Origin of the sequence: Kitasatospora sp. NPDC056531, from assembly GCF_042794375.1 — a bacterium.
GTDB lineage: Bacteria > Actinomycetota > Actinomycetes > Streptomycetales > Streptomycetaceae > Kitasatospora.
In genome coordinates, this window is the sequence record NZ_JBHTTU010000015.1 from 10,532 (window position 1) to 64,433 (window position 53,902).

Below are 53,902 nucleotides of genomic sequence, written 5' to 3' on the forward strand. Positions count from 1 at the left end.
CCGAAGGACCTCGGAGGCCGGTGCCACGACGGCGGGGGCGGCTACGGCGTTCGTCGCCGCCTACCAGTGAGGTGCCGTATGCGCAGGAAGTCGGCCGGGCCGACTTCCTGCGCGGCGGGTCACGGGAGAGGGCGGGCGGTCACCCGACCAGCGGTTCGAGATGGGCCATCGCGTCGGCGAAGTCCTCGTCCAGCTGCTGGTAGGCCGCGGGATCGCCGGAGGTCACCGCATCACAGCGCGTCGCGACCTTCTGCAGGTCACTGAGGACCTGCAACCACTCCTCCGGTGCACCCGCCTCCGGCTGCAGCCCGTTGACCTTCGCAGCCATGGCGGTGCACGCCTTGCCGACGGTCTTGGCATCCCCGTTCGCGCTCGTGATGGTCGCGGCCATCGGGATCACCGCAGAGCTCACCGTGTTGAACTGCGAGGATTGCAGGACCCAGGCCTGCGCTGCACTGCTGGGGCTGGGGCTCGCGGGGGACGAAGAGGAGACGGAAGCGGCTGCCGAGGTGGCCACCGCCTCGCTGCTGCTTGCAGGAGTAGTACTCGCGCAGCCCGTCAGTACTGCAGCAGTGGTCACGAGCAGACATGCTGCGGTGAGGCGACGCATCGGTGTCCTTCGATCCGTTGATATGGCGACGCGCGACTGTACCGGGCAGCGGCGAGACGGTTGAAGGTCAGGAGTCCGAGCATCGGTGGTGGTGACCGTCGCGGTTGCGCTTGTACTCGCGGATGAGGGCGAGGAGGTTGATCAGGGTGCTGGACGGGATGTTGCCGAGGCTGACGAGCGGGCGACCCTGGAGGTTGATCTCCCCCGGGTTCGCGGAGGGCCAGAGCAGGCCGAACTCGCGACCCTCGGTGCGGAGTTCGACGATGAGTTCGGTGAGCTGACGGGCGGTGAGGTGGAGCAGGGCCGGGTCGGCGGGATGGATGGGGTGGTGGGCGCTCACGCGACACCGTCCAGCTCCAGCTCGAACCAGATGGTTTTGCCGAGCTTCTGGGGGTCGACGCCCCAGCGATGGGTGAGGCCTTCGACGAGCTGGAGGCCCCGGCCGGACTCGGCGAGCACAGAGGGGCGGCACCGCTCCGGGAGCTTCGGGCTGCGGTCGGAGACGCTGACGCGGAGGGTGCTGGAGAGGAAGAGGATGAGGACGACGGGAGAGGTCGTCTCCGCGTGGCGCCAGGCGTTGACGATGAGTTCGACCATGGCGAGTTCGGCGTCCGCGATGGAGGAGGGCGGCCAGCCCGCGCGGGTCATGCCGTCGCGGAGGGCGTCGCGGGAGAGGGTGAGGGAGGGGGAGTTGAGGTTGCGCACAGGGGTCTCCCGGAGGGGGAAAGGGTGAGACCGGCGGATACGTCGCCGTGAACGAGCCCATTGGACATGGGTGCTCTTCGGTGCCCGAGCGGCGTTACTGACGATCCGTTCGGTGATCGGTGCATCACAGACTGTAGGGCATGGAACAGCACATGTGCGACCACTTCTCACACATGTACCGCTAAATGCGGCTGGACTCGCTGTAGCGCCCCGGTGGATGCTTGAGCACATGCCACCTACCCCAAGTGCACGCAAGCAGCGGGTTGGCATCGAGCTGAGGAAGATGCGCGATGCCGCCGGTACGACCACCGCAAAGGCGGCCACAGTCCTCGGCGTGGACCGCACGAAGATCACGCTCATCGAGCAAGGGACCTACTCGGTGTCTCCCGAACGAGTGGTCACCCTTGCTCGCAGTTACGGAGAAGCCGACTCCGAGTACGTCAACGCACTCGCGGAGATGGCGGGCGACAAGACCAAGGGATGGTGGGAGGAGTACCGCGGGTCCGTTCCGCAGGGTTTTCTTGACATCTGCGAGTTTGAGCATCACGCAAAGGGCATGTACTCCTACCAAATCTGCCATCCGCCCGGCCCCATGCAATCGGAGTGCTACAGCCGCGCGATCTTCCAGGACAATCAGGTCCGGCTGACTCCGCGCGTCGTGGAGACACGGGTCGAGCAACGGATGCTGCGATCCGAGATGTTGATGGCGAAAGGCACCCATCCATACACGGCAATCGTCCACGAGGCGGCTCTGCGCATGCAGTTCGGCGGTCGCGATGCGGCTCGGGAACAGCTGGACTGGATGCTGGAGTTGTCCCAGCTGCCACATGTCACGCTTCGAGTGATCAGCTTCGCCGCCGGAGGCTTCAAGGGGCCTGGTCAGGCCATCAACTACGCGAACGGGCCCGTACCCAGGCTCGACACCGTCAGTTACGACTCGATGGAAGGGCCGATCTTCCTCCACTTGACTGAGCACCTGGAGGAGTACCGTGCAGTCGTTGACCAGATGACTGATAGGTCTCTCTCGGTTGAGGACTCCCGCGATCTGATCGCGAAGATCAAGAAGGAGATATAGCCGATGGAGAACCGCTCCTGGATTCGGCCCAGTGCATGCTCCAATGCGAGCAACTGCCCGGAGGTAGCAATCACCCCCGACTCCGTCTACGTCCGCAGCAGCCTTCTGCCCGACGCCATCGCCCAACTCACCACCGACGAATGGCGCGACCTCGTATCCGCCATCCGTGCTGGGGAGTTCGACGTCTGATCCGCATGAAGAGGGCGGGCCGTTCCTCGAACGGCCCGCCCCACTCTCACGCCGCCTTCGCCGTCGCCCGCACCCCGAAGTGCACGTACCGACTGCCATCGGCCAACGCGTAGAACACCACCGGTATCCACGCGTCCTTCTCGTTCCTCCGCCCGGCGAACACCGTCTTCGTCGGCTCCTGCGACACCGCCGTCAGCTGCCACACCAGCGGGTCGAACGTCCCCGCGAGCCCGTCCGCCCCTTCATAGGTGAGGCGCAGCGAGCCCTCCCCCTCGGCAATCGTCATCAGGAAGCCCTCGCGCTTGTACCTCCCGAGGAACTCCTCGACCTCCACCACCGGCGGCTCAGCCGGCGGCTCGAACCCCGGCATCGCCACCCCCGCGAACTCGGCCGACAGCTCACGGCACAGCGCCTCGAACACCTTGGGTGCCGCTCCCCCGCCATTGGTCAGCAGCACCACCGCGACGCCCTTCTCCGGCATCGCCCGCAGGTACGCCAGCTGCCCGAACGTACTCCCGTCGTGGCCGAACCCGCGTACGCCGTCCCACTCGAACAGCCCCCAGCCCAGCCCCCAGTGCGCCCCGAGGAACCACTGGTCCGGCATCTCGACCTCACGGTTCAGCATCGCCTCGACCACCGCCGCCGGCAGCACCCGCGTCCCGTCCGGCGCCGCGCCGCCGTCCACGAACAGCCGCGCGAACCGGGCGACATCGGCCGCCGTCGCGCAGATCCCGCCGTACGGACCGGCCGAGCGCGGCAGCATGTTCCACAGCGGCGTGGGCACCGGCTCCTCGCCCGGGTCGCCCATGTGCCCCATGGCGGCCCGGAAGCGCAGCACCTCCTCCGGCAGGGTCATGGTGTGCTCCAGCCCGAGCGGGCCGACCAGCAACTCCTTGAGCGCCTCGTCCCAGGTCCCGCCCGTCACGACCTCGACGATTCGGCCGAGGACGTTGTACGCGGTGCTGGAGTACGACACCGTCGCGCCGGGCGGGTTGGTCAGTCCGACGTTCCGCGCGCCCTCGATGTAGCGGGCCAGGCAGTCGTCGCCTCGACCGGTGTCGTTGACGTAGTCGCCCTCGATGCCGCTGGTGTGGTTGAGCAGTTGACGCGGCATGATGGTGCGGCTGGCCTCGGCGTCGGCGACCGCGAACTCGGGCAGGACGTCCACCACCGGCGCGTCGAGGTCCAGCTTCCCGGCCTCCGCGAGCAGCACCACCATGGCGGCCGTGTAGCCCTTGCTGACCGAGCCGATCTGGAACACGGAGTCCGTGGTGACGGCGACGCCGGTGCCGGTGTGCAGGATGCCGGAGGCCAGTTCGTGGATCTCGCCGTCGGCGAGTACGGCCAGGGCCGCGCCGGGGATCCGGTGGGCGGCGAGCAACTCGTCGAGCCGGGCCTGCCAGTGGGCTGCGTCGAAGGCCGGCGCCTCCTCGGCCACACCCAGCGCGCGGTTGACGGTGCGGGCGACGTCCCGTTCCGTCCGCTCCAGGAGTTCGGCCACCTCCCGATCGACGACCTCGGACACTTCGCGGCGCAGGCTTTCCGACATGTGCTCTCCCTCGTGATCACGACGGTTCGGTGCGGCAGCGGTGAACCGGGCGCGCTTCCGACATCGCAGGACCGACCGTCAACTCCCCTGTAGATCACGACACTAAGCGCGACCGCGCCCTTTTTCAAACAACGTTCGAACCTCTGCGGCCTCCACCGGGCCCCACCCGACACACCGTCCGACCCCGCGCATAGGCTGGCGATCAAGCGAGGAAGCAAGGAGCGGAACTGTGCGGATCGAGCGCCACCAGGTCGACGAATCAGCCGTCTCGGCGGCCCGCGAGGGCTTCGCCGGCCGGATCGGAGGCCAGGTCCACTCCTACTCGCGGGCCGGCCTGATGACCGCCACCGAATGGCGGCTGATCTCCGACGAGTTCCTCGACTACCTCGGTGCCCTCTCCCTCGAAGCCCCTGCCCTCGACACCCCCGAGGCCAAGGCCGTCCTCAAGGACGCCACCGAGGCCGCCGCCGGCGCCATCGCGTTCGCCGCGTACTACCCGCACTGCCTCTTCCACGTCTTCCTCGACTACCCGAACTTCGGGATGAGCTACGACCCCGAGGACGCCGACGACACCGCCCGCCCGAGCATCGTCCTCCCGCAGCGCTGGCTCGACGCACTCTGCCTCGCGATCCTCTCCGACAAGGTCGCCCGGCACGGCGAGGCCTTCTTCCACACCTGGCGGGACATGCCCACCGGCGCGGGCTACTCCGCGGCCGAACTCGTCGACGGCTTCATGGCCCACCTCTTCGGCGACACCCGCGACCACGACGCACCCCACCCCGCGACCGCCGAACAGAAGCTCGCCGCCATCGACGCCGCGCTCGCCCGGATCGAGGACCGGGACAGCGAAGCCGCCCTCGCCCTCCACACCCTGCGCGCCCTAGCCGCCGAGGACCGCGCGGCCTTCGACTCCGGCCTGACCGCCCTCCTCCGGGCCCGCACCCTCACCCCCACCGCCCGGCCGAGCAGCCTCCTCCCCCTGCTCCCCCTCGCGCTCGCCGCACTCGCCCACCGGGCCCACGGCTGGACACCCGCCGTCGACACCGACTACCTCCCTCACGCCCTCGTCACCAACTTCGAGCCCCCCAGCCGCACCACGGTGACCTGGCCCGCCCGCGTCGACCGCCCGACCCCGGCGCTCCCCCTCCACTCCGGCAGCGAGGCCCTGTTCGAGAGCTCCGTCCAGGAAGCGGTCTACCCCTCCCCCGACGACCCCCACGCCGTCGCCCACCTCGCCGACGCCCTGTCCCGGCAGACGCTCCTCTTCCAGGTCCGCGCCTCCCAGACCCCCGACGTCACCGACACCCAGCTCGCCGACCTCCACCGCGCCTCGCAGATCGGCGCGGCCCTCTTCCGGATCGCCCTCGCCGAACCGGGCACCAGCGTCGAGGTGGTCATCGACGGCCGTACGGTCGCCTTCCCCGCGACCCGGGACAACGGCACCCACCCCGGCCGCTGGCACTCGGCCCTCAACTTCGCCCTGATCACCGGCGTCCGCGAGGACCTCGCCCCGCTCGTCCTCGCCGGGCCGACCGGCTCCGCCGCGGACCGCTCGGTGTACGCCGCGTACCGCGTAGCCCTGCACGACTACTTCCGGGCCGTCGACCCCGCCCCCGCCACCGAGAAGGCCCTGTGCGAAGCCGAACTCGCCAAGGGGTCGGGCTTCCCCGCGCCGCCGGTCGCCCTGCTCGCCCAGTTGGTGAACGGCGACCAGGACGGCTTCAACCTCGCCCTGCTCGACGCCCTGGAAGCCCACCGCGACCACTACTCCGTCGCCGACCGCTCCACCGATCCCGACGCCGCGATCAACCTCGACGTCCTCGCCCTCGCCTGCCACGCCCGCCGCCGCGGCTGGACGATCAACGTGGAGTCCCCGTACCTCCCGCCGCGCCTGCTCCGGGCGGCCGAATGCGGCTGAGGCGGGCCCCGCACCCCGTGGTTCGTCGCATGGGTCTTGAGCTGCTAATATTCTTCTTGTCGCGAGGGAGAATGATTTCTCGTCAGGCGTCAGCGGTGCTACCAGAGCACGTCCTACTTTCAGTAGGAAGAGTCCGTGCAACCCGGGCCTGGCGCTCCACAGTCGGACGGGGTCCGGTACCTACTCAGGTACCGGACCCCGTCCGCGTTGCGGCCGGGAGAAGGAAACGGCATGCCGCACGACGCGGGCGACACCCACACCATCGACGTCCCCCAGTCGGATGTGGTGCGGGCCGGCTGAACCCCCACCCCGCCCGAAAGCCGCTACCGGGCAAGGGCCCTGCTCGGCCAGCATCGTGGCCATGACGAGCGAGACGGGTCCTGAAGCACTGGGCCTCTGCGTGGTGGCCAACGTCGCACGGGAGACCGGCCACGGCGACGGCGGAACGGAGATCCGCACCGGGCTGCGGCACTTCGCCCCCGGGGCCAAGGTGTGGGTCGGCCCCCTACGGTGGGACAACGGCAGCCCGAGCGTGCCCGTCGTCGGCAGGCACCGGGGCAACAGCCGCCGCTACGTCTCGATCGTCGTCCCGCGTCGGCACCTGGAGAACTTCCGGGTCCGCACCGTCTACAGTCCCGCCCTGCTGAAGGCGCTCGGCGGCGGACCGCTCTGGGAGGCGGAGCGCGCGGAGAGCTACGTACGGTGCTGGGGCACGCCGAGGCTGGAGACGCAGATCGAGGTCGGGGGTGAGGACTACACCCGCTGGGCTCCGCCGGTGACCGGTCCTCCGCCGATGGAGCTGGAGTTCGAGGGCGCGACGTACCACCTGGCCCACTTCAACGCCAACCGCGCCCGCTACTCGCCGCTGCCACCGCCCGCGGAACCCTCTCCGTCGCCGATCGGGCCGGCCGACGCCTGAAAGCTCACCGCGCTGCCCTCAGACGTCGGTGCCGGAGGATCAGACCGCCGGCAGCGCCCTCCAGTCCTGCCACGAGATGTCGCGCCCCAGGTAACGCGGCCGCTCGAACGGCCAGTCGGCGGCGATCCACTGCGGTACCAGGGCGTCCAGCGCCTGCTCCACCTCACCGTCGACCAGTTCGTCCACCACCCACCAGGAGACCTCGCCGTCGGCGCCGGTCCGCTCCGGCGGGTCGATGTATACGCAGCCGAGGATCGCCGTCTCGGCGCGGTCGAGCAGGACGTAGTTGAAGGACTGGTGAGCGGCTATCTCCCGCTCGTGCCGCGCCAGGTCGACCCGGTTCGCCTCGAAGGTCATCGTCTCCGCGGGCCAGCCCCAGGCCGGACCGAAGATGCCCCACAGGCGCTCACGGGAGCCCATCACGGCCGGATAGTCGAGGGCGGCGTCGGCCGCCGTGATCGGACGCAGGTGGTAGTCGCCGCTGAGCAGAGCGACGTGGACGGGGTGGACGAAGTCATCAGGCAGCCAGGTCATGGCGTCGAGGCTAACCAAGGACGGGCAGCGGGATCTTGGCATTTTCACGGCCCCGGGTCGGCGCGGTCACGGGCCAACTCCGGCTGAGGGCCCGGGGGCTGGTCAGGCCGATGGCTACTCGGCACCGAGAAGTAGGACCAGCGCCCGATGGCACCCGGCCACGCGCTCTCTAGGCTCGCAACCACAGCCGATCACGGACCCGCGCCCCGCTCCCCAGGAAGTAGCACCATGCCTGCTGACGCCACCGCCCACATCCGCATCGCCCGCCCCTCGCGTGACCTTCGCGCGGCGGAGGACTTCTGGATCTCGGGGCTCGGGCTCGACGTCCTGTACCGGCACGAGACGGACGGCACCCCCGGCGAGCACTCGCTCCTCATGGCCGGCTGGCCCGATGCCGCCTGGCACCTGGAGCTGGTCCACGACCCCGCCGCCCCGCTGGAGCCGCGGCCGACCGCCGATGACCTGCTGGTCGTCTACCTGGGCGAACCGGTGCCGGACTCGCTGATCGAGCGGCTGGAGCAGCACGGCGGGAAGCGGGTGCCGGCCCACAACCCGTACTGGGACACCTGGGGCGTGACCGTTCAGGACCCGGACGGCTACCTGCTGGTGCTGTCCACACGCTCCTGGTCCACCTCGTAGGCCCTCTCCGGGCGCAACGGTGCCGCCGATCCGACGATACGAATTCCGTAGATCCAGAACATGGCCTGATCCCATCGCTTCCGAACGAACCTTGCGGAAGGCGGTTTTCCACCGCCGAGGGCAGGGGTAGTGCCGGGACGTTCGCACTCCGACGATTCACGTGTCCGATGCGGAGGCGAACCTTTGAGATTTTTACGGAAAGGATTTCGCATGAACAGGATCGTCCGCAGCGCCCTCACGGCCGTCGTCGCCGCCGGCGCGCTCACCGCCGCCGTCGCCCCCGTCGCCATGGCCGCCGAGCAGACCCGGTCGGTGGCCGGGGTCCAGGCCCAGGTCCGCAACCCGAAGACGGTCAAGGCCGACGCGTACAACCAGGCCCGCAGCATCCTGGCCAACGCCGGCAGCCAGACCGCCGCCAAGTCCCACCCGATCCACGGCAAGAACGATGTCCCGGTCTCCTACGGCACCAGCCTGCTCGCCTCCGCGCGCGACGAGTTCCGGGCCGCGGACAAGAACCTGCCGCCGAAGGACAAGAAGTCCGACATGTCGATCGCGCACTACAACGCCATCCACAGCGCGGCCAAGACCATGGGCATCGACACCTGGTGACGGAAGCGGTCTGACGGCCGCTCCGATCCCCCTCGAACGGGGTCCGGCTCTCCTCCAGAAGACGGAGGGCCGGGCCCTTCGTCGGGAGGAGGACCGTCGACGGCGGCCGGTGCGAACGTGACGGGCATGACCACAACCACAACCCACCCGTCCCGCCGCCGGATCGGCGTGCGGATCGCCGCCGCCGCCCTCGCCACCGCCACCGCCACCCTCGCCGCGCTCGCGCCCAGCGCCGTGGCCGCCGGCCCGGCCGTTACGCCGACGGGCTCGGTCGACTTACGGCCCGAGCTGAACGCCATGGTCGAGCAGGGTGGCAGCACGGCCGCGCTCGCCGAGGTCCGCGACCACGGCCGGGTCACCTGGCGCGGCGCGGCCGGCACCGCCGACCTGGACACCGGCCAACCCACTCGCGCCGACGGGCGGTTCAGGATCGCCAGCGTCACCAAGAGCTTCGTCTCGACCGTCACCCTCCAGCTGGTCGGCGAAGGACGGATCGGGCTGGACGATCCGATCGAGCACTACCTGCCCGGCACCGTCCCGAACGGCGACCACATCACCGTCCGCCAACTCCTCAACCACACCAGCGGGCTGCACGACTACCTGGGCGATCCACGGGTCCGCTCCAACACCGAGGCCGGCAACCGGGAGTTCCTCGCCACCGGGCGCTGGATCGAGTACACCCCGCAACAGCTGCTGGTCATCGGGACCGCCATGCCGCCGTACTTCCCGCCCGGCCAGGGCTGGCACTACTCCAACACCAACTACGTCGTCGTCGGCATGCTCATCGAGAAGGTCACGGGCCGCAGTTGGCGGGAGGAGGTGGCGGACCGGATCATCCGACCGCTCGGGCTCCGCCACACCTCCCTGCCGACCACCTCCACGGCGATCCCCGGACCGCACGCGCACGGCTACTTCAAGTTCCCCGAAGGCCCGGGGGACGTCACCCGGCTCTCCCCGACCATCGCGGACGCGGCCGGCGCCGGGATCTCCACCACCGACGACCTCAACCGCTTCCACGCGGCACTGTTCGGCGGCACGTTGCTCGCCCCGGCACAGCTCGCCGAGATGACCACCACCGTCCGCATCCCCGGCCTGAGCGGCGGCGAGTACGGGCTCGGCATGGCCCGCTACGACCTCTCCTGCGGCCAGTTCTGGGGCCACACCGGCGAAATCCCGGGCTACTCGACCGCCATGTTCGGCACGCGGGACGGCAGCCGGCAGGTCGCGCTGTCGTACAACGAGTACGACAAGAGCGACTCCGACAAGTCCGACCGGCTCTACCAAGCCTTCTTGGGGAAGGCACTCTGCGGCGAGACCTCCGGTTGAGGACAGGCGGGCTCCGCGCGCGCTCGGGCAGATCAGGCCGCTTGAGTGGCTCAGGTCGCTTGGGCGCCTACGGCGGCCGGGCTCTACAGCGGAGACATCCGCGGCTCGCCCACGCTGCCGTCCGGGCGGACGTCGAAGACCGCGAGCGTCTTCCGCCCCGTCACCGTGATCTGGTCCGGCCCGGACCAGTCGACGCGGACGAAGTCGTCGCCCCGGGTGTCCCAGACGCCCATGCGCCAGTGACGGGCGGACCAGCCGCTGCCGGCCACCACCTCCACCCGGTAGACCGGGTCGATCGAGACGGCGACATTGGTGACGGTGAGCACCCGGTCCAGGCGGTTCGGGCTCACGAACCGGTCGACCCGGCCGCCGTAGCCGCTGAACACATACGTCGCCACCGCGAGCGGCAGCCCGAGACAGACGAGCGCCACCAGGCCGCCCACGAAGCCGATCAGCGACCGTCTGGTACGGAACTCGAGCTCGGTGATCAGCGAGGCCACGACCAGCACGACCGCCGTCCCGATCAGCAGCAGCGGGCGGTTGAACCAGCGCTCGACCTCCACCAGCCCACCCGAGCGGGCGGCGTGCCGACCCGGCAGGTACGCCAGCAGCGCTGCCAGCGCCACCCCTCTGAGTCCCCACGCGATCTGCTTGCGGCGCCTCGCCGTCATCCGTTCCCCCCGGGCGATTTTTGCCGATCTTTGGCGCGGACTTTACTACAGGGGAACTGCTGCGGCCCGGGCGACAGTTGCCCCATCGCAAGCCATGGCCGGCCCTCGACCGGCGCCGGCCCGCCACACCGAGGCAGGGGTCTTCCGGACGGCAACGGGGATTCACCGCCCCCGGACCCGAACCCCCGGGCCGGGTGGGCCGGGTGGGCCTTCCGCTCGACCACGGAGCGCGGGGGCCGCCCCGCCCCTGAGGGCTGCCAACGCGACAGCCCGGACGGCGGGTGTTCCCGCCGTCCGGGCCTGGTGGGCTACCGGCCGTACCCCCGTCACCGCCGGTAGAACACGCTCCGCGACCAGAGGTAGCCGACCAGCGTGAGGCCGGTGCACCAGGCGAGGGCGCTCCACGCGCTGGTGCCGATCTCGGTGCCCATCAGCAGGCCGCGCAGGGTCTCGATGACGGGGGTGAAGGGCTGGTACTCGGCGAACCACCGCAGCACGGTCGGCATCGAGTCCGGCGGGACGATCGCGCTGCCGAGGAACGGCAGGAACGTCAGCGGCAGCGGCGTGTTACTCGCGCTCTCCGGCGTCTTCGACACCAGTCCGATCCCCGCCGAGATCCAGGTCAGCGCCAGGGTCACGAAGAGCAGCAGCCCCGCGGCCGCGAGCCATTCCAGCGGGCCGGCGCTCGACCGGAACCCCATCGCGAAGGCCGCGGCTGTCACCAGCACCAGCGCGATCACCGTCTGGATCACGCTGCCGACCACGTGCCCCGCGAGGAACGCCGACCGCGAGATCGACATCGTCCGGAACCGGTTGACTATCCCCTCCGTCATGTCGACGCACACACCCACCGCGGTGGCGACCGCTCCCGAGGTCGCCGTCATCAGCACGATCCCGGGCGTCACGTAGTCGATGTAGCTCCCGCCGCCGATCCCCGCTCCCAGCGCTCCCCCGAAGGCGTAGTTGAAGAGCGCCAGCATCATCACCGGCATCACCACGACCGAGAAGGTCATCGCCGGATACCGCTGAGCCCGCTTGAGGTTGCGCCGCAGCATGGTCAGCGAGTCGCTGACCACATAGGTCGTCGCGCTCATTAGAGGACCATCCCTTCTGCAGCCCTCTTCGGTAGGGTTGTGACCTCTCGGTCCCGGTGGGTGCATGGCCAATCGCGCGAGCCGTTCGACGGCCAGCGTGAGTTATGCCAGCCCCGCCGGGCCGAGGTTGTCTGATCGGCTTCAGGGACACGCCCCGTAGAGGGCCGATTAATGAGCTCCCGGCAGACGACCTCACCACCGGGCAGGTGCTCCGCCTTCGGCATGGGAGTACGACCTTCGTGTTCATCGGATGGGACTGGGCGACCGAGACCCACGACGTCACCGTCATGGACAACTCCGGCACCCGTGTGGACCGCTGGGAACTGGCACACACCGAGCAGGGCATCGACGCCACGCTCAAGCGCCTTCGCAAGCATGGGAGTCCGGCCGACCTGCCGGTAGCGATCGAGACCACCCGCGGCCTGGTCGTCGACCGGCTCCTGGCCGCCGGCCACCCGGTGGTGCCGGTCCATCCGAACGCCTTCCACGCGATGCGCCCGCGCTGGGGCGCCTCCAAGGCCAAGACCGACGCCGGCGACAGCCACAAGCTCGCCGACTACCTGCGCACCGACGGCCACCAGCTGCGGCGCCTGGTCCCGACCGACCCGAGGACCCTGGAACTGCAGGCCCTCACCCGTCAGCGGGCCGACCACATCGAAGCCCGCATCGCCGCCGTCAACCAGCTCGACGCCCAGCTCGACCAGCTGTGGCCGGGCGGCAAGGCGATTTTCGCCGCCCGGGACAGTGACATCGCCCTGGAGTTCCTCGACCGCTACCCGACCCCGCAGGCCGCCGCCAAGCTCACCCCGGCGAAGCTGGAGGCCTGGTGCAAGCGGCGGAGCTACTCCGGCAAGCGGTCCGGCCAGGTCCTCATCGAGCGCATGCGTTCCGCCCCGGCCGCCGCCAGCAGGCTCGGCGAGGCCACCGTCGCCATGCTCGTCCGCACCCAGGTCCAGCTGGTGCGCGGCATACGCGCCACAATCCGCGAGCTCGACAAGGCCATCGCCGACGCGGTCGAGGACCACCCCTACGCGCCGCTGCTGGCCACCATGCCCCGCATCGGCAAGGTCAACCTCGGGCAGATCATCGGCGAGATCGGCCCGATCCTCGAACGCGCGGAGTCCTGCGAGCAGTTCATCGCCGAGGCCGGCGTCGTCCCGGTCACCCGGGCCTCCGGCAAGTCCCGCGCGGTGACCTTCCGCTTCGCCACCAACCGCAGGGCCCGCCTGGCCGTCACCACGTTCGCCGACAACAGCCGACACGGCAGCGACTGGGCCGCGAAGATCTACACCGACGCCCGGGCCCGCAAAAAGCGGCACCCCCACGCGGTCCGCATCCTCGCTCGCGCCTGGCTCCGCGTGATCTGGGCCTGCTGGCGCGACGGCACCCCCTACGACCCCATAACCCACCAGACCAACAACAAGATCAAAACGACTGCGGAGACGGCTCTGGCGGCATAGAGGTTGACTCAGGAAACTCATGCGCCCACCTCGCTTCGCTCAGCGGGGGCATTCGCCCACGCGCACCTCTCGATGATTCGCTCGCTCCGCTCACTCATGCGCCCACCTCGCTTCGCTCAGCGGGGGCATTCGCCCACGCGCACCTCTCGATGATTCGCTCGCTCCGCTCACTCATCGCGCACCCTCCCCGGTCAGCGTGAGGAACACGTCGTCCAGATCGGCCGTTTCCACGACCAGCGACTCCGCCTGTACGGACGCGTTGTCGAGTGCGTCCAGCACGGCCTTCACGGTGAGGACGGAGTTGTCCCCCGGGATGTCCAACACCAGGGCGTCGGCGTCGGCCGTGGCGTAGTCGAACAGCGTGGCGGCGGTCCCCAGTTGGGCGGTGTCGGCGAACTGGAGGCGGATCCGCCCGCCGGGGACGATCCGCTTCAGCTCCTCGGCCGTACCCTCGGCGACGATCCGGCCGCCGTCCAGGACGGCTATCCGGTCTGCGAGTTGGTCGGCCTCCTCCAGGTACTGGGTGGTGAGGAAGATCGTCACCCCGTGGTCGGCGACCAGCCCCCGGATGATCTCCCACATGGTGCGCCGGCTGCGCGGGTCCAGCCCGGTGGTCGGCTCGTCCAGGAAGATCACCTTGGGGTCGCCGACCAGCGTCATCGCCAGGTCGAGCTTGCGCCGCATGCCGCCGGAGAAGGTGGCGACGGGCTTGCGCGCGGCCTCGGTGAGTTCGAAGCGGCTGAGCAGCTCCTCGGCCCGCCTCCGCCCCTCCCGACGGCGGAGGTGGTTGAGGTCTGCCATCAGCATCAGGTTCTCCTCGGCGGTGAGGAGGTTGTCGACCGCCGAGAACTGGCCGGTCACCCCGATCGCCTTCCGGACCCCGTCGGCCTGCCGGGCCACATCGTGCCCGGCCACCTGGGCCGACCCGCCGTCGGCGGGGATCAGGGTGGAAAGGATCTGCACGGTGGTGGTCTTGCCTGCGCCGTTCGGCCCGAGCAGGGCGAAGACACTACCGGCCCGGATGGACAGGTCGATGCCCTTGAGCACCGCCTTGTCCCCGTAGGACTTGGTCAGCCCCACCGCGGAGATCGCCGTCATCAGGCCCTCCGGATGATGACGTTGCCGACCTGGGTGTTGGCGCGAACCTCGGCGGTCTCCCGGGCGTCGCCGGGGCCCGCGGCCGAGCCGAGGGTGTTGCGGACGCCGCCGAACTTGCTGTGCACGTCGAGCCAGGCCGCCGTGCCCTCCGCGATGCCGATCTCCACGTCCCCCACACCGGTCTGCAGGGTGACCTTGCCGCGGACCACCTGGCCGAGCCGGATGTGGCCGTTGGCCGACTTGGCGTCCACGCCCGCCTCGGCGAGGCCTACGTGGATCCGGCCGTTGGAGGAGTTGGCCGTCAACTCGCCGTGCACCTCGTCGATCTCGGTGTCGCCGTTGTTGTTCTTGACCGTCAGCGCGCCGCCGACGGAGCCGACCTCGATCCGGCCGCCGCCGGTCACCTCGGCGTCGCCGGCGATCGTGCCGACCCGGACGTCCCCCATGTCGGTCTTGAGCCGCACGCTGTCGGCCCGGTCGACCTGGATCCGGCCCATGGAGGTCTTCAGCCGGCAGTCGCCGAGCGGGCCCTCGGTGACGAAGTCCGCCATCGGGGAGTCGGCGTGCACCGCGGAGCCGGACGGCAGCTCGACCAGGACCTCGATCGAGCCCTTCTTGCTGGAGAACACGGTGCGCTGCTTGGGGCCCTTGAGGGTGAGCCGGCCGCCGGAGAAGTCGACCTGGGTCAGCTCCGCGGCCTTGACGTCCGCGTCCCTTGCCGCGTTGGCGGGCCGGACCTCGATCACGGCGTCGGTGCGCTTGCTCGCGCGGATCCACACCGAGCCGATCTCGAACTCAAGGGCGGCGGAGATCGGTCCGTCGGTCTCGTACGTAGGCATGGCTGTCCCGTCCTCTTGACTCGTGTAGCTGTTCCCGCTGGTCGGAGCGGGGTGACGTTGAAGGTTCGGAAGGTGGTGCGGTGGTGCGGATGGCGCGGAAGTGTCAGTGGACCCAGCCGGTGAAGCCCTGGCCGCCGACGCTGCGCGAGGTGCGGGTGCCGAGGTCGGCGGCCGGACGGGCGGCAGGCCGACCGCCGTCCAGCGCGCCGGCGACGGCCCGGACCAGCCAGGCGTTGAGGGAGAGGCCCTCCTGTCCGGCGGCCTCCTCCGCCCGGGCCTTGAGGTTCGCGGGCAGGCGCAGGTTGATCCGGGCGGTACCCGCCTCGTCGGACTCCGGCACCACCGGCGGCGCGGCCGGCGCCACGGATGGCACCATCGGCGCCACCGGTGGCACCACGGGCGGCGCGTCGCCGTGGAAGGCGTCGGACCCGGGCGGTACCGTCACCACGAACTCGGGGTCGAGCCCGCGCAGCCGCACGTCCACCGAGCCCGGGGCGAGGTCGCGGGTGACTTCGCCCATCGCGGCCGAGAGTGCGTTGAGCAGGGTGAGCCGCACGGCCGACTCCAGCGGGAGCGTCAGCCGGTCGGCCAGCTCACGGGCTTCCTCCCCGCCGGTGGCGGCGGCCACCGCGAGCTCGTTCCGGAGGTTTTCGACGTACGGCGTGAGGTCCATGGCTCAAGCATGGCACGGCAGTGGTGCCATGTCGAGCCATTTGTGGCATCACTTTGGCACCATGGAGGAAACCGCAGGTGGCACCACCCGGAAGTACCTGGCATCCCCCTGTGGAAAGGGCACCGGAAACGGCACCGCCCCGCCGGCCGAAGCCGACGGGGCGGTCACAGGAGGGGGGTCAGCGGGTCAGCGCTGCCAGCCCGCCAGGTAGGCGTCGATCTCGCCGGTCAGCCGCGCCTTGCCGGCCCGGTCCAGGAAGGAGGCCTCGACCGCGTTGCGGGCCAGCGCCGCCACCCCGGTCTCGTCCAGCCCCAGCAGCCGCGCCGCCACCGCGTACTCGGTGTTGAGGTCGGTGCCGAACATCGGCGGGTCGTCGCTGTTGACGGTCACCAGCAGCCCGGAGTCCACCATCTTCTTGATCGGGTGGTCCTCGATCCTCTCCACCGCCCGGGTGGCGATGTTGGAGGTCGGGCAGACCTCCAGCGCGATGCGGTGCTCGCCGAGGTAGTCGAGCAGCGCCGGGTCCTTGACCGCCTGGGTGCCGTGCCCGATGCGCTCGGCGCCGAGCTCGCGGATCGCGTCCCAGACGGTCTGCGGCCCGGTGGTCTCGCCGGCGTGCGGGACGGAGTGCAGGCCGGCCGCCCGCGCCCGGTCGAAGTACGGCTTGAACTGCGGCCGCGGCACGCCGATCTCCGGACCGCCCAGGCCGAAGCTGACCAGGCCCTCGGGGGCCAGCTCGGTGGCCAGGCGGGCGGTCACCTCGGCCGACTCCAGACCGGCCTCGCCCGGGATGTCGAAGCACCAGCGCAGCACCACGCCGAGTTCCTTCTCGGCGCGCAGCCGGGCGTCCTCGATGGCCTCCATGAAGGCGACGTCGGGGATCCCGCGCTTGACCGAGGAGTACGGGGTGATGGTCAGCTCGGCGTACCGGATGTTCTGGCGGGCCATGTCCTCGGCCACGCCGTAGGTGAGCGCGCGGACGTCCTCGGCGTCGCGGACCAGGTCCACGACGCTCAGGTAGACCTCGATGAAGTGGGCGAAGTCGGTGAAGGTGAAGTACTCGGCGAGCGCGGCCGGGTCGGTCGGCACCTTGGACTGGCCCCGGTGGCGGGCGGCCAGTTCGGCGACGACGCGCGGCGACGCCGAGCCGACGTGGTGGACGTGCAGTTCCGCCTTGGGCATCCCGGCGATGAACGCCTCGATGCTCCGGTCTGCGGTGTTACCGGTGGGGTTTCCGATCCGACTTCCGTCCGGCTGGACCACGGGGGTTCCCTTCTTCCTTCTCCGCGCCTTCTACGCGCGTATCGCGATGACGGGGCCCAGGATAGGCCCAAGTCGGAGCAGCCGACCGGGGACGCCGGGGTTCACCCCCCGAGCGCGATCGCCACGGTGTGGATCAGCAGCCCGGCCAGGGCGCCGACCACCGTGCCGTTGATCCGGATGAACTGCAGGTCGCGCCCGACGTTGGCCTCGATCTTGCGCGAGGCGTCGTCGGCGTCCCAGCTCGCCACCGTCTCGGAGATCAGCGAGGTGATCTCGTTCCGGTAGGTGTCGACCAGGTACTGGGCGGCGTCCTGGAGCCAGCCGTCCACCTTGGCCTGCAGCTTGGCATCGGTGGCCAGCCGCTCGCCGAAGCCGCGCACACCGTCGCGGATGCGCCGGCGCAGTTCGCTGTCCTCGTCCTCGGCCGCGCCCATCACCAGCGTGCGCACGGCCGCCCAGGTGGAGTTGATCAGGTCCTGCACCTCGGGGCGGGCCAGCATCTCGACCTTGGCCCGCTCGACCCGGGCGATGGTCTCCGGGTCGGTCTGCAGCTCGGTGGCGAAGTCGGCGAGGAAGTTGTCGATCGCCCCGCGGGCCGGGTGGTTCGGGTCGTCCCGGATGTCGGTGACGAAGCGCAGCAGCTCCTTGTAGACCCGCTCGCCGACCTGGTGGTCGATGAACTTCGGCGTCCAGCCCGGGGTCTTCTGGGAGACCTTCCGGATCACGTCCTCGTGGTTGGCCGTGAGCCAGCCGTGCGCCCGGACGGCCACCAGGTCCACCACGCCGTGGTGCCCGCCGTCCGCGACCACCTTGCCCAGCATCCGGCCCATCGGCTCGGCCACCGAGGTGGCGGCGGCCCGCCGGGTGACCGCCTCGGCGACCACCGCCCGCACGTCGTCGTCGCGCAGCACCGCGAGCACCCCGCGCAGCGCCGCCGAGGCCTCCTTGGTGACGCGTTCGGCGCTGCCCGGCGCGGCCAGCCACTCCCCCAGCCGACGGCCGATGCCGAGCGCCGCGAGCCGGCCGCGCACCACGTGGCCGGCGAGGAAGTTCTCGCCGACGAACTCGCCGAGCGAGCGCCCGAAGGCGTCCTTCTTGGTCGGGATGATCGCGGTGTGCGGGATCGGCAGGCCGAACGGGCGGCGGAACAGGGCCGTCACCGCGAACCAGTCGGCCAGCGCGCCGACCATGCCCGCCTCGGCGGCAGCCGCCACGTACCCCGCCCAGGCGCCGGCGCCGGCCGCCTCGGCCCAGGTGGAGAGGGCGAAGACCAGGGTCGCGAAGGCCAGCAGGCCGGTCGCGATGGTCTTCATCCGGCGGACGCCGCGTCTCTTCTGCTCGTCGGACGCGGTGAACCGGACCCCGGGGCCGGTCCCGCTGAAGGCTTCGTCACTCACCCCGCCAGTCTGCCCGTTGCCCGGCGCGGACGGGGGCGTGCCCCGCGATCACACGCCCCTCGATCGCACACCCTCACGCCGGGCGCGCCATCGGGACCACGCGCCCCCGCACGAAGCACGGCCCCGCGCCCGGTGGAGGAGCCGGGCCGCGACGGCGCCGGTGGAGACCGTGACGTCGGTGGCGGCCCGCAACCGACGCCACGGCGACCGCCCGCGTGAGCACCGCGTCCAGCCCCTCCTCCCGGGGGGACGGCGGCCCCGGTTGACCCTGCGCGCCACCCCGGGCGCGATAGGCGCGCCGGCGACCCGGTGGCTCTTCAGCGCTGACCGGACGGCCGGCGGCAGGCCCAGCTCGCCCGGCCCGACGGTTCAGGCCTCCCGGCTCATCCCCGCCCTCCGTTCACCGAGTTGGCGAGCCGGCGCCACACCCGCGAGCGCCGCAACCCGCGCCGCAGCCGCTCCGGGACGACGCCGCGCCACAACTGCTGGGCCGGGTTGAGCGGCAGGACGGCCTCGACCAGCGGCTCCTCGCCCAGCAGGAACAGCCCGTCCGGCAGGCCGAGCCGGGCGTCCCGGAACGCCGGGTAGCCCGCGTAGCGCCGCCGCCCGTCAGCCACCACCGGCGGCTCGCCGTGCGCGGCCTCGTAGCGGATCTGGTCACGCAGCGCCTCCGGCCTTATGGCGGCGGCGAGTTCGAGCCGCACACGGGCGGCGACCGGCAGCCGGTGGTACACCGCCCGGGCGCCGAAGCGCTCGATCATCCGGCCGACCTCCTCGCACACCCGGCGCTGCAGCCCGTCGTCCAGCAGCAGGAAGCCGTCCTGGAGCAGCCGGGGCACGTCCCAGGCGAAGCTGCGGGCCCGGATGTCGTCCAACTCCTCCCCGACGCCGGCCAGTTCCACGGCCACCTGCTGCAACGCGGCGATCCCGTGCAGCCGGTCCAGCACTCCGGCCCGCTCGGCGACGTCGCCGAGGTCCTCGCGCAGCACCAGGGCGTAGCAGCAGTCGTGACCGCCGTCCGCGGAGCCGCCGTCGACGGCCACCACCTCCAGCCGCCCCGCCGTCGGTGTCCGCCCGACCAGCAAGTCCGGGCAGGCGGTGAGGTGCGGCATGGTGTCGTGGGCCGCGACCACCACGGTCACGTCGGGTACGGACATCGGGCGGCGGGCCTCCGGTGCGCGGTTCGGCAAGGGCTGCACCGTCAACTCGGCCACCCGCCGGGGAGTCACGTGCCCTCCCCGGACGGGTGACGGGCCCCGGACGGGTGACGGGCCCCGAATGTGCGCCCGAACAGCCGGGGACCAGCCGGAGATCAGCCGATCGCGACCTCGGCGTACATCCGCGCGATCACGTCCTCGATGGCCGGCTCCCGCACCGACAGGTCCACCAGCGGGTACCGCGCCGCGACCGCCGCCACGATCGGTGCCGCGCTCTCCCGGGCCGGGAAGGCCAGCCACTGCCGCGGCCCCTCGACCTTCACCACCCGCGCCCCGGCCACCTCGATCGGCGGCCGGGCCTCGGCGAGGTCGACCACCAGCGTGCGCTCGCTGCGCCCGGTGGTGTGCAGCCCGTCCAGCCCGCCGTCGTGGACCACCCGGCCGTGGTCGATCACCATCACCCGGCCGCAGAGCTGCTCGATGTCGGTCAGGTCGTGGGTGGTGAGCAGCACCGTGGTGCCCCGGTCGCGGTTGACCTCGCGCAGGAACTCGCGCACCCGGCCCTTGCTGACCACGTCCAGGCCGATGGTGGGCTCGTCCAGGTAGAGCACCTGGGGGTCGTGCAGCAGCGCCGCCGCGAGGTCGCCGCGCATCCGCTGGCCGAGTGAGAGCTGTCGGACCGGCGTGTCCAACAAGCCGTCCAGGTCGAGCAGTTCGACGCAGCGGCCGAGGTTCTCGCGGTACCGCCGGTCGGGGATGCGGTAGATCCGGCGGGCGAGCTCGAAGGAGTCGCGCAGCGGGAGGTCCCACCACAGGGTGGTGCGCTGGCCGAAGACGACGCCGATCCGGCGGGCCAGCGCGACGCGTTCGCGGGCCGGGTCGACCCCGGCGACGCGCAGCCGTCCGGCGCTGGGGACGAGGATGCCGGTGAGCATCTTGACGGTGGTCGACTTGCCGGCGCCGTTGGGCCCGATGTAGCCGACGCACTCGCCGGCCTCGACGGTGAAGCTCAGCCCGTCGACCGCGCGCACCTCGCGCTTGGTCCGGCTGAACCGGCCGGTGCGGGCCCGCACGGTGAACGTGCGGTGGACGTCCTGGAGTTCGATCAGTGCCACGGTGATTCCTCACGGGAGGTACGGCGCGGGGCGGGGCCTCATGGAAGGCCCTGCCCCGCGCGAGGTACGAAGGGTCAGCTGCCGGTGCCGCGGTAGGCGCGCAGTCCGGCCCGCCAGGCGAGCCCGGCGGCGGCGACGCACAGCGCGGCGGCGACCGGGGAGGCGTACTGGAAGGCGGTGGGCAGGCCGAGCGGGTCGGGCCGGCCGAGGATGTGCAGGGCGGGCAGCCAGTTGACGAAGGCGAGCGGGACGCCGAAGACCACCCCGGCGACCAGCTCCTTGGCGAAGACGGTCGGCGGGTAGTGCAGCAGGGTCGCGCCGCCGTAGGTGAAGGAGTTCTGGATCTCCTTGGACTCGCCCCACCAGAACTGGACGGTGGCGCCGCCGATGTAGATCGCGCCGAAGATGACGCTGCCGCACACCAGCAGGACGGGCACCAGCAGCACCCGGTCCCAGGTCCAGTGCACGTCCAGGGCGGCCAGCGACCAGGCCAGCACCGCCGTGGCCTGGAGCGGGCGGCCGAGCCGGCGCAGGGTGAAGCGTTCGGCGCACAGCTGGGAGAGCGCGGGCGCGGGGCGGATCAGCATGGTGTCCAGCGTGCCGTTCATGATCCGCACGCCGAGGCCGTCGGCCGAGCCGACCAGCAGGTTGGCCATGCCGAGGGAGAAGGTCGCGGTGGCGTAGAGGAAGGCGATCTCCGGCAGGTTCCAGCCGCCGAGTTCGTCGGTGTGCCGGAACATGATCACCAGCACGACGAAGTCGAGGGAGTGGGTGACCAGGCTGGCCAGCAGGTTCAGCAGGAAGGAGGCCCGGTAGGCCATCATCGAACGCATCCACATCCGGGCGCAGAGCCACCAGGAGCGGACCGCCCAGGCCGTGCGCGCGGCGAGGGGCTCAGCCACCCTGCACCACCACCCTGCGGGTCGCCAGCCACTGCGCGCCCCGCCCGGCGGCGAGCAGCGCGGCCGCCCAGCCGAGCTGGAAGCCGAGCTCCGCGAGCAGTCCGGCGCCGGTGGCCCGCTCCAGGAAGACGTCGGTCGGCACCTTGATCAGCGCCGCCCAGGGCAGCACCCGGCCGAGGTCGCCGAGCCAGCCGGGGAAGAGCGCGATCGGCAGCAGCATCCCGGAGAAGAACATCGAGACCACCAGCATCACCGCACGCACCCCTTCCGAGTCGTGCAGCCAGAAGCCGGTGATCGAGACCAGGAACCGCAGCCCGAAGCTGACCAGCAGCGCCAGCAGCCCGGAGAGCAGGAAGAACGCCCAGGTCAGCGGCTGTTCAGGCATCCGGGTGCGGAACACCAGGGCGCCGACCAGCATCGGCACGGTGCCGCGGATCAGCGCCTGGAAGGCGGCCCGGCCGAGGTCGGTGGCCAGCCACCAGCCCTGGAAGTCGACCGGGCGGTAGAGGTCGACGGCGATGTCCCCGGAGCGGAAACGGTCCTGGACGTCGTCCTGGAAGCCGCCGCCCCAGACCGCGATCGTGACCAGCAGGCCCTGGCTGACCCAGATGTAGGTGACGGCCTGGCTCTGGTCGTAGCCGCCGAGACCGGGGCGGGCCTGCCAGAGGGCGAGGAAGGAGGAGGCGAGGATGATGCCGAAGACGGTGTTGGTGAAGGTGCCGGCCAGGGTGGCGGCCCGGTAGGTGGAGTAGCGGCGGAAGGCTCCGCGGGCGACGGCAGCGTAGAGCCCGAGGGGCGAGCCGGCGGCGGTATCGGGGGGCTTCGCCCCCACCGTGACAGCATTCTGCATATTGTCTCCTTGTCGACAAATAGGGGCAGGCGGGTGCCCCCACACGCATCAGCGCACGACCCAGTGGCTCCGACCGGCCGTCCCCGGGGGTACCGGGCCGGGCGGGCGGAGCTGCCAGAAGTGGGTGCGCTATGTGGTTTGCACCTTTCACCGTACCGCCGGCCCTCCCGGCCCGCACCCGGATTTCCGACGCACCCCGGGGCACGGACCCGCCGCACGCAACCGTGCAGTTCAGGCGCCCTGCCAGCACTGATCGGACGTCATATAGCAGATAATCTCGACATGACCTTGAGCACCCGACGCCAGGCCAAACGGGCCGCCCGCCGCGAGGCCCGCCGCGCCCTCCCCCTCTGGCGCCGGCTCCTGCCCACCTGGCGGGTCACCCTCGGCACCCTCACCGCGCTACTGCTGCTCGCCGTCGGCGCCTTCGCCGTGCTCTACGTCATCGTCCCGGTGCCCGACCCCAACGCCCATGCCGTCGCCCAGAACAACATCTACCTCTACTCCGACGGCACCACCGAGATCGCCCACACCGGAGCCGTCAACCGCACCGACGTCACCATCGACCAGATCCCGCTGCAGACCCAGCAGGCCGTCGTCTCCGCCGAGGACCGCACGTTCTACCAGAACCGCGGCATCGACCTGAAGGGCATGCTCCGGGCCGGCTGGAACACCCTGCTCGGCAAGGGCATGCAGGGCGGCTCCACCATCACCCAGCAGTACGTCAAGAACTACTACCTGACCCAGGACCAGACCTTCGAACGCAAGGGCCGCGAACTCTTCATCGCCCTCAAGGTCGACCAGCAGCGCGACAAGAAGGAGATCCTGGCCGGGTACCTCAACAGCAGCTACTTCGGCCGCGGCGCCTACGGCATCCAGAGCGCCGCCAAGGCCTACTACGGCGTCGACGTCTCCGGACTCACCCTCGGCCAGGGCGCCTACCTCGCCTCCCTGCTCCAGGCCCCCAGCCTCTACGACGTCAAGACCGCCACCCCCGCCAACCGCGAGAAGGCCATCGCCCGCTGGAACTACGCCCTCGACGGCATGGTCCAACTCGGCTTCCTCACCACCGCCGACCGCGCCGCCACCACCTTCCCCGAGCCGATCGACCCCCAGCCCGCCACCGGCCTCTCCGGCCAGGCCGGCTACCTCGTCGGCGTCGCCGACGACTACCTGATCTCCTCCGGCACCATCGACGCCCCCACCCTCAAGGCCGGCGGCTGGCGCATCACCACCACCTTCGAGAAGCCCCGGCAGGACGCCTTCGTCAAGGCCGTCCAGAACGAACTCACCGACGAACTCGACCCCAAGACCCGCCCCACCACCGACACCGACGTCCGAGTCGCCGGCGCCTCCGTCGACCCCGCCACCGGCCGCGTCGTCGCCGTCTACGGCGGCCCCGACTACGCCAAGCAGCCCTACAACGACGCACTGCGCCAGGACAACCAGATCGGCTCCACCTTCAAACCGATCGACCTCGCCGCCGGCCTGATCGCCCAGCACACCCTGGACGGCCGCCCGATCACCACCGAGACCCGCTACGACGGCAGCAGCGAACGCCCCGTCACCGGCGGCCCCACCCCCTACGCGCCGCCCAACGAGGACGACGTCGACTACGGCAACATCACCCTGCGCTACGCCATGGTCAAGTCCGTCAACTCCGTGTACGCCCAGGAGGGCGTGGACGCCGGACTCACCCGCGTCCGCGAGACCGCCGTCAAACTCGGCATCCCCGACAGCGTCCGCGGCATGGACCCGGCCAACACCTCGATGACCCTCGGCACCGCCACCCCCAGCGCCCTCGACCTGGCCGGCGCCTACGCCACCTTCGCCAACCACGGCGAGGCGCACACCCCGTGGTCCGTCCTCAAGCTCGAACGCGTCAACCCCGGCGGCGCCGTCGACGTCCCCAAGATGCCCGAACACAAGGCCACCACCGCCATGGACCGCAGCATCGCCGACTCCGTCACCGACGTGCTGCGCGACGTCGTCAGCCCGCGCGGCACCGGCGCCGCCGCCCTCGACCTCGGCCGCCCCGCCGCCGGCAAGACCGGCACCACCGACTCCAACCTCTCCGCCTGGTTCGCCGGCTTCACCCCCGAACTCACCACCACCGTCGGCCTGTTCCGAGAGAACCCGAAGAGCCACGCCAAGGAACCGCTGGCCGGCACCGCCGGCCTCACCCGGATCAACGGCGGCGCCTTCCCCACCAAGATCTGGACCGACTACATGACCGCCGCCCTGAACGGCACCACCACCCAGCAGTTCGACCTGCAGACCGGCCGCAGCAACCCGGACCCCGGCAACTGGACCCCCACCGGCACCCCCGGCAGCACTCCCCCGAGCGCCAGCACCACCCCCGGCACCGCCGCCACCCCCACCGGCGCCCCCGCGCCCACCACCCACACCCACGCCCCCAGCGCGCCCCCCACCACCGACGCACCCGCTCCCGGCCCGGCCGCCCCCAGCCCGCAGAACCCGGAGCCCACCCCCAGCCAGGAGGAACAGCCCAGCCCCACCGCCCGGCCCACCCAGACGACCCGGCCCACCAAGCCCACCAGCCAGCCCACCGCCACCGCCGGACCCACCAACTCGGCGACGGCACCCGCGCAGTGAGCTAGCTCCCGGCGACCAGCTCCCGCTCCAACCCCGTCCGGAACCGCGGCGTCACCCGCACCTCCCCCAGCCAGCCCGCCAGCCGCTCCGCCTCCGCCGCGACGGCCCGCCCGGCCTGCGCCCCGACGTCCCGGAACAGCCGCCACACCAGCTCACCGTCCGCCCGCTGCGCCCAGCCGCCCACCACCTCGCCGCACCACCACACCGTCGGCCCTGCGTTGCCCGCCCGGTCGAACAGCGCCGGCACGTCCTCCGGCCGCAGGTACCAGTCCCGCCCGCGCCAACCCATCACCGCCGGGTCCAACGCCGGCAACAGCGCCGCCCACGGTTCCGGCGCCGGCACCGGAGCCTCGTCCCCCGGCAGCACCAACGCGGCCGAACCGTCCGCCAACGCCACGTCCCGCGCCCCGACGTCCACCAGCGCCCTGCGGACGTCCCCCAACGTCCAGCCCGTCCACCACTTCACGTCCTCGACCGTCGCCGGACCGTACGCCGCCAGCCAGCGCCGCACCACCTCCGCCTTCGCCTCCCGCACCGGCACCTCCGACCACTGCGGCACCAGCGCCCACGGATAGCTGCTGCTCAGCCAGGAACCACGCGGACGGCAGCGACGCACGTGCCCGTCCGAGGCCAGCAGCCTCAGCAGCCGACTGCCCACGCTCTGCCTCGCCTCGTACGGCTTGCCCGCCGACATCAGCATCGTCTCGCGCAACTGCGGGACGTCGTCCCCGAGTTGCCTGGTCGTCGCCTCGCCCCGCCGCGCCAGCGCGGCCAACACCTCGAGCTCCGCCTCCGCCAGCCGCGCCTCGTCCCAGCCCTCGGCGTGGTCCCGCAGGTGCTTGAGCAGCGTCGCCCGCTCCTTGAGCGCGATCGCCCGCGCCGCCGCCGAACTCACGTACGGGGCGAAGGCCTCCGTCACCGCGAAGATCGTCCGCCGCATCGACAGCAGCTTCACCAGCGACACGTCCTCGTACAGCGCCCGGTCCACCTCCGCCGCCGAAGGCTCGGCCAACCGCGCACAGGCCGACAGGTACACCGTGGCCGCGTCCGTCGCGTGCAGCCCGACCACCGCGTCGGCCACGTCCTCCACCCGCGCCGCCCGCGCCGAGGGCGCCAACAGCTGCCGCCGCCCCAACCGGGCCCGCCGCTCCGCATCGCCGATCACCGGCACAGCCTCGCTCATGCCCGGACCCTAGCGCCCGCCTCCGACAAGCTGCGCCCGCACGGCCTCCGAGCGCGCCGACGGGCGCCGTCCCGGGACAGCGCCCGTCCTCAAGTCACACGCCCCCGGTCACAGGTACAGCCCGGTCGACCCCTCGGTGTCCCCGAAACGGGTCGCCGCCACCGCGTGCAGGTCGCGCTCGCGCAGCAGCACGTAGGTGGCGCCCCGGACCTCGACCTCCAGCTTGTCCTCCGGGTCGTACAGCACCCGGTCACCCGGCTCCACCGCACGCACGCTCTGGCCCACCGCGACGGCCTCGGCCCAGGTGCACCTCTTACTCAGCTCAGCGGTCGCCGGGATCAGGATGCCGCCGGTCGAGCGGCGCTCACCCTCGCTGCCCTCGGTGCGCACCAGCACGCGGTCGTGCAGCATCCGGATCGGCAGCTTCTCGCCCAGCCGGTCGTGCCGCACGGGCTCGTGCTCCTGCTCGGAGCGGGTCGGTTCGTCGTTCGTACTCACGGTCCCGAAGGTACCTCCCCCGGGCGCGCGGCGTGACGCCAGCCCGACATACGGAAGGCCGGGCCCCCACGGGCGCCCGGCCGTTCCGGCACCGCCGTTCAGTCCTTGCGGCGCCGACGGGAGGAGGCGATCAGCAGCACCAGGCCCACGCCGACCAGCGCGGCCGGGACGACGCGCTCCCTGCGCGGCTGCCCCTTCTCGTCCACGAACTGCGCCCGGACCTTCTCCACCAGGCCGTTCGCGGCCACGTACGCCCGGCCCGCCTTCTCCTCGACGGTGGCCATCGCCTTCGCCTTGACCTGGGCGGAGACGGTGCTCGGGTGGATCCGCACGGCCAGCTCGTCCAGGGTCTCCGCCAGCCGGTCGCGGGTGCGCTCGATGTCCGCCTCGATCTGGGCGGTCGTCCGCTCCGGCTTGTCCTGCGTGCTCGCCTCGCCCACTCGGGCCACCCCATTCACTTGCCGATGTCGTCCTGGTCGTCCTGCGCGACCGACCCAGTTTGTCAGCTGCCGAGCACGGCCGCGCGGCCCCACCCACCAACGGAGGTAAGTTTGCCGTGGTACGACCGCCCGTCCCAGCCGCACGCACCAGGAGAGTCCACCCCATGACTGAGCGTCTCCAGCCCGGCGACACCGCGCCCGCCTTCAGCCTGTCCGACGCCGACGGCAACCAGGTCTCCCTCGCCGACCACCTGGGCCGCAAGGTCATCGTCTACTTCTACCCCAAGGCCCTCACCCCGGGGTGCACCAAGCAGGCCTGCGACTTCACCGACAACCTGGAGGTCTTCGCGGGCGCCGGCTACGACGTCATCGGCATCTCGCCGGACCAGCCGGAGAAGCTCGGCAAGTTCCGCGAGGCCGAGGACCTCAAGGTCACGCTGCTGTCCGACCCGGACCACGCCGCCCTGGAGGCGTACGGCGCCTACGGCGAGAAGCAGAACTACGGCCGCACCTACCTGGGCGTGATCCGCTCCACCGTGGTCGTCGACGAGCAGGGCAAGGTCGAGCGCGCGCTGTACAACGTCAAGGCCACCGGGCACGTCGCCAAGCTGCTGCGCGACCTCAAGGTCGAGGCCTGATCACTCCGAACGAAGCGGTGGCGGCACACCCCCCGACCGGGTGCGCCGCCACCGTCCCCCACCTCAACGGGCCGTCATCGGGTCAGCAGGCCCCGAGGTCGCTCCAGACGCCGACGTGCCCGAAGGCGTAGTTGAGGTGGGTGACCTTGTCCCAGGGGATGTCGCTCACCAGATACGGCTGGTCACCATTCTTGCCGGTGCGCCAGCCGGTGAAGTACCCGATGATGCAGCGCTGGTGATCCGCGCCCATCTCCTCGCGCCCGTCGGTGTCGTAGACCGATCAGTACGGGACGTCCACCCCGGGCGTCCGGTACAGCCCGTCCGGTCGACAGGCCGCGTCGTCGACGGCCACCGACGCCTGCGAGGGCGCCGCGCCCAGCATCGCCATCACCAGCCCGGCCAGCGAGGCGGCAGCCACCGAGGCGAACCCCGCTCGGGCGCTCTCATGGCGGAACGCAGCGGTGGGACGCCACTCCGCCGTGGTTCGGATCAACACCCGGTCCTCCAGGAGAGAGTGCCGGCGCGTGCCTGTGGGGGAGCACGCACGTGGGGGACTGCAATTGGCGCCGAAGCTATGTGGTCTGGACCATAGAGGTCAATAGGTCTGCACCAATTGGCAAACACTTCCCAAACCTCCGACAGGCCGTAACCAATCGTCCCGCCGATCGTTCGCATGCTGGGGAAGGGGCACGCAACTGCCCACGGGGGAACAGTCATGCTGGCCAACTACACCCGCGAACTGCTCACGAGCATCGCGACCACCTCCACCTCGCTCGACGAGATGCTGACTGCGCTCGGCCGGGTGCCAAACCTCGACCGGCGAAAGTACCTTCGCCGCAAGCTCACCGAGTACGGGATCGACACCTCGCACTTTCACCCAGCTGGAACCGTCTACACCCGAGAGCTCCTCCAGGAAGCCGTCGCAGTGTCCCACAGCGTGGCCGGGGTCGTGCGCTACCTCCACAAACGACAGGCCGGCGGCACGCAAGCCCACATCGGGCGCCGCATCAAGGCGCTCGGCATCGACACGTCACACTTCACCGGACAGGCCCACGCCCGAGGCAAGCGGCTCCCCACCCGAATCCCGGCCGCGCAGCTCCTCGTACAGCGCCCCGCGGAAGCCAAACGGCTCCCCGGCTCGCGGATCCGCAGCGCATTGGCCGAACTCGGCTGGCCGGAACTCTGCGAGAGCTGCGGCACCGGCCCCGAGTGGTGCGGACAGCCGATGACGCTGGAAGTCGACCACATCAACGGCGACTGGTCGGACAACCGGCCGGACAACCTCCGGCTGCTCTGCCCGAACTGTCACGCCGTCACTGACACCTACTGCGGGCGGAACAAGAACAAGCGCAAAGCGTCACACGGAATCGCGGTGTTTTCGCCGGGAGCAAAGCCCTAAACTAGAGGCCAGGCGGCCTTGGCGTAACGGCAGCCGCGCCGGACTTAGGATCCGGTGGGGGAAACCCCGTGAGGGTTCGAATCCCTCAGGCCGCACCAGCCTTACACCTAAGATTCGAAGGCCCGCCCCGGATGATCCCGGGGCGGGCCTTCAGTCTTCAGCAACAGCCCGTCAGCCCAGCAGCTCCTTCACTGCCGCTACCAGGCCCCGGAACGCCTGCCCCCGGTGGCTGATGGCGTTCTTCTCGTCCGCCGTCAGCTCCGCGCACGTACGCGTCTCGCCGAGGGGCTGGAGGATCGGGTCGTAGCCGAACCCGCCGTCGCCGGTCGGGGCGGTGCGCAGGGTGCCGAGGAGGCGGCCCTCGACGACGCGCTCGGTGCCGTCGGGCAGGGCGAGGGCGGCGGCGCAGAAGAAGTGGGCGCCGCGGTGAGCGGCGTCGATGTCGGAGAGCTGGGCGAGCAGCAGGTCGAGGTTGGCGCGGTCGTCGCCGTGCTTGCCGGACCAGCGGGCGGAGAAGATGCCGGGCGCGCCGTTGAGGACGTCCACGCAGAGGCCGGAGTCGTCGGCGACGGCGGGCAGGCCGGTGGCTCGGGCCAGGGCGTGTGCCTTGAGCAGGGCGTTCTCGGCGAAGGTGATGCCGGTCTCGGGGACGTCCGGGATCTCGGGGTAGGCGTCGGCGCCGACGAGTTCGACGTCCAGGCCGGCGTCGGTGAGGATGGCGCGCAGCTCGGCGACCTTGTGCTGGTTGCGGGTGGCGAGGATCAGGCGGGTGGACATATCACCCACCCTATCCAGAGCGTGGGGAGGATCAGCCGGTGCAGACGGAGGTGAGGTTGCCCGCCGCGTCGCCGAGCGGCTTGAGGTCGGGGGCTTCCTTCTTGTCGACGGCCTGCTGGACCTTGTCAGCCTGCTTCTGCAGGTCGGTCACGGCCTTGGCGACGTCGGTGCTCTTCGAGTTCTTCCCGATCTGGTCGAGGTCGCCCTTGAGCTTCTGCAGCGCCTTGCCGGCGGCGGCCGAGTCGTTGCTGGCGTTGTCGTAGGCCTTGGTGAGGTCGGCGATGTCGCCGGTGACCTTCACGGCGGTGTTGCCGCAGTCGATCGCCTTCTGGGCGGCGGAGCAACTCACCATGCTGAGCGGGAGGATCGCGATCAGTCCGGCCACGGCGAGGGCGGTGGGGCGGGCGATGCTGGACGGCATCCGGTCCTCCTGGGGGGCGCGGGTTCCGTGGGGAGGGACGCGCGTCACGGGGTGCGCGGTTCCCGCAGCGGGGGTGCTGCGGGAACCGTACGGGCTGCGGGCCGGGCCTGTACAGCAGGCCGTCCGACGGTGCGTCGGGTGGTGCGCCTGGAGTGGTCGACGGCCGTGCGCCCGGCGGGGGTTCAGCCCTCCAGGGCCTTACGCTGGATGCCGTCGAGCTCGGCGCAGCCGAGGGTGCCGAGGTCGAGCAGCCGGTTGAGGAGGTCGCGGTCGAAGGGGGCGCCTTCGGCGGTGCCCTGGACCTCGACGAAGCGGCCGTCGGAGGTGCAGACGATGTTCATGTCGGTCTCGGCGCGCACGTCCTCCTCGTACTGGAGGTCGAGCATCGGGACGCCGTCGATGATGCCGACGCTGACGGCGCTGACGCCGCCGGTGATCGGCTGGCCCTTGGCTCGCAGCAGTTTGCGTTCGCGGGCCCAGGAGACGGCGTCGACCAGGGCGACGTAGGCGCCGGTGATGGCGGCGGTGCGGGTGCCGCCGTCGGCCTGGAGGACGTCGCAGTCGAGCACGATGGTGTTCTCGGCGAGGGCGCGGTGGTCGACGACGGCGCGCAGCGAGCGGCCGATGAGGCGGCTGATCTCGTGGGTGCGGCCGCCGATGCGGCCCTTGACGGCTTCGCGGTCGCCGCGGGTGTTGGTGGCGCGGGGGAGCATGGAGTACTCGGCGGTGACCCAGCCCTCGCCGCTGCCCTTGCGCCAGCGCGGGACGCCCTCGGTGACGCTGGCGGTGCAGAGCACCTTGGTGTCGCCGTAGGAGATGAGGACGGAGCCTTCGGCGTGCTTGCTCCAGCCCCGTTCGATGGTAATGGGGCGGAGCTGTTCGGGGGTGCGGCCGTCGATGCGTGACATAGGCACTGAGCGTAGTCGCTCCGGTCGCCGGTTCCGGATGTGCCTCGGCCCGCCGTCCCCCTGAGCGGGTCGGCGGGCCGGGTGTGGTGAGCCTGGGTGGCTCAGCTCACATCATGTCCTCGATGTCGGCGGCGATCGGGTCGGCGTCGGTGCCGATGACGACCTGGATCGCGGTGCCCATCTTGACGACGCCGTGGGCGCCGGCGGCCTTGAGGGCGGCCTCGTCGACCAGGGAGGCGTCCTTGACCTCGGTGCGCAGGCGGGTGATGCAGCCTTCGACCTCTTCGATGTTCTCGATGCCGCCCAGACCGGCGACGATCTTCTCAGCCTTGCTGGCCATCTGGTTTCTCCCTCTGTCTCGGCCCTTCGGCGGCTCTGCCGGGTGCCGTCCTGCGCTGTGCTTTGGGGTGGGCCTCGACCGTCGGGCGGTGAGGTCCGTGCCGGAGGCTGACGCGGGTTCAGCTGCGGTCGTGCTGGCGGGCAGCGCGACAAGCATGACCCGAGCCGGTCCGGCATGCCACGTTAGACCACTTTTGGCCCATTTCAGCGCGCAGGCTTCCGACCGCCGCCCGAGGATGACGATCAGCGGGGCTCGCGTCCCGACGTCCGACCTGCGCCCCAAAGTGGTCTACACCAATATATGTGTACTCCGGTGAACGCAGGAAGGACCCCGGGTGTTCCTGGCCCCGCCCGAGGGTCCCGCACCGGGTCTCCCGACGGCAACTGCTCCCGGAGGCGGATGATGAGTTCGACAGGAGCCACGGCCCCGCGGACCGCCCGGTGGCACACCTTCTACGGCGGACTCCAGAAGATGGGCCGCTCGCTGCAGCTGCCGGTCGCGGTGCTCCCCGCGGCCGGCATCCTCAACCGGCTCGGCCAGCCCGACGTCTTCGGCAAGGACGGCCTGGGCTGGACCGACGTCGCCAAGGTGTTCGCGGCGGCCGGCGGCGCCCTGCTCGACTCCGCGCTCGGCCTGCCGATGCTGTTCTGCATCGGTGTGGCGATCGGCATGGCCAAGAAGGCGGACGGCTCGACGGCCCTGGCCGCCGTGGTCGGCTTCCTCGTCTACTACAAGGTCCTGCACGCCTTCCCGGAGAGCTGCAAGGCGCCGACGGTGCTGGTCAGCGACCAGTGCGTGGACTTCTCCTCGGCGAAGGCGGCCAACGCGACGTACCAGAACCCGGGGGTGCTCGGCGGCATCCTGATCGGCCTGATGTCGGCCTGGCTGTGGGTGCGGTACCACCGCACCAGGCTGGTCGACTGGCTGGGCTTCTTCAACGGCCGCCGCCTGGTGCCGATGATCACCGCACTGGTCGGCATGCTGACCGCCGCGCTCGCGCTGTGGGTCTGGCCGCCGATCGGCCGCGCTCTGTTCGACTTCTCGCAGAACCTCGCCGATCTCGGCGCGGGCGGTGCCGGCCTCTTCGGCCTGTTCAACCGCGCACTACTGCTGATCGGCATGCACCAGCTGCTGAACACCTTCGTCTGGTTCCAGTTCGGGGAGTTCACCAAGGCCGACGGCACCATCGTGCACGGCGACATCCCGCGATTCCTGGCGGGCGACCCGACGGCCGGCCAGTTCCAGTCCGGTTTCTTCCCCATCATGATGTTCGCGCTGCCCGCCGCCGCGCTCGCGATCGCCCACGCCGCCAAGCCGCACCGCCGCAAGGAGATCTACGGCCTGATGCTCTCGGTCGGCCTGACCTCCTTCGTCACCGGCGTCACCGAGCCGATCGAGTACTCCTTCGCCTACATCGCCCCGGCCCTGTACGGCGTGCACGCGCTGCTGACCGGCGCCTCGATGGCGGTCACCTGGGGGCTCGGGGTGCACGACGGCTTCAGCTTCTCGGCCGGCCTGACCGACTACGTGATCAACTGGGGGCTGGCCACCAAGCCGTGGCTGATCATCATCATCGGACTCTGCTTCGCCGCGGTGTACTACGCGCTCTTTTGGTTCATCATCGTGAAATTCGACCTGAAAACACCGGGCCGCGAGGAGGAGGGTGAGGTCGAGGACGTCACCAAGGCCTGAATCCCGCCGCCCCGCACATCGCCCGCAAAGGCCCTTGGACCCGACGGCCCGGGGGCCTTCGCCATTTCGGGAAAGGACTGAATTCCCGGACCGATGGCCGCGGAGAAGATAATTCGGCCGCGATCCGGCCACCCGGCAACGCTCCCGATCGCGCCCGACCGCGGGTGGGGGACGCCACATCCGGCACGTCCGCGACGCCACGATCACTCTCAGCAGCCGTCGCGCACGCCCCGGAGCGGCGGGATCGTCCGGCGCGACCCCGGGCGCCCGCCCCGGCCCGGCGCCGCACGGCGACGGCGCTTTTTGTTGCGCAAATAGCCAAAATCCCAATCGCGACTGAAATCATGATCGTCGTTCCGCGACTAGGTTTCGATTTCATAGCGCTTCCGGGCGGCGGTGCTTTCCGGGGTTCCCCGCCTTCTCCACCCGTGCTACAAAACTGGTCTACACCACACGTGGTGTAGACCAGTTCGCGGTTCGGCCCCCTGTGTCTTCCCCCGACCGACCGCCATGCCGTTAGGAACCCACCCCCATGAGTCAGTCTGCGCAGGCACCGACGCCCGCCACGGCTCCGGCCACGCCAAGCCCCGCCAAGAAGTTCGGCCAGAACCTCCTCCAGGGCCTGCAGAAGATCGGTCGCAGCCTCCAGCTGCCGATCGCCGTGCTCCCCGCCGCCGGCCTGCTGCTGCGCCTCGGCCAGGACGACGTGTTCGGCAAGGACGGCCTCGGCTGGGACAAGGTCGCCTCGGTCTTCGCCACTGCCGGTGACGGCGTCTTCAGCAGCCTGCCGCTGCTGTTCGCGGTGGGCATCGCGATCGGCTTCGCCAAGAAGGCGGACGGCTCCACCGCCCTCGCCGCGCTGGTCGGCTTCCTGGTGTACAAGAACGTGCTCACCGCGTTCCCGGTCACCGAGGGCCACATCGAGGGCGACAAGTGGATCAAGCCGGTCTACCAGGACCCGGGCGTGCTCGGCGGCATCGTGATCGGCCTGCTGGCCGCCGTGCTGTGGCAGAAGTACCACCGCACCAGGCTGGTCGACTGGCTCGGCTTCTTCAACGGCCGCCGCCTCGTCCCGATCATCATGGCCTTCGTCGGCACCGGCGTCGGTGTGCTCTTCGCCCTGACCTGGGGCCCGGTCGGCGACGCCATCAAGAGCCTGAACGACAGCCTGATCGGCGCCGGCGCGTTCGGCGCGGGTGCCTTCGGCCTGGTCAACCGCGGTCTGCTGCCGGTCGGCATGCACCAGTTCGTGAACTCCTTCGCCTGGTTCCAGACCGGTGACTTCACCCAGCCGGACGGCACCGTCGTCCACGGTGACCTGCACCGCTTCTTCGCCGGCGACCCGACCGCCGGTCAGTTCATGTCCGGCTTCTACCCGATCATGATGTTCGCGCTGCCCGCGGCCGCGCTGGCCATCGCCCACGCCGCCAAGCCGCACCGCCGCAAGGCGGTCACCGGCATGATGATGTCGCTGGCCCTGACCTCCTTCGTGACCGGTGTCACCGAGCCGATCGAGTTCGCCTTCGTCTTCATCGCCCCGGTCCTGTACGTCATCCACGCACTGCTCACCGCGGTCTCGATGGCCGTCACCTGGGCCCTCGGCGTGCACGACGGCTTCACCTTCTCCGGCGGTCTGATCGACTACGCGCTGGCCTGGAACAAGGCCACCGACCCGTGGCTGATCATCCCGATCGGCCTGGTCTTCGCCGCGCTGTACTACTTCCTCTTCCGCTTCGCGATCACCAAGTTCGACCTCAAGACCCCGGGTCGCGAGGACGACGACGAGATCGAGGACGTGACCAAGGCCTGAAGCCCGTCCGTCCCCGCCGTCGAGGCCCCGCCCGGCCGCTGCTCACCCAGCGGCCCGGCGGGGCCTCGCGCGTGCCCGGGGGTCGCGGCTCGCGGAAACAGCTGTTGACGAACCGACGGACCCCCTGGTCAACTGAAGCGGTGAACGCCTCGTGCCCGCTGGTCACCCGCAGCCACATCGACTTCGGTCGCGTGTGGTCCGCGGCGTGTCGCGGCTGAGCTGACCGTTCCCCCGCCGCCGCCCGGCTGACGTCCCGCCCGGCGCCGGTCCTCCTCCCCTTCCGCCCGCCCGGGCCCAGCCCGTCCACGGGCCGTCACCGCGCGGCCGCGCACTCCCGGGTGCCGACGGCCGCCCGCACGCGTCCCCACGTGTGCGCACGAGGAAAGTCAGGCTCGCCATGCCCCGCCAGTTGCACCTGTCCGCCGCCGTCGACGCCGCCACCGAACAGCCGGGCCGCCTCGACGCCGGGTACTACGCCGACCTCGCCCGCCTCGCCGAGCGGGCCACCCTGGACTTCGTCACCCTCGACGACTCCTTCACCGCCGAACCGCGCCGCCCCGACGCACTCGCCACCCTCGCCCGGATCGCCCCGCTGACCAGCCGGGTCGGACTGGTGCCCACCGTCACCACCACCCACACCGAGCCCTTCCACACCTCGATCTCGGTCAACACCCTGGACTGGGTGAGCGAGGGCCGGGCCGGCTGGCTGCTCGGCGTCTCCACCACCGAGGCCGAGGCAAGGGCCTTCGGCCGCCGCCCGGTCGCCCCCGAGGACGAGCTGTGGGCCGAGGCGGCCGACGCCGCCGAGGTCGCCGCCCGGCTCTGGGACAGTTGGGAGGACGACGCGGAGATCCGCGACACCGCCACCGGCCGCTTCATCGACCGCGAGAAGCTGCACCACATCGACTTCGAGGGGCCGTACTTCGCGGTCCGCGGCCCGTCCATCACCCCGCGCCCGCCACAGGGCCGCCCGGTGGTTGCCGTCCCGGTGGCCGCCGCCGACCTCGCCCGGGACGCCTCGCCGGGCGGGCGCGCCCGGGTGGCCACCGCGATCCGGTACGCCGACGTGGTGCTGCTCGACGCCCCCGACCGGGCCGCCCGACTGACCGCCGCCACCGAACTGCGGCTGCGCTCCGGCGAGCACCTGCGCATCCTCGCCCGGCTCGACGCCGCCCTGCCCGACCGGGCCGCCGAGGAGCGGCTGCTCGCCGAACTCACCGCGGCCAGCACCGGCGTGGACGGCTTCCACCTCGCCCCCGCCGAACCCGAACGCGACCTGACCGCCGTCGCCGAGCGGATCGCCCCCGCCCTGCGCGCCACCGGGCTGCTGCGCACCGGGTACTCCGGCCGCACCCTGCGCGACCACCTCGGCCTGGCCCGCCCGGCCAGCCGCTACGCGGCCCCCGCCGACTCCGAGAACGCCGGCACCGAGAACGCCGGCACCGAGAACGCCGACTCCCCCGCCCTCGCCGAGGTGACCCGATGACGGACCGTCCGCTCAAGCAGATCCACCTCGCCGCGCACTTCCCCGGCGTCAACAACACCACGGTGTGGAGCGACCCGGCCTCCGGCAGCCACATCGAGTTCGCCTCCTTCCGACACCTCGCGCAGACCGCCGAGCGCGGGAAGTTCGACTTCTTCTTCCTCGCCGAGGGCCTGCGGCTGCGCGAGACCAACGGCCGCATCCACGACCTGGACGTGGTCGGCCGCCCCGAGTCGATCACCGTGCTGAACGCGCTGGCCGCCGTCACCGAACGGCTGGGCCTCGCCGCCACGGTGAACGCCACCTTCAACGAACCGTACGAACTCGCCCGCCGCTTCGCCTCCTTGGACCACCTCTCCGGCGGCCGCGCGGCCTGGAACGTGGTCACCTCCTCCGACGCCTTCACCGGCGAGAACTTCCGCCGCGGCGGCTACCTCGACCGCGCCGACCGTTACTCCCGGGCCGCCGAATCCGTCCAACTGGCACGGGAGTTCTGGGACGCCGGGGAGCAGGGCGTCCGTCACCGCGGCCCGCAGTTCGAGGTCGAGGGCCGGCTCTCGCTGCCCCGCCCGCCGCAGGGCCACCCGGTCGTCATCCAGGCCGGCGACTCCGACGAGGGCCGGGAGTTCGCCGCCGCCACCGCCGACGTCGTGTTCAGCCGGCACTCCACCTTCGCCGACGGCCAGGCCTTCCACGCCGACGTCAAGCGCCGGCTGGCCGGGTACGGGCGCGAGCCGGACGAGCTGAAGATCATGCCCGCCGCCACCTTCGTCCTCGGCGACACCGACGCCGAGGCGGCCGAGCGGGCCGCCGAGGTCCGCCGGGCCCAGGTCGGACCGCGCACCGCGCTCAACCACCTGGAGCAGGTCTGGGGCGTCGACCTCTCCGACCACGACCCGGACGGGCCGCTGCCCGCCTTCGACCCCGACCCGGACAGCGCGCTGGTCCAGGGCCGCGTCCGCATCCCGGACCCGGTGGGCACCGCCGAACGGTGGCGGGCGCTGGCCGTCGAGAAGGGGCTGAGCAGCCGCGAACTGGTCATCGAGGTGACCGGCCGGCAGTCCTTCATCGGCTCCCCCGCCACCGTCGCCGGGCAGATCGACCACTTCGTGCAGCAGGATGCGGCCGACGGCTTCATCCTGGTCCCGCACCTCACCCCGGGCGGGCTGGACGAGTTCGTCGACCGGGTCGTCCCGCTGCTCCAGGAGCGCGGGGTGTTCCGCACCGACTACACCGGCCCCACCCTGCGCGACCACCTCGGCCTGGCAGTGCCCGGGCGGCCGTAGGTCGACGGGCCCGGGCGGCCGTAGGTCGACGGGCCCGGGCCGACCGGGTCAGATCTCGTAGACCGCGCCGGCCCGGGCCAGCTCGACCGGGCCGGCGTACGCGGCGGCGGCGTCGCGGCGGTTGCGCTCGGCGTCGGTCCACGGCGGGATGTGGGTGAGGACGAGCCGGCGGGCCCGGGCGGCGGTGGCGTGCTCGCCGGCCTCCCGGCCGTTGAGGTGGACGGCCTGGTAGGTGTCGCGGCCGTCCAGGTACGCGGCCTCGCAGAGGAACAGGTCGGTGTCGCGGGCGAGTTCGACGAGTTCGGGGCTCTCCCCGGTGTCGCCGGAGTAGACCAGCGAGCGGCCGCCGTGCTCCAGCCGGAAGGCGAAGGCGTCGACGGGGTGGTTGACCTGGGCGACGAAGACCCGGAAGGGGCCGAGCTCGAAGCTGCCGGGGGTGACGGTGCGGAACTCGAACACCTCCTTCATCCCGGGGTTCTCCGGCATGTCGTACGCCCGGGCGAGCCGCTCCGCGGTGCCGGCCGGGCCGTACACCGGCAGTAGGTCGGGGCAGCCCTCGGCACGGTAGTTGCGGGCGACCCAGTAGGCGCACAGGTCGACGCAGTGGTCCGCGTGCAGGTGGCTGAGTAGGACGGCGTCGACCTCGTAGATGCTGGTGTACTTCTGCAGCGCGCCGAGCGCGCCGTTGCCGAGGTCGATCACCACGCGGTAGCCGTCGGCCTCGACCAGGTAGCTGGAGCAGGACGAGTCGGCGGACGGGAAGCTCCCCGAGCACCCCACCACGGTCAGTTTCATCCGAGCCCCTCCGCCCCGACACGTCCCGGCTGCTGCTGGAAAACGGCATGGAAAACAGCATGGAAAACGGCAGGCCGGGCCGGTGGACCGGCCGGTAGCACTGCGTTGGTGTGTCGAGGGTAAGGGCGGAGCGGCACTTTGCCCCCGTCCCCGTGCCGGGCTGTGGCTGGAATCACCAGAACGCGGGGGAGACGACGGGGGCCGCGGATCAGCGGTGCCGGGGGCGGTTGCGGGCCCAGGCGCGGATGGTGTCGGGGTACCAGCGGGGGTAGCCGCTGCCGTCGATGACGTCGGGGTCGGGCAGCAGCCCGTGCCGGCGGTAGTTGCGGACGGTTTCGAGCTGGACGTTGATGTGCCGGGCGATCTCGGCGTACGACCACAGTTCATCGCTTCCCACGAGGGCACCTCCGGGGGGACGGGGGCGGACGTTCGTGAGGCAGCTTTCCGGGAGGCACCGGGGCGTTCACGGCAGAACGGGCACTGTGGCGGTTCCGTGACGAACCGGGAGCGATGTGCGGACAAATGCTCAACTGTCACAGTCGCCACGGTGGTGGCGTTCACCGTCGGCCCGGTACGGTTCGCCGCATGAATGGCATGACGGGAATCTGGCCGGTCCTGGCGGTGGCGGGCTTCGCCGCGCTGGTGGCCGTCGCGGCGGTGCTGATGAGGCGCACCCGCCCGGCCCCGCGCCCGGCCGGGCCGACCGGTCCGCGGCCGCGCCCGAGCACCAGGGACAGCCCGGAGCCGCAGGAGATCTGGTGGGCGCAGGTGCCGTTCGAGGACGGCCCCGGTTCCAAGGACCGGCCCTGCCTGGTGCTGCGGGTGCACGGCCGGACCGCCACCGTCGCGAAGATCACCAGCAAGCACCACGCCGAGCGACCGGGCGTACTGCCGCTGCCGCCCGGATCGGTGGGCGACCGGCAGGGCCGGACCAGCTGGCTGGAGACCGACGAGCTGCGCGAGGTGCCGCTGTCGGCGTTCCGCCGCCGGGCCGGCACGGTCGACCGGCAGGTCTGGGCCCGGGCGCAGAAGTCGCTACAGCACTAGTCGCTACGGCACCCGGGCAGGCCCTAGGCCCAGAGCTGGCCCTGCAGCGCCTCGACCGCCGCCTCGGTCGACTCGGCGGTGTAGATGCCGGTGGACAGGTACTTCCAGCCGCCGTCGGCGACCACGAAGACGATGTCCGCGCGTTCCCCGGCGGCCGCCGCCTTGCGGCCGACGCCGATCGCGGCGTGCAGGATGGCGCCGGTCGAGACGCCCGCGAAGATGCCCTCCTGCTGGAGGAGTTCACGGGTGCGGCGGACGGCGTCCGCGGAGCCGACCGAGAATCGGGTGGTGAGCACCTCGGCGTCGTACAGCTCGGGGACGAAGCCCTCGTCGAGGTTGCGCAGCCCGTACACCAGGTCGTCGTAGCGCGGCTCGGCGGCGACGATCCGCACGCCGGGGACCTTCTCGCGAAGGAAGCGGCCGACGCCCATCAGGGTGCCGGTGGTGCCGAGGCCGGCCACGAAGTGGGTGACGGTCGGCAGGTCGGCGAGGATCTCGGGCCCGGTGGTGGCGTAGTGGGCGCCCGCGTTGTCGGGGTTTCCGTACTGGTAGAGCATGACCCAGTCGGGGTGCTCGGCGGCGGTCTCCTTGGCGATCCGGACGGCGGTGTTGGAGCCGCCGGCGGCCGGGGAGGAGATGATCTCGGCGCCCCACATCCGGAGCAGTTCGCGTCGTTCCTCGCTGGTGTTCTCGGGCATCACGCAGACCATCCGGTAGCCCTTGAGCTTGGCGGCCATGGCGAGCGAGATGCCGGTGTTGCCGCTGGTGGGCTCCAGGATGGTGCAGCCCGGGGTGAGTCGGCCGTCGGCCTCGGCGCGTTCGATCATGTGCAGCGCCGGGCGGTCCTTGATCGAACCGGTGGGGTTGCGGTCCTCCAGCTTGGCCCAGAGGCTCACCAGGCCCTCGGCGTTGCCGGGGAGGGCGGCGGACAACCGCGGCAGGCGGACCAGCGGGGTGTTGCCGACGGCTTCGAGCGGACTGTCGTATCGCAAGGGAGGCCTCCGGCCACGGCGGTGCGGGTGAAGAGGGGCGGCTCCCCCGCCGCCGGGCGGGGGAGCCGGGAGATCAGCGGGCGCCGCCGGCCACGGCGGGAAGGATGGTGACGCTGTCACCGTCGGCGAGAGCGGTGGAGATGCCCTCCAGGAACCGGACGTCCTCGTCGTTCAGGTAGACGTTGACGAAGCGGCGCAGCTCGCCGCCGTCGACCAGGCGGGCGGCGATGCCCGGGTGGCGGGCGTCGAGGTCGGTGAAGAGTTCCCCGAGGTTGCTGCCGTTGCCCTCGACGGCCTTGGCGCCGTCGGTGTAGGTGCGGAGGATGGTCGGGATGCGGACCTCGATGGCCATGGGTGCGCTCCTGTGCGAGTCGGGTGGAGTGGGTGGGCCGCGGCGGGCGCGGCCGGGCGGACGGTGCCCGGGGCGCGGCACCGCGGGTTCGGCGGCGGGCCCGGGATGGGGCGGGGCGGCTCTCAGCGCGAGCGCGCGGGCGTGCCGGGACAGATCGCGCCGGCGTGCCGGCACAGGTCGATGTGCAGGCGCGCCACGAGGCGGGTGCCCGGGGCCTGGTTGCTCACATCGACGGAACGCATGGGGTCATCGTATAGATTCCCGGGCCCGCTCGGACATGGCCGTCTCGGGATCCGGATGTTCCGGTATCCGATGCTGAGACCTGGCCGGAATGAAACGGGCCCGCCGGCCGCTCGCGGAGGATCGGCGGGCCGCGCCCAGGTGGGTGCTGGTCAGGCCTGGTAGGCCTCGACGACCTGGACGTCTTCCTCCGTGATCTCGCCGTCCACGATGCGGAACGAGCGGAACTGGTAGGGGTCGTCCTCGCCGTTGCCGTCGGCGGTGGAGACCAGGACGTAGTGGGCGAACGGCTCGGAGGCGTAGCTCACGTCGGTGCGCGAGGGGTAGGCCTCGGTGGCGGTGTGGGAGTGGTAGACGACGACGGGCTCCTCGTCGCGGTCGTCCATCTCGCGGTAGAGCTTGAGCAGGTCGCCCGAGTCGAACTCGTAGAAGGTGGGCGAGCGGGCGGCGTTGAGCATCGGGATGAACCGCTCGGGCCGGCCGCTGCCGGCCGGTCCGGCGACCACGCCGCAGGCCTCGTCCGGGTGGTCGGCGCGGGCGTGGGCCACGATCCGGTCGCGGAGTTCTCGGGTGATGGTCAGCATGTGGTCAGGATAGACACGCCCCGGCGGGCCCCGAACAGATGGTTGGGGCTCGCCGGGGCGTCCGAGGCTCGGTCAGTGGGTGTCCACGTTTCCGTTCCGGGCGTGCAGGTGGTCGTGGGCGCGGGCGTGGACGGCCTGCGGGTTGCGGCGCTTGAGCACCTGGTAGCCGATCACCAGCAGCACGGCCCAGCCGGGGAAGACGTACAGCGAGATCCGGTTGTCCTCGTCCAGGCCGATCAGCACCACGACCAGGGCCAGGAAGGCGAGGGCGGCCCAGCTGACCCAGATGCCGCCGGGGGCCTTGAAGGTGGGCGGGGGCAGGTGGCCGCCCTTCCAGGCCTTGCGGTAGCGGATCTGGGAGATCAGGATCATCGCCCAGGTCCACAGGCCGCAGACCGTGGCGACCGAGGTGATGTACTCGAACGCCCGTGCCGGGACGAGGTAGTTGAGCACCACGCCGGCGCCCATCAGCAGGCAGGAGACGGTGATCGCGAAGGCCGGGGTGCGGCGGGTGTTGAGCTTGGTGAGCTGCCCGGGGGCCTGGCCGCGCAGGGCGAGGTCGCGCAACATGCGGCCGGTGGAGTACATCCCGGAGTTGCAGGAGGAGAGCGCCGCGGTGAGCACCACGAAGTTGATGATGCCGGCCGCCGCCGGGATGCCGATCTTGCCGAAGGCGGCGACGAACGGGCTGACGCCGGGCTGGAATTCCCGCCACGGCACCAGCGAGAGGATGACCACCAGGGCGCCGATGTAGAACAGCGCGATGCGCCAGGGCAGGGTGTTGATGGCGCGCGGCAGGGTCTTCTCGGGGTTCTCGCTCTCGCCCGCGGTGACGCCGACGAGTTCGACGCCCAGGTAGGCGAACATGACGATCTGCAGGGTCATCACGGTGGCGCCGATGCCCTTGGGGAAGAAGCCGCCGTCCTGCCACAGATGGGTGATCGACGCGGTGTCACCGGCCTTGCTGAAGCCGAGGGTCAGCACGCCGATGCCGATCAGGATCATGCCGATGATGGCGGTGACCTTGACCATGGAGAACCAGAACTCGATCTCGCCGAACAGCTTCACCGAGATCAGGTTGGCCGCGTAGAGGATGACCAGGAAGGTCAGCGCGCTGGCCCACTGCGGGATGTCCGGCGCCCAGAACTTGACGTACACGGCGGCGGCGGTGGTCTCCGCCATGCCGGTGACGACCCAGAACAGCCAGTACGTCCAGCCGGTGACGTAACCGGCGAAGGGACCGAGGAACTCCCGGGCGTACTCGGCGAAGCTGCCGGAGACCGCGCGGTAGGTGAGCAGTTCGCCGAGGGCTCGCATGATCGCGAAGATGACCAGGCCGGCCACGGCGTAGGACAGGATCAGGCTCGGGCCGGACTTGGAGATCGCGGTGCCGGCGCCGAGGAAGAGGCCGGTGCCGATCGCTCCGCCGATCGCGATCATCTGGATCTGGCGGCTGCCGAGTCCCCGCTCGTAGCCCTCCTCGTCCGGTTTCTCGTCGACCACCTGGTCGTAGATCTGCTCGGCCATGGTCACCGTCCTGGGTGGGTCTCGTGGGTGGGGAGAAGTCGTACCACGCAGGGTCCGGATAGCGGTGTTCATCTGAGCGATATTTGAGCATGACCTGTTACGGTTTGCCCGATTTAAACAAGAATGCCCCGGCCGATCGTCCACATGCTGGACGGAACGGCCAGGGCTTGCCCGAAAGCGGGCAGGATTACCCGGGAAGGCGGACGAAACGGGTCCGCCGTCAGTCGGCGATGGCCTCCAGCAGCGACTCCTGGAGCGCCCCCAACCACAGGTAGGCCATCACCAGCGGCTTGCGCTCGTCGCTGTCCGGCAGCTCGTAGAGGCCCTGCTCGTCCTCCTCGGTGACCTCCAGCCGCACCCCGAGGGTCAGCCGCAGGTCGTTGAGCCCGCCCAGCCAGCGCAGGCAGTCGGCGGCGGGCAGCTTGAGCACCCCGGCGCCGCCGAGGCCGTCCAGCGCCCGGACCACCTGCAGCGCGTCGTCGCGCTTGCGGGCCCGCAGGTCGAGCTCGGTGTAGCGGCGGAACTCGCCGGAGGCGGCCGCCGCCTCGGCGTCGTCCGGCGTCGCCGGGTCGCCGTAGGCGTCCGGGAACAGCCGCGCCAGTGCCGGGTCGGCGGGGGCCTCCGTCGGGCCCTCGGCGAACAGCGCGGCCAGCGGGTCACCGCCGCCGTCGCCGCCCGGGCCGGGGCCGATCAGCTCCAGCATCTGCACCTCCAGCGAGCGCAGGATGGAGGCCTCCACCTCGTCCAGCGCGATCGCCGCGCCGCCATCGCCGGTGCTCTCGAACAACCCAGCCATCTGTATCGGTCAGCCCGTCTTCGTCGTCTTCGGCCGCGCCGCCGGGCCGGCGGCCGGTCAGTCGTATGTGTGCCGGTGTGCACCCGGTCGCACGTGTGCCGACGTGCGTCCGGGCAGGATCAGTCGTGCTGGAGCGTCGCCCACAGGCCGTAGCCGTGCATCGCCTGGACGTCGCGCTCCATCTCCTCGCGCGAACCGCTGGAGACCACCGCCCGGCCCTTGGTGTGCACGTCCATCATCAGCTTCCGGGCCTTGTCCTTCGGGAAGCCGAAGTAGGCCTGGAAGACGTACTGGACGTAGCTCATCAGGTTGACCGGGTCGTTGTGCACGATGGTCACCCAAGGCGTGTCCGGCTCGGTCACCGGCTGTCCTTCGACCTCCGGGCGCTCGATCTCCACGGGCGCGACACTCACCGGCGGGCCTCCTCGTTGCACACTCGTCCGTAATCCCTCAAGCCCCATGCTGCCATCCGGGGGACGGCCGGGCGATTCCGGCCCGGGCCGTCACCCGAGAAATCGTCACTCTGACGCTAAGTGGTAGTAGCATCATCCGCATGGACGCCACTTCAGTGCGCGCGGCCGGGTCGACCGCGCTCCTCACCGACCGCTACGAGCTCACCATGCTGCAGGCCGCCCTGCGCAGCGGGGCCGCGCACCGCCGCTCCGTCTTCGAGGTGTTCACCCGCCGCCTGCCCGGCGGCCGCCGCTACGGCGTCCTGGCCGGCACCGGCCGGGTGCTGGACGCCGTCGAGAACTTCCGCTTCAGCAGCGCCCAGTTGGACTGGCTGGCCGACCAGGGCGTGGTCGAGGACGACACCCTGCGCTTCCTCGCCGACTACCGCTTCCGCGGCGACATCCACGGCTACCCCGAGGGCGAGGTCTACTTCCCCGGCTCGCCGGTGCTCACCGTGGAGGGCAGCTTCGCCGAGGCGGTGATCCTGGAGACGGTGATCCTGTCGATCCTCAACTACGACTCGGCGATCGCGGCCGCCGCCTCCCGGATGACCGCCGCCGCCGGCGGCCGTCCGGTGATCGAGATGGGTGCCCGCCGGGCGCACGAGCAGGCCGCCGTCGCCGCCGCCCGGGCCGCCTACATCGCCGGCTTCGCCGCCACCTCCGACCTGGAGGCCGGCTTCACCCACGGCATCCCGACCACCGGCACCTCCGCCCACGCCTTCACCCTGGTGCACGACAGCGAGCGGGACGCCTTCCAGGCCCAGATCGCCTCGATGGGCAAGGGCACCACGCTGCTGGTCGACACCTTCGACCTGCACGAAGCGGTCCGCACAGCCGTCGAGGTGGCCGGCCCCGAGCTGGGCGCGGTCCGGATCGACTCCGGCGACCTCACCCTGCTGGCCCACCGGGTCCGCCGCCAACTGGACGAGCTCGGCGCCGGGAAGACCCGGATCATCGTCACCTCGGACCTGGACGAGTACGCGATCGCCGCCCTGGCCGCCGCCCCGGTGGACGGCTACGGCGTCGGCACCAGCCTGGTCACCGGCAGCGGCCACCCGACCTGCGCCATGGTCTACAAGCTGGTCGCCCGCGCCGAGACCGAGGACGGCCCGCTGGTGCCGGTGGCCAAGCGCGCGGCCGGCGGCAAGACCAGCATCGGCGGCCGCAAGTGGGCCGCCCGCCGGCCCGACGCCGAGGGTGTGGCCGAGGCCGAGGTGATCGGCACCGGCACGGTCCCGGACGGGCTTCGGCCGCACCTGGTGCAGGTGCCGCTGGTGCTGGGCGGCGAGACGGTCGGCCGCGAGCCGCTGAGCGCCGCCCGCGAGCGGCACGTCCGGGCCCGGGCGGCGCTGCCGCTGTCGGCCACCCAGCTCTCCAAGGGCGACCCGGTCATCCCCAGCGAGCTGATCGACTGACCCCGGCCGGGCCGTATCCGCGCGGACCGGCGGTGGGTCCTGAGGCCTTCCGCCCCCGCGCGCCACTCCCTAGAGTCAGCCGTAGAGTTCCCCTGGAATCCTCCAGAGCCGCCGAGGCCCCCCACCACCGGGGCACACCGCCCCCACATCCGAGGATGCGAGCCATGCACCGGGCACTGATCGTCGTCGACGTGCAGAACGACTTCTGCGAGGGCGGCAGCCTGGCCGTCGCCGGCGGCGCCGAGGTGGCCGCCGCCATCACCGATCTGATCGCCGAGTCCTCCCCCGGCTACCAGCACATCCTCGCCACCCGGGACCACCACATCGACCCGGGCGAGCACTTCTCGGCCGAGCCGGACTACGTCTCCAGCTGGCCCGTGCACTGCGTGGCCGGCACCGAAGGCGTCGGTTTCCACCCCAACTTCGCGCCCGCCGTGATCTCCGGCGCGGTCGAGGCGGTGTTCGACAAGGGCGCCTACTCGGCGGCCTACAGCGGCTTCGAGGGGCTGGACGAGAACGACCGCGGCCCGGTGGAGTGGTTGCGCGAACGGCAGGTCGACGAGGTCGACGTGGTCGGCATCGCCACCGACCACTGCGTCCGGGCCACCGCCCTGGACGCCGCGCGGGCCGGCTTCACCACCCGGGTGCTGCTCGACCTCACCGCCGGGGTGGCGCCGGAGACCACCGCCGCCGCGCTGGACGAACTGCGGGCGGCCGGGGTCGAGCTGGTCGGCACGCCGGTGGTCCGGTCGTAGGTCCGGTGACCACGGGCGGCGTTCAGACCACCAGCAGTTCCACCACGTCCGTCCCGCCGACCCGGTGGGCCTCGCGCAGTTCGCCGCCGACCGCCTCCGGGTCGGCGGCCAGCCGGGCGCCGGAGACGTACACCACCCGGATGCCCAGGTACTCCATCCGGTGCTGGCCGCCGCGTACCCAGGCGGCCTCGCCCTCGCTGACGCAGCGCAGGTCCGAGTCCACCTCCACCGCGACGCCGCGCTCCGGCCAGTAGAGGTCCGGGACGGCGATGTAGGTGCCGCCGCGCATCCGCAGCTCCGGGGAGGCCAGCGGGGCGGGCAGCAGCCACTCGTCCACCAGCCGGCCGACCTGCTCCAGCACCAAGTCCCGCTCACCGGCGAGGAGTTCGTCCAGCGCGGCACGCACCCGCGGCTCGCCGGTCAGCCCGGAGTCGATCAGCTCATCGGCCAACTCCCGTACCGTGCAGCGGTTCTCCGGGCGGGCGACGGCCTCCCGCAGCACCTCGCGCACCGGCGCCGGGGCGTCCGGGTCGGCCGTCCACTCGCGCAGCGCGTCCGCGACCGCCCGGGCCACCGGAGCGCAGGCCAGGCCGTGCACCGAGCGGGCCACCAACTCCCGTTCGGTACGGCGGATCCGCACCTCGCCGGCGTCCTTGAGCCGGCGCTGGCGGGGCACCAGGACGTCCACCCCGGTCACCGCGGGCAGCCGGGGCACGGCGGCGAAGCCGTACAGCGCCAGCGCGGCGGCCCCGGTGATCACCGCGCCCGCCCGGCGGCCCTCCTCGCGGCCGTTCTGCGCCGCGTACAGCAGCGCGGCCCACATCCGCTGCTCGGGGGTGGGCTCGCCGGACTGCAGCAGGTAGACCCGGGGCAGCAGCCGCTGCCAGGGGCCGCCCCGGCGGCAGTGCCCGGTGACGACCCGGGCCGGCACGCCCCGCGCACGCAGCTGGCTCGCGGTGACGACGTTCTGCTGACGCTTCGCCAGTTCCTCCAGGGACGGCGGCGACGAGGGAGTCCGGTAGTTCATGCGCCCGCCTCGCTTCGCTCGCTCATGCGCACCCCTTGATGGTTCGCTCACTGCGTTCGCTCATGCCGACACCATCCCCAACCCCCGCCGCTCACGAGTCGCAGCCTGACGCACTGTTACGCAACCGTCGCCAAACCGGGATCAGCCTGCACTAAAGTCCCCATACCCTCACCCATTTGGAGTAAATGACGTTCATATGGCTATCGGATCTGATCGAAAACGATCGCCGACCTGGTCGTCTGACCCAGAGTGATCAAGGGCATACGGCGAGGGACCCTCAGCGCGTCAATCCCGCCCCGGGGATTGCCTAGGCTTACGTCATGTCACGTGACGAGACCGCCGGCCTCCGCGCGGCCCAGCTCCGCCTCGGCCGTCTGCCCGGATACGTCCGCCGCCCGGACCCGGCCCGCCGCAGCGGTGAGAAGGGCCATACGTACAAGAAGGGCTGGGAGGTCCGCTTCACCGCCCGCAGCGAGGCGGAGATAGCCGAGATCCGCGACCTGGTGGTCGCCGCCGGGTTCGCGCCGGCCAGACCCTTCTTCAAGGGACACCAGCTCATCCAGCCGGTCTACGGCATGGCGGCCGTGCAGGCCTACCTGGCCGCTAGACAGGCGGCCGAGGAACACGCCGAGCGGGTCGCGCTCGGCCGACGCCGGCGGGCGGCGGGGGCGCGCGGGGGGACGGCACGCGCCGGTACGGCGCACGCGGACGGGACGCACTCCGGTGCGGCCCACGCGGCCGGTGGGCATGCGGCCGGTGGATCAGGCAGCGCCTGCGGTTCCGGTGTTCCCGGCGTTTCCAGCGCTCCCGGCGCTCACCGGTGCGAGCGCGAGGAGGCCGCCGCGGCGGCCCAGCTGGCCCGACGGACGGCCCTTGAGGCATTTCCCGCCCAGGTCGAACGCGGCAGCGCCGCCGACGACCGGATCTCCCCCTCGGAGGCCCGTACGAGCTCCTGACCGGGCGGCCCGCGCCGCCCCGCCCCGCGCCCCGGTTGCCGCAGGCCGCCGGGGCGCGCGATCGCCGCACCCCGCCCCCGCCCACCGGTACCCACCCCGACGCAACACCCGCCGTGAGTGCGGTTGCGCGGATGGTTGTGCGGTCGCGACTTCGCGCCGTGGGCGTGGACGCCGAACCCGACAGGCCCTACGGTGGCACCTCAACTGCCGTGCAGCACCTACCCTCCTACACCCTCTGACCAGCTGCGACGCGCTCGCACCTACGTCCCCCCCGCACCATTGCGCAGCACTCCCCGGACCGGCCGCGAACGGCCCTCGCCCGGCAGTACCGCCGCCGCGCCGCACCGGCTCTCGCCGGAACCGGCCGAGCGGCGGCGGGTTCCGGGCATTCCATCAGATTGGTCACCCAGCGCACCGAGGGCCTACCGTAGAGTGAGCACAGATGATCGACCGTCAGAAATCCATCTCCCTTTCCGAGAAGACGAGATGACCAACCGTCACGCGAGCGCCGCCGAGCCTCCCCCCGAGCCCGGCGAACCGGAGGACGTACCACTGGAATTCGCGGCCTTCTGCGAACTCCATCGCCCCCGGTACCTCAGCTACGCCCGGGTGTGGCTGGCCGAGCACGGCGACGCGGCCACCGCCGTGCAGCAGGCCTTCGCGGAAATCGCCGTCCAGTGGCGGGAGTTACTGACCAGCCATAACCCGACCGCGCTGGCCTGGCAGATCCTGCGCGGCACCGTCGCTGAGCACACCCGGCAGGTGCCCGTCGCCCCGGACCGCCACCCCGCCGACGACGACCTGGCGATCCTCCACTACGTCGTCGGCCTCGCCGCACCCGAGATCGCCGACGTCATCGGCACCGACACCGCCAGCGTGGCCGGGCGGCTGCGGCGCACCATGCTGCACGAGGCCTCCGGTTGGTGACCCCGTCCGTCCCCGGGGGCCTCAGACCCGCTCGCCCGTCACGTCGTACAGGTGGTGCACCGGGTCGTGGATCAGGTAGCGGGCGAAGGACTCGACCGTGAACCGCGCCCCGTCGCTGCGGTTCCCGGTCCGCCGCCACTGCTCCCCCGCCACCGCGTCGAACGCCGCCGCCAGCGCCTCGGCGGCCTCCGCCAGCTCCCCGGCCACCACCTGCGGCTGCTGCTCCCAGTAGCGCTCGGCGGCCGCCGTCTCGTCCTGGTTCCAGTTGGGGAACAGCGGGCCGTCCTGGTCCAGCATCAGGTTCAGCCGGACGAGGAACAGCCGGAAGACGTCCCGGACGTGGCAGGCGTACTCCAGATCCGACCACACCTCCGGGGACGGACGGCGCCGCAGCCCCTCCCCGTCACCGGCCAGCACCGTCAGCCAACCGTGCGCGTTCGCCCGGACCATCGCGGCGACGTCCGCGGCAACCACCTTCGGGGTGTCCAACCCGCAGTCAGGGCACGGGCGTTCCAGCACCCAGGTCCAGTCCTTGGTGTCGGGGACGATCGCGTCGGCGGGGCTCGGGGCGTTCTCGGAAGTGCTCATGCGCCCAGCATGGCGCCCGCCCGGACCACCCCACCAGCGGCATGGGCGCCAGCCACCGCCGAAATACTGCCAGGGCATCCCGCGCTACCGGGCCCGCTGGTCAGCGCCCGTGGCGCTCGTACTCCAGCCGGGCCGCCAGCAGGGTGTCCAGGTTCTCACGGCTCCACTCGCACACCGCGTCCATCGGCCCGAGCAGCGTGCGGCCCAGCGACGTCAGCGCGTACTCCACCCGCGGCGGGTTCTCGGCGTACTCGGTCCGGGCCACCACGCCGTCCTGCTCCATCGAACGCAGCGACTCCGCCAGCACCTTGGCGGTGATGCCGCTCAACGGGACGCGCAGCTCGGAGAAGCGGCGCGGACCGTCCTCCAGGCAGCGGATGATCTTCCAGGCCCACTTGCGGCTGCCCAGCACCGGCACCGACTGCACCGGGCAGTCGGCCGGGAAGAAGTCCGCCGGCAGCGGAGCGGAACTGGTCTGCGTCATACCCGCGACGGTACCCGCTGGGGGTCGGTACCGTTGAAGTAACCGGCACCCTCCGGTCTACCGTCCCGGCAGCGGCGGGCGAACCAGCCCGCCCCACCGGACAGGAGACCGCCATGACCAGCACCACCACCGGCCTTCAGCACCGCGCGGACGTCATCGTCTACGGCGCGGGCGGGCAGGTCGGCCGAGCCGTCGTCACCGAGGCCCGTCGGCGCGGCCTCACCGTCACCGCCGCTGTCCGCGACCCCGAACGCCACGCCGACCTCGCCGGGGAGGGCGTCACCCTGCTGCGCTGCGACGTCACCGACCCGGCCGCCGTCGCCGCCACCGCCCCCGGGCACACGGCCGCCGTCAGCTCCGTCTACACCCCCGACACCCCCTCCGCCGAGTTCTACCGCGCCGCCACCACCGCGCTCGTCACCGGCCTCGACCGGGCCGACGTCCGACGACTCATCAGCGTCGGCGTCGCCACCACCCTGGAGACCGCGCCCGGCGTCGCCGTCCACGACGACCCCGAATTCCCCGAGGCGTACCGCACCTTCTCGCTCGGCCACTCCGCCGCCCTCGACCTGCTGCACGACTCCCCCGTCACCCTCGACTGGGTCGTCGTCACCCCGCCGATGGACCTCGACCGCACCGCCCCCGGCACCGGCCGCTACCGCGTCGGCGGTCCCCAGGTCCTCGGCCCCCGCATCGCCCAGGCCGACCTCGCCGTCGCCGTCATCGACGAACTCACCACCCCGGCCCACCACCGGCAGCAGATCGCCGTCGCCGAATAGCTCCCCGCACGAACAACTCCCTGCACGAACGGGGCATCGGCGGGCATCCTGGGCGCCATGCCCGCCGACCTCTCCGCCCTCGCGGTGAAACCCACCCTGCACGGCCCCACCATCCGGCTCGTCCCCCTGGACGCCCGGCACACCGAGCCGATGTGGAGGCTCTGCACCGACCGGGAGACCAACCGACTCACCGGCACCCGAGCGGTCTTCACCCGCGACCAGATCGAGAACTGGTGCACCACCCGCCCCGACCAGCCCGACCGGCTCGACCTAGCCGTCGAAGACCCCGCCACCGGCCGCTTCCTCGGCGAGACCGCCCTCAACGACGTCGACAGCGACAATTCCTCCGCCGGCTTCCGGATCGCCCTCACCCCCGACAGCACCAGCCACGGCATCGGCACCGAAGCCACCCTCCTGGTCCTGCGCCACGCCTTCGAGACCGTCCGCCTCCACCGCGTCCACCTGGACGTCTACGAGTACAACGAACGCGCGGCCCACGCCTACCGGAAGGCCGGCTCCACCCTCGAAGGCCGCGCCCGCCGGGCCCACCGCTGGGACGACCGCTACTGGGACGTCCTCTCCATGGCCGCCCTACGCGACGACTGGCTCGCCGCTCACTGACCGGGGCCACCGTACGGGGGCCACTGCGGTGGCTGCTGCGGCGGCCAGGAGGTGGCAGCCGCCGCCCGCTTCCGTCGCCGGGCCATCAGCACCGCGGCCACCGACGCCCCGAGCACCACGGCACCGGCGGCCGCGGCGGCGATCACCAGGCCGGTGTTGTCGCTGCTGCCGCCGCTGTCCCCTTCGGGGACCACGGGCTGCACGGAGGGCTGGTCCGTCGCGTCGCTGTCGTCGTCGACAGGCGGGGACCCCTTCGACTCCGGGCGCTTCACCAACGGGTTCTCCTTCGGCCCGTTGTCCACGGCCGGGTTCGCCTCCAGCGCCTTCGCGGGGGCGACGGTCCCGTAGCCGTAGTGGTTGTTGGGGACCACCGTTCCGTTCGAGGGAGGGGTTGCCGACTTGATCAACCGGTTGATTACCTGACCAGCGGACAGGTCAGGGTACTTGGAGCGGATGAGCGCGGCGGTGGCGGAAACGTAGGCGGTGGCGTCGGAGGTACCGTCCCCCTCCCCATAACCCGTCGAGGACTTGGCTGTGGCGTGGTAGATGTCCACCCCAGGCGCGACGAGCGTGGTCTCGGGACCCGACGTGGACTTGTCCCACACGGCCCCCTTGGAGTCAACTGCCCCAACGGCCACCACACCTGGAAAGGCCGCCGGATATTCGACGTCCATATTTGCTCCGGTGTTGCCTGCGGCAGCGACCAGCACAGCGTCCTTCGACACGGCGTAGTTGACAGCCTTTCGCAACTTCGAATCGAAGCGAAAGTCCCTCGCTCCGAGGGAGATATTCACGACCTTCGCACCATGGTCCGCCGCAAAGCGAATCGCGTCCGCGAATGCGTTCGGCTGAGGAGCGGAATCATCGCCTTTCGTTCCTACCTTCACCGGCAGGATCTTCGCCTTCGGAGCCAAGCCCTCGACCCCTGCCTGTTCCCCGTGTCCATGCCCCGCGATCAGGCTCGCCATAGCGGTGCCGTGACCGTCACCGTCCACACGACCGTCCGTGTTGCCACCAGAGAGGTCGGCTCCGGGAAGCACCTGCCCGGTCAGGTCCTGATGATCTCGATTCACTCCGGTATCGATCACAGCGACGATCACCCCGTCGCCTTGGCTGACCGGCCAGACCTTGGCCTCAGCCTCGAAGGTCTTCAGAGCCCACTGCTGGTCCCTGATCTGATCAGCCGATGCCGCTGGTGCAGCGACAGTGCAGACCACTGCGCCAGCAGCAAGGGCCGCTGTACCACGCGCCAACAGGCGGCTCGTCAAACCCGGTCACCCCACTCAACGAGGCATCCCGCAGATCACCGACCTGCGGGATGCGATCAGATCACCCATCCGTCTACGGACCGGCCTCATTCCACCACGTTCGGGTTGGCCGGCTTGTCCGACGCCCAGGTCTCCTCGTCTTCGACGAGGTAGTCCGGACGCTTGCCGTCCTTCCCGCGGCCCTTCTTACGGCGTTGCGCCTCACTCAGCG

Annotated in this window: 59 protein-coding genes, 1 tRNA gene and 1 pseudogene (1 of these 61 only partly in view); 23 read left to right on the plus strand and 38 right to left on the minus strand. The window is 71.3% G+C overall.

What is annotated here, in order from left to right; translation table 11 throughout:
- Positions 1-139 precede the first annotated feature (139 nt).
- The 3 genes from ACFQ87_RS16225 to ACFQ87_RS16235 form a co-directional block, all read right to left on the minus strand.
- The gene (locus ACFQ87_RS16225; RefSeq protein ID WP_380611421.1) at positions 140-391 is read right to left on the minus strand and encodes a hypothetical protein; all 252 of its coding nucleotides are present in this window, start codon (positions 389-391) and stop codon (positions 140-142) included.
- Positions 392-677: 286 nt separating this feature from the next.
- A complete protein-coding gene (locus ACFQ87_RS16230; protein WP_380611422.1) occupies positions 678-950 on the minus strand; it encodes a hypothetical protein in 273 nt (90 codons plus the stop codon).
- The gene (locus ACFQ87_RS16235; RefSeq protein ID WP_380611423.1) at positions 947-1,315 is read right to left on the minus strand and encodes an ATP-binding protein; all 369 of its coding nucleotides are present in this window, start codon (positions 1,313-1,315) and stop codon (positions 947-949) included. The genes ACFQ87_RS16230 and ACFQ87_RS16235 overlap by 4 nt, the downstream gene beginning before the upstream one ends.
- A gap of 217 nt (positions 1,316-1,532) precedes the next feature.
- Here ACFQ87_RS16235 and ACFQ87_RS16240 point away from each other — a divergent pair, with 217 nt between their 5' ends.
- A complete protein-coding gene (locus ACFQ87_RS16240) occupies positions 1,533-2,390 on the plus strand; it encodes a DUF5753 domain-containing protein (protein ID WP_380611424.1) in 858 nt (285 codons plus the stop codon).
- Between the two features lie 3 nt (positions 2,391-2,393).
- Positions 2,394-2,579 (plus strand): DUF397 domain-containing protein, encoded by a 186-nt coding sequence (locus ACFQ87_RS16245; protein ID WP_380611425.1) that lies wholly within the window; start codon positions 2,394-2,396, stop codon positions 2,577-2,579.
- Between the two features lie 46 nt (positions 2,580-2,625).
- Here the strand turns inward: ACFQ87_RS16245 and ACFQ87_RS16250 are convergent, their stop codons facing one another.
- The gene (locus tag ACFQ87_RS16250; protein WP_380611426.1) at positions 2,626-4,128 is read right to left on the minus strand and encodes a serine hydrolase domain-containing protein; all 1,503 of its coding nucleotides are present in this window, start codon (positions 4,126-4,128) and stop codon (positions 2,626-2,628) included.
- 229 nt (positions 4,129-4,357) lie between these two features.
- Here ACFQ87_RS16250 and ACFQ87_RS16255 point away from each other — a divergent pair, with 229 nt between their 5' ends.
- The gene (locus ACFQ87_RS16255) at positions 4,358-6,046 is read left to right on the plus strand and encodes an Imm49 family immunity protein (RefSeq protein WP_380611427.1); all 1,689 of its coding nucleotides are present in this window, start codon (positions 4,358-4,360) and stop codon (positions 6,044-6,046) included.
- Between the two features lie 361 nt (positions 6,047-6,407).
- On the plus strand, positions 6,408-6,965 hold the full coding sequence (locus tag ACFQ87_RS16260) for a hypothetical protein (RefSeq protein ID WP_380611428.1): 558 nt from the start codon (positions 6,408-6,410) through the stop codon (positions 6,963-6,965).
- A 39-nt stretch (positions 6,966-7,004) separates the two neighbouring features.
- On the opposite strand, the gene ACFQ87_RS16265 is transcribed toward ACFQ87_RS16260, so the two are convergent.
- Positions 7,005-7,499, minus strand: a complete 495-nt coding sequence (locus ACFQ87_RS16265) for an N-acetyltransferase (RefSeq protein ID WP_380611429.1) — start codon at positions 7,497-7,499, stop codon at positions 7,005-7,007.
- A gap of 228 nt (positions 7,500-7,727) precedes the next feature.
- Here ACFQ87_RS16265 and ACFQ87_RS16270 point away from each other — a divergent pair, with 228 nt between their 5' ends.
- The 3 genes from ACFQ87_RS16270 to ACFQ87_RS16280 all read left to right on the plus strand — a co-directional run bounded on the left by ACFQ87_RS16270 (position 7,728) and on the right by ACFQ87_RS16280 (position 10,073).
- Entirely contained in the window at positions 7,728-8,138 is a 411-nt protein-coding gene (locus ACFQ87_RS16270) for a VOC family protein (protein ID WP_380611430.1), read from the plus strand.
- Positions 8,139-8,348: 210 nt separating this feature from the next.
- The gene (locus ACFQ87_RS16275) at positions 8,349-8,747 is read left to right on the plus strand and encodes a hypothetical protein (protein WP_380611431.1); all 399 of its coding nucleotides are present in this window, start codon (positions 8,349-8,351) and stop codon (positions 8,745-8,747) included.
- A gap of 126 nt (positions 8,748-8,873) precedes the next feature.
- The gene (locus tag ACFQ87_RS16280; protein WP_380611432.1) at positions 8,874-10,073 is read left to right on the plus strand and encodes a serine hydrolase domain-containing protein; all 1,200 of its coding nucleotides are present in this window, start codon (positions 8,874-8,876) and stop codon (positions 10,071-10,073) included.
- Between the two features lie 83 nt (positions 10,074-10,156).
- On the opposite strand, the gene ACFQ87_RS16285 is transcribed toward ACFQ87_RS16280, so the two are convergent.
- The gene (locus ACFQ87_RS16285; RefSeq protein ID WP_380611433.1) at positions 10,157-10,699 is read right to left on the minus strand and encodes a hypothetical protein; all 543 of its coding nucleotides are present in this window, start codon (positions 10,697-10,699) and stop codon (positions 10,157-10,159) included.
- A 371-nt stretch (positions 10,700-11,070) separates the two neighbouring features.
- Complete coding sequence (locus tag ACFQ87_RS16290; protein WP_380611434.1) at positions 11,071-11,838, minus strand: ABC transporter permease; 768 nt, start codon at positions 11,836-11,838, stop codon at positions 11,071-11,073.
- 239 nt (positions 11,839-12,077) lie between these two features.
- Here ACFQ87_RS16290 and ACFQ87_RS16295 point away from each other — a divergent pair, with 239 nt between their 5' ends.
- The gene (locus ACFQ87_RS16295; RefSeq protein ID WP_380611435.1) at positions 12,078-13,298 is read left to right on the plus strand and encodes an IS110 family transposase; all 1,221 of its coding nucleotides are present in this window, start codon (positions 12,078-12,080) and stop codon (positions 13,296-13,298) included.
- A 171-nt stretch (positions 13,299-13,469) separates the two neighbouring features.
- On the opposite strand, the gene ACFQ87_RS16300 is transcribed toward ACFQ87_RS16295, so the two are convergent.
- From ACFQ87_RS16300 to ACFQ87_RS16340, 9 genes are all read right to left on the minus strand, one after another.
- A complete protein-coding gene (locus ACFQ87_RS16300) occupies positions 13,470-14,396 on the minus strand; it encodes an ATP-binding cassette domain-containing protein (RefSeq protein WP_380611436.1) in 927 nt (308 codons plus the stop codon).
- The gene (locus ACFQ87_RS16305) at positions 14,396-15,235 is read right to left on the minus strand and encodes a DUF4097 domain-containing protein (RefSeq protein ID WP_380611437.1); all 840 of its coding nucleotides are present in this window, start codon (positions 15,233-15,235) and stop codon (positions 14,396-14,398) included. Before ACFQ87_RS16305 ends, ACFQ87_RS16300 begins: the two co-directional genes overlap by 1 nt.
- 103 nt (positions 15,236-15,338) lie before the next feature.
- Positions 15,339-15,908 carry a toxin-antitoxin system HicB family antitoxin gene (locus ACFQ87_RS16310; protein WP_380611438.1) on the minus strand — a complete coding sequence of 190 codons (570 nt, stop codon included), beginning with the start codon at positions 15,906-15,908 and terminating at the stop codon, positions 15,339-15,341.
- Positions 15,909-16,094: 186 nt separating this feature from the next.
- On the minus strand, positions 16,095-17,171 hold the full coding sequence (locus tag ACFQ87_RS16315; protein WP_380611439.1) for an adenosine deaminase: 1,077 nt from the start codon (positions 17,169-17,171) through the stop codon (positions 16,095-16,097).
- A gap of 101 nt (positions 17,172-17,272) precedes the next feature.
- Positions 17,273-18,568, minus strand: a complete 1,296-nt coding sequence (locus tag ACFQ87_RS16320) for a DUF445 domain-containing protein (RefSeq protein ID WP_380611440.1) — start codon at positions 18,566-18,568, stop codon at positions 17,273-17,275.
- Positions 18,569-18,951: 383 nt separating this feature from the next.
- Complete coding sequence (locus ACFQ87_RS16325; RefSeq protein ID WP_380611441.1) at positions 18,952-19,797, minus strand: hypothetical protein; 846 nt, start codon at positions 19,795-19,797, stop codon at positions 18,952-18,954.
- A gap of 83 nt (positions 19,798-19,880) precedes the next feature.
- The gene (locus ACFQ87_RS16330; RefSeq protein ID WP_380611442.1) at positions 19,881-20,840 is read right to left on the minus strand and encodes an ATP-binding cassette domain-containing protein; all 960 of its coding nucleotides are present in this window, start codon (positions 20,838-20,840) and stop codon (positions 19,881-19,883) included.
- A gap of 74 nt (positions 20,841-20,914) precedes the next feature.
- The gene (locus tag ACFQ87_RS16335; RefSeq protein ID WP_380611443.1) at positions 20,915-21,742 is read right to left on the minus strand and encodes an ABC transporter permease; all 828 of its coding nucleotides are present in this window, start codon (positions 21,740-21,742) and stop codon (positions 20,915-20,917) included.
- Positions 21,735-22,592, minus strand: a complete 858-nt coding sequence (locus ACFQ87_RS16340; RefSeq protein ID WP_380611444.1) for an ABC transporter permease — start codon at positions 22,590-22,592, stop codon at positions 21,735-21,737. Before ACFQ87_RS16340 ends, ACFQ87_RS16335 begins: the two co-directional genes overlap by 8 nt.
- Before the next feature lie 282 nt (positions 22,593-22,874).
- Between ACFQ87_RS16340 and ACFQ87_RS16345 the strand changes: the two genes are divergently transcribed.
- On the plus strand, positions 22,875-25,208 hold the full coding sequence (locus ACFQ87_RS16345; protein ID WP_380611445.1) for a transglycosylase domain-containing protein: 2,334 nt from the start codon (positions 22,875-22,877) through the stop codon (positions 25,206-25,208).
- 1 nt (position 25,209) lies between these two features.
- Here ACFQ87_RS16345 and ACFQ87_RS16350 read toward each other — a convergent pair whose 3' ends face one another.
- The 3 genes from ACFQ87_RS16350 to ACFQ87_RS16360 form a co-directional block, all read right to left on the minus strand.
- On the minus strand, positions 25,210-26,391 hold the full coding sequence (locus ACFQ87_RS16350) for a winged helix DNA-binding domain-containing protein (RefSeq protein ID WP_380611446.1): 1,182 nt from the start codon (positions 26,389-26,391) through the stop codon (positions 25,210-25,212).
- A gap of 108 nt (positions 26,392-26,499) precedes the next feature.
- Entirely contained in the window at positions 26,500-26,802 is a 303-nt protein-coding gene (locus ACFQ87_RS16355; RefSeq protein WP_380611508.1) for a GroES family chaperonin, read from the minus strand.
- Positions 26,803-26,987: 185 nt separating this feature from the next.
- Positions 26,988-27,329 (minus strand): DUF3618 domain-containing protein, encoded by a 342-nt coding sequence (locus ACFQ87_RS16360; protein ID WP_380611447.1) that lies wholly within the window; start codon positions 27,327-27,329, stop codon positions 26,988-26,990.
- A gap of 164 nt (positions 27,330-27,493) precedes the next feature.
- Here ACFQ87_RS16360 and bcp point away from each other — a divergent pair, with 164 nt between their 5' ends.
- The gene (bcp, locus tag ACFQ87_RS16365) at positions 27,494-27,967 is read left to right on the plus strand and encodes a thioredoxin-dependent thiol peroxidase (protein ID WP_380611448.1); all 474 of its coding nucleotides are present in this window, start codon (positions 27,494-27,496) and stop codon (positions 27,965-27,967) included.
- Between the two features lie 112 nt (positions 27,968-28,079).
- Here the strand turns inward: bcp and ACFQ87_RS16370 are convergent.
- Positions 28,080-28,355, minus strand: a pseudogene (locus ACFQ87_RS16370) (chitinase); the annotation flags it as partial.
- 327 nt (positions 28,356-28,682) lie between these two features.
- Here ACFQ87_RS16370 and ACFQ87_RS16375 point away from each other — a divergent pair.
- Both ACFQ87_RS16375 and ACFQ87_RS16380 read left to right on the plus strand, forming a co-directional pair.
- Entirely contained in the window at positions 28,683-29,366 is a 684-nt protein-coding gene (locus ACFQ87_RS16375) for an HNH endonuclease signature motif containing protein (RefSeq protein ID WP_380611449.1), read from the plus strand.
- A gap of 12 nt (positions 29,367-29,378) precedes the next feature.
- Positions 29,379-29,464: transfer RNA gene (locus tag ACFQ87_RS16380), tRNA-Leu, on the plus strand.
- Between the two features lie 73 nt (positions 29,465-29,537).
- On the opposite strand, the gene rdgB is transcribed toward ACFQ87_RS16380, so the two are convergent.
- The 4 genes from rdgB to ACFQ87_RS16400 all read right to left on the minus strand — a co-directional run bounded on the left by rdgB (position 29,538) and on the right by ACFQ87_RS16400 (position 31,812).
- Positions 29,538-30,143: an RdgB/HAM1 family non-canonical purine NTP pyrophosphatase gene (gene rdgB, locus ACFQ87_RS16385; RefSeq protein WP_380611450.1), complete on the minus strand. Its 606-nt coding sequence runs from the start codon at positions 30,141-30,143 to the stop codon at positions 29,538-29,540.
- A 31-nt stretch (positions 30,144-30,174) separates the two neighbouring features.
- Positions 30,175-30,564 carry a hypothetical protein gene (locus tag ACFQ87_RS16390; protein WP_380611451.1) on the minus strand — a complete coding sequence of 130 codons (390 nt, stop codon included), beginning with the start codon at positions 30,562-30,564 and terminating at the stop codon, positions 30,175-30,177.
- Positions 30,565-30,746: 182 nt separating this feature from the next.
- Positions 30,747-31,472 (minus strand): ribonuclease PH, encoded by a 726-nt coding sequence (gene rph / locus ACFQ87_RS16395; RefSeq protein WP_380611452.1) that lies wholly within the window; start codon positions 31,470-31,472, stop codon positions 30,747-30,749.
- Positions 31,473-31,578: 106 nt separating this feature from the next.
- Positions 31,579-31,812 carry a glucose PTS transporter subunit EIIB gene (locus ACFQ87_RS16400; protein ID WP_238862766.1) on the minus strand — a complete coding sequence of 78 codons (234 nt, stop codon included), beginning with the start codon at positions 31,810-31,812 and terminating at the stop codon, positions 31,579-31,581.
- A 402-nt stretch (positions 31,813-32,214) separates the two neighbouring features.
- Between ACFQ87_RS16400 and ACFQ87_RS16405 the strand changes: the two genes are divergently transcribed.
- The 4 genes from ACFQ87_RS16405 (at position 32,215) to ACFQ87_RS16420 (ending at position 38,083) form a co-directional block, all read left to right on the plus strand.
- On the plus strand, positions 32,215-33,504 hold the full coding sequence (locus ACFQ87_RS16405; protein WP_380611453.1) for a PTS transporter subunit EIIC: 1,290 nt from the start codon (positions 32,215-32,217) through the stop codon (positions 33,502-33,504).
- Positions 33,505-34,036: 532 nt separating this feature from the next.
- The gene (locus ACFQ87_RS16410) at positions 34,037-35,314 is read left to right on the plus strand and encodes a PTS transporter subunit EIIC (protein ID WP_380611454.1); all 1,278 of its coding nucleotides are present in this window, start codon (positions 34,037-34,039) and stop codon (positions 35,312-35,314) included.
- Between the two features lie 397 nt (positions 35,315-35,711).
- Positions 35,712-36,800 carry an LLM class flavin-dependent oxidoreductase gene (locus ACFQ87_RS16415; RefSeq protein ID WP_380611455.1) on the plus strand — a complete coding sequence of 363 codons (1,089 nt, stop codon included), beginning with the start codon at positions 35,712-35,714 and terminating at the stop codon, positions 36,798-36,800.
- On the plus strand, positions 36,797-38,083 hold the full coding sequence (locus ACFQ87_RS16420; protein ID WP_380611456.1) for an LLM class flavin-dependent oxidoreductase: 1,287 nt from the start codon (positions 36,797-36,799) through the stop codon (positions 38,081-38,083). Before ACFQ87_RS16415 ends, ACFQ87_RS16420 begins: the two co-directional genes overlap by 4 nt.
- A 48-nt stretch (positions 38,084-38,131) precedes the next feature.
- Here the strand turns inward: ACFQ87_RS16420 and ACFQ87_RS16425 are convergent, their stop codons facing one another.
- Positions 38,132-38,878, minus strand: a complete 747-nt coding sequence (locus tag ACFQ87_RS16425) for an MBL fold metallo-hydrolase (protein WP_380611457.1) — start codon at positions 38,876-38,878, stop codon at positions 38,132-38,134.
- 208 nt (positions 38,879-39,086) lie between these two features.
- Entirely contained in the window at positions 39,087-39,275 is a 189-nt protein-coding gene (locus ACFQ87_RS16430) for a MarR family transcriptional regulator (RefSeq protein ID WP_380611458.1), read from the minus strand.
- A gap of 188 nt (positions 39,276-39,463) precedes the next feature.
- On the opposite strand from ACFQ87_RS16430, the gene ACFQ87_RS16435 reads away from it, so the two are divergent.
- Complete coding sequence (locus ACFQ87_RS16435; RefSeq protein ID WP_380611459.1) at positions 39,464-39,925, plus strand: type II toxin-antitoxin system PemK/MazF family toxin; 462 nt, start codon at positions 39,464-39,466, stop codon at positions 39,923-39,925.
- Between the two features lie 23 nt (positions 39,926-39,948).
- Here ACFQ87_RS16435 and ACFQ87_RS16440 read toward each other — a convergent pair whose 3' ends face one another.
- The 7 genes from ACFQ87_RS16440 to clpS all read right to left on the minus strand — a co-directional run bounded on the left by ACFQ87_RS16440 (position 39,949) and on the right by clpS (position 44,829).
- Positions 39,949-40,917 carry a PLP-dependent cysteine synthase family protein gene (locus tag ACFQ87_RS16440; RefSeq protein ID WP_380611460.1) on the minus strand — a complete coding sequence of 323 codons (969 nt, stop codon included), beginning with the start codon at positions 40,915-40,917 and terminating at the stop codon, positions 39,949-39,951.
- Positions 40,918-40,990: 73 nt separating this feature from the next.
- Positions 40,991-41,269: a MoaD/ThiS family protein gene (locus tag ACFQ87_RS16445; RefSeq protein WP_350514862.1), complete on the minus strand. Its 279-nt coding sequence runs from the start codon at positions 41,267-41,269 to the stop codon at positions 40,991-40,993.
- 122 nt (positions 41,270-41,391) lie between these two features.
- Positions 41,392-41,511 carry a putative leader peptide gene (locus tag ACFQ87_RS16450; protein ID WP_317621128.1) on the minus strand — a complete coding sequence of 40 codons (120 nt, stop codon included), beginning with the start codon at positions 41,509-41,511 and terminating at the stop codon, positions 41,392-41,394.
- A 150-nt stretch (positions 41,512-41,661) separates the two neighbouring features.
- Positions 41,662-42,093, minus strand: coding sequence for a Mov34/MPN/PAD-1 family protein (locus ACFQ87_RS16455; RefSeq protein WP_380611461.1), 432 nt, complete (start codon positions 42,091-42,093; stop codon positions 41,662-41,664).
- A gap of 72 nt (positions 42,094-42,165) precedes the next feature.
- Positions 42,166-43,620 carry an amino acid permease gene (locus tag ACFQ87_RS16460; protein ID WP_380611462.1) on the minus strand — a complete coding sequence of 485 codons (1,455 nt, stop codon included), beginning with the start codon at positions 43,618-43,620 and terminating at the stop codon, positions 42,166-42,168.
- 220 nt (positions 43,621-43,840) lie between these two features.
- Positions 43,841-44,416, minus strand: a complete 576-nt coding sequence (locus ACFQ87_RS16465) for a DUF2017 domain-containing protein (protein WP_380611463.1) — start codon at positions 44,414-44,416, stop codon at positions 43,841-43,843.
- Between the two features lie 119 nt (positions 44,417-44,535).
- A complete protein-coding gene (gene clpS / locus ACFQ87_RS16470; RefSeq protein ID WP_188305571.1) occupies positions 44,536-44,829 on the minus strand; it encodes an ATP-dependent Clp protease adapter ClpS in 294 nt (97 codons plus the stop codon).
- Positions 44,830-44,969: 140 nt separating this feature from the next.
- Between clpS and ACFQ87_RS16475 the strand changes: the two genes are divergently transcribed.
- Positions 44,970-46,286 (plus strand): nicotinate phosphoribosyltransferase, encoded by a 1,317-nt coding sequence (locus ACFQ87_RS16475; RefSeq protein ID WP_380611464.1) that lies wholly within the window; start codon positions 44,970-44,972, stop codon positions 46,284-46,286.
- 164 nt (positions 46,287-46,450) lie between these two features.
- Positions 46,451-47,041, plus strand: a complete 591-nt coding sequence (locus ACFQ87_RS16480; RefSeq protein WP_380611465.1) for an isochorismatase family protein — start codon at positions 46,451-46,453, stop codon at positions 47,039-47,041.
- 22 nt (positions 47,042-47,063) lie between these two features.
- On the opposite strand, the gene ACFQ87_RS16485 is transcribed toward ACFQ87_RS16480, so the two are convergent.
- Positions 47,064-48,068, minus strand: a complete 1,005-nt coding sequence (locus tag ACFQ87_RS16485; protein ID WP_380611466.1) for a hypothetical protein — start codon at positions 48,066-48,068, stop codon at positions 47,064-47,066.
- Positions 48,069-48,388: 320 nt separating this feature from the next.
- On the opposite strand from ACFQ87_RS16485, the gene ACFQ87_RS16490 reads away from it, so the two are divergent.
- Together ACFQ87_RS16490 and ACFQ87_RS16495 are read left to right on the plus strand one after the other, a co-directional pair.
- Entirely contained in the window at positions 48,389-49,024 is a 636-nt protein-coding gene (locus ACFQ87_RS16490) for a hypothetical protein (RefSeq protein WP_380611467.1), read from the plus strand.
- A 486-nt stretch (positions 49,025-49,510) separates the two neighbouring features.
- Complete coding sequence (locus tag ACFQ87_RS16495) at positions 49,511-49,951, plus strand: hypothetical protein (RefSeq protein WP_380611468.1); 441 nt, start codon at positions 49,511-49,513, stop codon at positions 49,949-49,951.
- A gap of 21 nt (positions 49,952-49,972) precedes the next feature.
- On the opposite strand, the gene ACFQ87_RS16500 is transcribed toward ACFQ87_RS16495, so the two are convergent.
- A complete protein-coding gene (locus tag ACFQ87_RS16500; RefSeq protein WP_380611469.1) occupies positions 49,973-50,539 on the minus strand; it encodes a DinB family protein in 567 nt (188 codons plus the stop codon).
- A 100-nt stretch (positions 50,540-50,639) separates the two neighbouring features.
- A complete protein-coding gene (locus tag ACFQ87_RS16505) occupies positions 50,640-51,023 on the minus strand; it encodes a winged helix-turn-helix transcriptional regulator (protein WP_380611470.1) in 384 nt (127 codons plus the stop codon).
- A 113-nt stretch (positions 51,024-51,136) separates the two neighbouring features.
- Here ACFQ87_RS16505 and ACFQ87_RS16510 point away from each other — a divergent pair, with 113 nt between their 5' ends.
- Positions 51,137-51,802, plus strand: a complete 666-nt coding sequence (locus ACFQ87_RS16510) for an NAD(P)-dependent oxidoreductase (RefSeq protein WP_380611471.1) — start codon at positions 51,137-51,139, stop codon at positions 51,800-51,802.
- Between the two features lie 57 nt (positions 51,803-51,859).
- A complete protein-coding gene (locus ACFQ87_RS16515; protein ID WP_380611472.1) occupies positions 51,860-52,423 on the plus strand; it encodes a GNAT family N-acetyltransferase in 564 nt (187 codons plus the stop codon).
- Here ACFQ87_RS16515 and mycP read toward each other — a convergent pair.
- Positions 52,417-53,691 (minus strand): type VII secretion-associated serine protease mycosin, encoded by a 1,275-nt coding sequence (mycP, locus tag ACFQ87_RS16520; RefSeq protein ID WP_380611473.1) that lies wholly within the window; start codon positions 53,689-53,691, stop codon positions 52,417-52,419. The two genes, ACFQ87_RS16515 and mycP, sit on opposite strands and share 7 nt — an antisense overlap.
- 86 nt (positions 53,692-53,777) lie before the next feature.
- Positions 53,778-53,902: the 3' portion of a hypothetical protein gene (locus tag ACFQ87_RS16525; protein WP_380611474.1), read on the minus strand. The gene runs 1,306 nt beyond the window's last position; only the last 125 of its 1,431 coding nucleotides appear in the window; its start codon lies beyond the right edge, outside the window; it ends in the stop codon at positions 53,778-53,780.

Excerpts from the sequence above, each read along its gene's own strand:
- ACFQ87_RS16225 (WP_380611421.1), bottom strand. The coding sequence starts at position 391 with ATGGCCGCGACCATCACGAGCGCGAACGGGGATGCCAAGACCGTCGGC.
- ACFQ87_RS16240 (WP_380611424.1), top strand. The coding sequence starts at position 1,533 with ATGCTTGAGCACATGCCACCTACCCCAAGTGCACGCAAGCAGCGGGTT.
- ACFQ87_RS16245 (WP_380611425.1), top strand. The coding sequence starts at position 2,394 with ATGGAGAACCGCTCCTGGATTCGGCCCAGTGCATGCTCCAATGCGAGC.
- ACFQ87_RS16250 (WP_380611426.1), bottom strand. The coding sequence starts at position 4,128 with ATGTCGGAAAGCCTGCGCCGCGAAGTGTCCGAGGTCGTCGATCGGGAG.
- ACFQ87_RS16260 (WP_380611428.1), top strand. The coding sequence starts at position 6,408 with ATGACGAGCGAGACGGGTCCTGAAGCACTGGGCCTCTGCGTGGTGGCC.
- ACFQ87_RS16265 (WP_380611429.1), bottom strand. The coding sequence starts at position 7,499 with ATGACCTGGCTGCCTGATGACTTCGTCCACCCCGTCCACGTCGCTCTG.
- ACFQ87_RS16270 (WP_380611430.1), top strand. The coding sequence starts at position 7,728 with ATGCCTGCTGACGCCACCGCCCACATCCGCATCGCCCGCCCCTCGCGT.
- ACFQ87_RS16275 (WP_380611431.1), top strand. The coding sequence starts at position 8,349 with ATGAACAGGATCGTCCGCAGCGCCCTCACGGCCGTCGTCGCCGCCGGC.
- ACFQ87_RS16280 (WP_380611432.1), top strand. The coding sequence starts at position 8,874 with ATGACCACAACCACAACCCACCCGTCCCGCCGCCGGATCGGCGTGCGG.
- ACFQ87_RS16290 (WP_380611434.1), bottom strand. The coding sequence starts at position 11,838 with ATGAGCGCGACGACCTATGTGGTCAGCGACTCGCTGACCATGCTGCGG.
- ACFQ87_RS16300 (WP_380611436.1), bottom strand. The coding sequence starts at position 14,396 with ATGACGGCGATCTCCGCGGTGGGGCTGACCAAGTCCTACGGGGACAAG.
- ACFQ87_RS16305 (WP_380611437.1), bottom strand. The coding sequence starts at position 15,235 with ATGCCTACGTACGAGACCGACGGACCGATCTCCGCCGCCCTTGAGTTC.
- ACFQ87_RS16310 (WP_380611438.1), bottom strand. The coding sequence starts at position 15,908 with ATGGACCTCACGCCGTACGTCGAAAACCTCCGGAACGAGCTCGCGGTG.
- ACFQ87_RS16340 (WP_380611444.1), bottom strand. The coding sequence starts at position 22,592 with ATGCAGAATGCTGTCACGGTGGGGGCGAAGCCCCCCGATACCGCCGCC.
- ACFQ87_RS16345 (WP_380611445.1), top strand. The coding sequence starts at position 22,875 with ATGACCTTGAGCACCCGACGCCAGGCCAAACGGGCCGCCCGCCGCGAG.
- ACFQ87_RS16350 (WP_380611446.1), bottom strand. The coding sequence starts at position 26,391 with ATGAGCGAGGCTGTGCCGGTGATCGGCGATGCGGAGCGGCGGGCCCGG.
- ACFQ87_RS16355 (WP_380611508.1), bottom strand. The coding sequence starts at position 26,802 with ATGCTGCACGACCGCGTGCTGGTGCGCACCGAGGGCAGCGAGGGTGAG.
- bcp (WP_380611448.1), top strand. The coding sequence starts at position 27,494 with ATGACTGAGCGTCTCCAGCCCGGCGACACCGCGCCCGCCTTCAGCCTG.
- ACFQ87_RS16375 (WP_380611449.1), top strand. The coding sequence starts at position 28,683 with ATGCTGGCCAACTACACCCGCGAACTGCTCACGAGCATCGCGACCACC.
- rdgB (WP_380611450.1), bottom strand. The coding sequence starts at position 30,143 with ATGTCCACCCGCCTGATCCTCGCCACCCGCAACCAGCACAAGGTCGCC.
- ACFQ87_RS16390 (WP_380611451.1), bottom strand. The coding sequence starts at position 30,564 with ATGCCGTCCAGCATCGCCCGCCCCACCGCCCTCGCCGTGGCCGGACTG.
- rph (WP_380611452.1), bottom strand. The coding sequence starts at position 31,472 with ATGTCACGCATCGACGGCCGCACCCCCGAACAGCTCCGCCCCATTACC.
- ACFQ87_RS16400 (WP_238862766.1), bottom strand. The coding sequence starts at position 31,812 with ATGGCCAGCAAGGCTGAGAAGATCGTCGCCGGTCTGGGCGGCATCGAG.
- ACFQ87_RS16405 (WP_380611453.1), top strand. The coding sequence starts at position 32,215 with ATGAGTTCGACAGGAGCCACGGCCCCGCGGACCGCCCGGTGGCACACC.
- ACFQ87_RS16410 (WP_380611454.1), top strand. The coding sequence starts at position 34,037 with ATGAGTCAGTCTGCGCAGGCACCGACGCCCGCCACGGCTCCGGCCACG.
- ACFQ87_RS16415 (WP_380611455.1), top strand. The coding sequence starts at position 35,712 with ATGCCCCGCCAGTTGCACCTGTCCGCCGCCGTCGACGCCGCCACCGAA.
- ACFQ87_RS16420 (WP_380611456.1), top strand. The coding sequence starts at position 36,797 with ATGACGGACCGTCCGCTCAAGCAGATCCACCTCGCCGCGCACTTCCCC.
- ACFQ87_RS16425 (WP_380611457.1), bottom strand. The coding sequence starts at position 38,878 with ATGAAACTGACCGTGGTGGGGTGCTCGGGGAGCTTCCCGTCCGCCGAC.
- ACFQ87_RS16435 (WP_380611459.1), top strand. The coding sequence starts at position 39,464 with ATGAATGGCATGACGGGAATCTGGCCGGTCCTGGCGGTGGCGGGCTTC.
- ACFQ87_RS16445 (WP_350514862.1), bottom strand. The coding sequence starts at position 41,269 with ATGGCCATCGAGGTCCGCATCCCGACCATCCTCCGCACCTACACCGAC.
- ACFQ87_RS16450 (WP_317621128.1), bottom strand. The coding sequence starts at position 41,511 with ATGCGTTCCGTCGATGTGAGCAACCAGGCCCCGGGCACCCGCCTCGTG.
- ACFQ87_RS16455 (WP_380611461.1), bottom strand. The coding sequence starts at position 42,093 with ATGCTGACCATCACCCGAGAACTCCGCGACCGGATCGTGGCCCACGCC.
- ACFQ87_RS16460 (WP_380611462.1), bottom strand. The coding sequence starts at position 43,620 with ATGGCCGAGCAGATCTACGACCAGGTGGTCGACGAGAAACCGGACGAG.
- ACFQ87_RS16465 (WP_380611463.1), bottom strand. The coding sequence starts at position 44,416 with ATGGCTGGGTTGTTCGAGAGCACCGGCGATGGCGGCGCGGCGATCGCG.
- ACFQ87_RS16475 (WP_380611464.1), top strand. The coding sequence starts at position 44,970 with ATGGACGCCACTTCAGTGCGCGCGGCCGGGTCGACCGCGCTCCTCACC.
- ACFQ87_RS16480 (WP_380611465.1), top strand. The coding sequence starts at position 46,451 with ATGCACCGGGCACTGATCGTCGTCGACGTGCAGAACGACTTCTGCGAG.
- ACFQ87_RS16485 (WP_380611466.1), bottom strand. The coding sequence starts at position 48,068 with ATGAACTACCGGACTCCCTCGTCGCCGCCGTCCCTGGAGGAACTGGCG.
- ACFQ87_RS16490 (WP_380611467.1), top strand. The coding sequence starts at position 48,389 with ATGTCACGTGACGAGACCGCCGGCCTCCGCGCGGCCCAGCTCCGCCTC.
- ACFQ87_RS16495 (WP_380611468.1), top strand. The coding sequence starts at position 49,511 with ATGACCAACCGTCACGCGAGCGCCGCCGAGCCTCCCCCCGAGCCCGGC.
- ACFQ87_RS16500 (WP_380611469.1), bottom strand. The coding sequence starts at position 50,539 with ATGAGCACTTCCGAGAACGCCCCGAGCCCCGCCGACGCGATCGTCCCC.
- ACFQ87_RS16505 (WP_380611470.1), bottom strand. The coding sequence starts at position 51,023 with ATGACGCAGACCAGTTCCGCTCCGCTGCCGGCGGACTTCTTCCCGGCC.
- ACFQ87_RS16510 (WP_380611471.1), top strand. The coding sequence starts at position 51,137 with ATGACCAGCACCACCACCGGCCTTCAGCACCGCGCGGACGTCATCGTC.
- ACFQ87_RS16515 (WP_380611472.1), top strand. The coding sequence starts at position 51,860 with ATGCCCGCCGACCTCTCCGCCCTCGCGGTGAAACCCACCCTGCACGGC.